Genomic DNA, 51,414 nt, shown 5'->3' on the forward strand with positions numbered 1-51,414 from the left:
GGGCTGGAAGCCCTCGAGGGTCGACGACGACGAACGCGTACGACGTGAGCCGGTCTCTTCCAGTGGCTCCGGCGCCGGTGTCGGCTCGGCCACCGGCGCCGGAGCGGGAAGTTCTTCGTTCTGGTCGAACCAGGCGGCGGCCGGTTCGTGAGCCATGGCCGGCTGCTGGGACTGCTGCGGCGGCTGGGACTGCTGCGGCGGCGGAGGCGGAGGCGGCGCCATCGGGGCACCGGAGATCGGCACCGCGCGCGACGACGTCACGGCGGACGCGTGGTAGTCGTTGAGCTGCGTGCCGACGGTCAGGACCTCGACCGCCGCGCGGACGCCCACCTTGCGCAGCACTTCGTCGACCCGGTAGGCGGTCGCGGGCGCGAAGCCCTGCGGACCGATGTCCACCAGCACCACGCGCTGCGGCAACGGACCCGGCGTCGAGCCGGCCGGTGAGGAACGCCAGACGCAGCGCACCGAGCGCACGTCCGGCAGCACCGACACCGCGCGGGTCAGCGGACCCGCGACGTCCGCGGTCGGATCCGACTCGGAGGTGAAGCGGTGGCGGACGAACGGGAGCATCTCGACCACCGGCAGGCGGTCGGTCAGCGACCCGTCCGAGCGGACCTCGTGGAGGATCCACGTGATGGCGGCACGCTCGTCCGGCAGCACCGGGATGCTGCCCGCGAGAAGTGTGCCGATGAGCATCTCGATCGCACGGTCGAGCTCTCCGACCGCGAGGAACTCGCGCGCCTGCGACAGGGCGTCGTCATCGACGCGCCCGGCCATCGACAGCAGGAGATCGTGGAGACGGACCGGCAGACCGACACCGTCGTTCGTCGTCACGTCCAACTCTCCTTAGCTGAGCACCAGGTGCTCCTCGGACTCGGCGCCGGCACACACCAGCTCCGATGCCGCCAACGCCGCCCGGTGGTAGGGCGGCAGGTCCAGACCGGACGGCACGACCTCGACACACGGGTCGTGTTCGCCCAACGCACGCAGAACTCGCTGCAACTCGCCGGTCAGCCGGGCGTGGCCGGTGGTCGCCGCGACCAGCAGGACGCGGTTGATCCCGGAGGGACCGATGCGCCAGCAGGAGCGAACCTCACCGACCCCGTGCCGGCCTCGCAGCGTGGCACCGAGCACGACGGTCGCGGAATCCCCCATCGGCACCCGATCGGGTGATTCCGGGGAGAAGGTGTAGTCGGTGGGTGGCAGTTCGTCCAGCCCTTTGACCGAACTGACAGCACCGGGTTCCGCCCCATAGGGCACCAGCGCGTCCTGCAAAAGGCGCATTTCATGATCCGTCAGAGGGATGCGTCCGTGCAGCAGAGTGCGCGGCAAAGACCGCGCGAGCACCGCATACGCGTCCGAGGCGGCCCAGTCCCGGTACCGCCACAGCAGGTCGTCCGGGAGGCGCCCGGCGAGCCGCAGCAGCAGTTCGTGGCACGTGTCCGACATGTCACACCTCGACGATGAGTTCGATCTCAACTGGAGCGCCGATCGGCAACTCGGCGACCCCCACGGCCGAGCGGGCGTGCTTGCCCGCGTCCCCGAAGATCTCACCGAGCAGCTCCGAGGCGCCGTTGATGACACCCGGCTGCCCCGTGAAGCCCTCGGCGGAGGCCACGAACCCGACAACTTTCACGACTCGCTTGATCGAGTCAATCCCCACGAGCGCGTGCACGGCGGCGAGCGCGTTGAGGATGCAGGTCGCGGAGTACTGCTTGGCCTCCTCCGGGGAGACCTCGGCGCCGACCTTGCCGGTGGCGGGCAGCTTGCCGTCGACGAACGGCAGCTGGCCGGAGGTGAACACCCACGACCCGCTCTGCGTGGCGGGGACGTAGGCGGCGAGCGGGGCGGCGACGCCGGGCAGCTCGATGCCGAGCTCCTTGAGGCGGGTGCTCCAGGTGCTCATGCCTTCACTCGCTTCAAGTACGCGACGTGCTGCTCACCCGTCGGGTTCGTCAGCACCGTGACCAGCTCCCAGCCGTCCTCGCCCCACTGGTCGAGGATCTGCTTCGTTGCGTGGATCAACAACGGCACGGTCGCGTACTCCCACTTGGTCATGTGCGGAGCCTAACCCGCCACCCGAACGACGCCTGCGCGGTTCCCGCACTTCGAGCTACCTTGATCACATGGAGACCTGGCGGATCATCGCCACCGGCCTGTTCGGCGTCGGCGGGCTGGTGATGGTGCTCGTCGCCATGGCCCAGGTACGTGATCGCAAGCACAGTCAGCGCAAGGAAGTCGTGCAGGCCGGGCTGATCGGGCTCGTGGTCGTGGCCGTGATCACGCTGAGCATCGCGCTGTGGCTGCCGTCGGTCGTGGCCTGGGCGCTGGTCGCCGCCACCGCGATGGCCGTTCTCTTCCTCACCATGGCCGATTGACCGACGAGTCCACCTTCGACCGAATTCACACATAGTCTGGACGTGTGACGTCTTGGACCGAGGAGCTGACCCGAGCCCGTCTGCACGTGGTCTCCGGCAAGGGCGGCACCGGCAAGACCACGATCGCGGCCGCGCTGGCGCTCGCACTGGCCACCGGCGGCCGGCGGGTGCTGCTGATCGAGGTCGAGGGCCGGCAGGGCATCGCCCAGCTCTTCGACCGCGCCCCGCTGCCCTACGCCGAGGAACGGATCGCGTCCGCGCCGGGTGGCGGTGAGATCCACGCGCTCGCGATCGACGCGGAAGCCGCGCTGCTCGAGTACCTGGCGATGTTCTACAACCTCGGCTTCGCCGGCCGGACGCTGCGCAAGATGGGCGCCATCGAGTTCGCCACCACGCTCGCCCCCGGCCTGCGGGACGTGCTGCTGACCGGCAAGGTCAAGGAGTGCGTGAACCGCACCGGCCCGGACGGCCGCCACCTCTACGACGCCGTCGTGCTGGACGCGCCGCCGACCGGGCGCGTGGTCAAGTTCCTGGACGTCACCAAGGCCATGGCCGACCTCGCCAAGGTCGGGCCGATCAAGGGCCAGAGCGAGGGCGTCGTGCGGTTGCTGCACTCCGGCGACACCGCGGTGCACCTGGTGGCGTTGCTGGAGGAGATGCCGGTGCGCGAGACCCTGGACGCGGTCGCCGAACTGGACGGCGCCGACCTGCGACCGGGCGCGGTGCTGGTGAACCGGGTCCACCCGGCCCGGCTGCCCGCGCGGTCGGTACCGGTCGCCGCGGAGGGCCGGATCGACGAGTCACGGGTGCGCGCGGGACTGCAGGCCGCCGGGCTGGATCTCGACGAGTTCACGCTCGAAGGTTTGGTCGACGAGACGGTGGAGCACGCCATCCGGGTGCAGTCACAACAGGAAGCCATGGAGCTGCTCAGCCACTCGGACCTGCCGACGGTGGAGCTGCCGGAGCTGAACGACGGGGTGGACGTGGCCGCGCTGTACGAGCTGGCCGAGGTGCTGGTCGCGGCGGGTGTGCGGTGACCACCAGGCTCGACTTCGACCCGTTGCTCGACGACCCGGCGACGCGCGTGCTGGTCTGCTGCGGCTCAGGTGGCGTCGGCAAGACGACGACCGCGGCGGCGCTGGCGTTGCGGGCGGCGGAACGCGGCCGGCGCGTGGTCGTGCTGACGATCGACCCGGCTCGCCGGCTGGCGCAGTCGCTGGGCCTGCGGGAGCTCGACAACACCCCGCGCGAGGTCGTCGTCGACGGCTTCGAACCCAAGGGCGAGCTGTACGCGATGATGCTGGACATGCGTCGCACGTTCGACGACATGGTGCTGACCCACGCGGGCCGCGACCGGGCCGACCAGATCCTGTCGAACCCCTTCTACCAGACCATTTCCTCGTCGTTCTCCGGCACGCAGGAGTACATGGCGATGGAGAAGCTGGGCCAGCTGGTGGCGCAGGACGAGTGGGACCTGATCATCGTCGACACCCCGCCGAGCCGGTCGGCGCTGGACTTCCTGGACGCGCCGCAGCGGCTGTCGACGGTGCTCGACGGCAAGTTCATCCGCATGCTCTCCGCGCCCGCGCGCGCGAGCGGCCGGGGCCTGATGAAGATCGTCGGAACCGGTTTCAGCCTTTTCACGCGGGCCGTGTCGACGATCGTCGGCGGCCAGCTGCTGCAGGACGCGTCGACTTTCGTTCAGGCGTTCGACAGCATGTTCGGCGGATTCCGCGAACGCGCTCAGCGCACGTACGAGTTGCTCCGCTCACCGGGCACCGGATTTGTCGTGGTGGCGGCCGCGGAGCCGGACGCATTGCGCGAAGCCAGCTATTTCGTCGAACGGCTGAGCGCCGAAGGCATGCCGTTGTGCGGGCTCGTCGCGAACAGGACCCATCCCGTGCTCGCGGCGGACCTGCCGGCGGCGAACGCACTCGCCGCAGCGGACGACCTGGACCGCTCCGGTGAAGCGCCGCTCGCGGCGGCGGTGCTCCGGCTGCATGCGGACCGGGCAGCAGTCGCCAGTCGGGAAAAGCGGCTGCTAGCCCGGTTCACACGTGCTCACCCCGGTGTTGCGCTGGTCGGCGTGCCCGCGTTGCCCGCGGACGTGCACGACCTGGACGGCCTCCGAGAGATAGGTCGGCGCCTCGCCGGGGAGTGAGTGCCTACGGCACTCCCTACCCCACCCTGGTGTCTTCGAGGTGTTCCTGACGTGCGGTGTCGAGCAGTTCGAACCACGACTCCACGTCAGGACGGCGACGCAGCAGAGCACGGCGTTCGCGCTCGGTCATGCCTCCCCAGACCCCGAACTCGATCCTGTTGTCGAGCGCTTCGGCCAGGCATTCCATGCGCACTGGGCAACCCAGGCACACGAGCTTCGCCTTGCGCTGCTCCGCACCTCGGACGAAGAGCTGGTCGGGCTCCTCATCTCGGCACGAAGCGTTGATACGCCAATCCCCCTGGTTCATATCCCCCACTCCTCAGTGCTGTCCAAATGTGGAAATCCGCCACACCCCTGCCACGGATGCCGTAGCGTTCGAGCTACGGCTGCATTCCTTGGACGTTGACGGACTGTAGTGCCGTTCGGTTCCACGTCCAACCCTGGGTCACCCGACTGTTACCTGTCTTGCGTATGTCTACTCATGCTGAGTAACGGGCCTTACTGATCACCTTCACCCGTTCGTGTACGGCGTACGCTGACCCGCGTGCGAGTCAGGAATGGCGTGCTCAAGATGCTCGGCCTGTGCCTGCTGGCTGGGGTTCTCCTCGCCGGCATGCTGTTCCCAGTCGTGGGCGCGACGGGCCTCGTGTCCAACCGCGCCAGCGACACCGTGGACAGCATCTCGGCCGACCTCGTGACCACGGACCCCCCGCTGATCACCAAGGTCACCGACAAGGACGGGCTGCCGATCGCCTACCTGTTCGACCAGTACAGAGTCCTGACACCACCCGAGAAGATCTCGCCGACCATGAAGGCGGCGCTGATCTCGGTGGAGGACCGCCGGTTCTACGAGCACCAGGGCGTGGACTGGAAGGGCACCATCCGAGCCGGCCTGACGAACCAGGTCAGCGGCTCGGTGTCGCAGGGCGCGTCCACGCTGACCCAGCAGTACGTCAAGAACTACCTGGTCCACGTCGTGGCGCGGAACAACAAGCTGGAGCAGGCCAAGGCCCAGGAGCAGACCATCGCGCGCAAGATGCGCGAGGCACGGATCTCGTTGCAGCTGGAGCGAAAGCTCGGCAAGGAGGAGATCCTCGCCCGGTACCTGAACGTCGTTCCTTTTGGTTCGACGATTTACGGCATCGCGGCGGCGGCGCAGGCTTACTTCAACACGACGCCGGACAAGTTGACGGTTCCTCAGGCCGCGATGCTCGCGGGAATGGTGAACAGTCCGTCAGCACTCGACCCCGAAGCGTATCCGGACAAAGCTTTGGACCGGCGCAACAAAGTGATCGACAGGATGGTCGAGAACGACAAGCTGTCGCGTGACGCGGGTGAGGCCGCGAAGAAGGAAGGACTCGGACTCGCGACGCCGGTTCGCACGCCACCGAACGGTTGTGTCGGTGCCGGCCCGGAAAACGGTTTCTTCTGTTCGTACGTGGTGAACTACTTGCAACGCGCGGGTTTCAGCGAGGAGCAGCTGCGCACCGGCGGTTACACCATTCAGACCACTTTGGACAGAGCCGTTACGTCGCAGGCGAAGGCCGCCGCGGAGGCCGGCGTCGCCAAGGGCACCGACGGCATCGCGAACACGATGGCCGTCGTGAAGCCCGGCAAGGAACGCCACGACGTGCTCGCGCTGGTCGCGAACCGCGACTACGGCCTGAAGGCCGACCAGAACCAGACGACGTTCGACCTGCCCAGCGGCGTGGAGAACAAGTTCGGCGCCGGCTCGATCTACAAGGTCTTCACGGCCGCGGCGGCCCTGGAGAAGGGCATGGGCATCGAGAACGTCATGGCGACGCCCACCCATCACGTCTCGCGGGTCTTCAAGGGTGGCGCCCAGCGCTGCCCGAGCACCGGTGAGCCCGGCACCCGCTGGTACTGCCTGTCGAACTTCGACGGCAGCTACCCGTCGTCGATGTCGCTGCAGCAGGCGCTGGCCACGTCGCCGAACACCGGCTTCGTGATCCTCGAAGAGCAGACCGGCATGGACGCCGTCGTCGACATGGCGTCGCGGCTCGGCATGCGCGAGACGATGGCGACGAACCTGCAGGGCACCCGGCCGGACCCGAAGGCCAAGGACAAGCAGAACCGCATCTCGCAGACCGAGTTCTACAAGCAGAACGGCGGCAACGCGTCGTTCACGCTCTCGCCCGCACCCGTGTCCACTCTGGAACTGGCGAACGTCGCCGCGACCATCGTGAGCGGCGGCAAGTGGTGCCCGCCCACCCCGATCGCCAAGGTGCTCGACCGCAACGGCAAGGCCGTGCAGGTCAACGAGGCTCCGTGCGAGCAGGTCGTGGCCGAGGGCCTCGCGAACGGGCTCGCGGTCGGCATGAGCAAGGACGACCAGGGCAACGGCACCGCCGCGGCGGCCGCCCGTGCGGCCAAGTGGACCCGCCCGATGATCGCCAAGACGGGCACCACCGAGGAGTACAAGTCGGCGGCGTTCATCGGCGCGACCCCGGACTTCGCGGGCGCCGTGCAGACGTTCAACGACGGCACCTCGCCGCGCCCGATCTGCCTGGCCGGCGCGGGTCAGCCCCGGTTGTGCGGCGGCGGCAACATCTTCGGCGGCACGATCCCGGCCAAGACGTGGTTCCAGACCATGTCGGTGATGCACGCCTCGCTGCCGGTGTCGCCGTTGCCCCAGGTCGAACAGCGCTACCTCAAGGGTGGCAAGGAGATCCAGATCCCGGACGTGGTGGGCAAGCAGGTCAACGACGCCCTGCGGACCCTGGAGCAGGCCGGCTACAAGGTGAACCTGCAGACGGTCAACTCCGACCAGCCGAAGGGGACGGTCGTGAGCCAGTCGCCGCGCGGAAACGCGTTGCGCGGCACGGTGATCACGCTGTCGGTGAGCTCGGGCTACGTGCCGCCGCCGGTGGCGACCGAGCCGACGAACCAGCCGCCGCCTGGCACTCCCGTGAACCCCGGCAACCCGAACGAACCGCCACCGATCACGCTGCCGACCGAACCTGGCACGCCCAGGTAGGCGTTACGGGCGTTCGGCGAGCAGCTGCTCGAGCCGCTGGACGCTCGTGTCGATGTGCGCGCGGATCTCGGCGACTGCCCGGTCGTGGTCGTCCGCGCGGATCGCGTCGACGATGACCTGGTGCTCGGCGACGATCTCGTCCGGTGTCTCGTCCTTCGAGAGGACCGTGAGGTAGAAGCGCAGTTCCTTGGTCATCGCGGCGTAGAACTCGTCGAGCCGTGAGCTGTCGAGCGTGGCCACGATCGCCTGGTGGAAGGCCAGGTCCCGGTCCACGATCTGGTTCGTGTCGCCCGTTTCCGCGGCTTTCACCAGGTCGTCGAACGCCGCATTGATCGCTTGCAGCTGTTCGGGACGCGGCGTGCGGGCCACTGCGGCCGTTTCCAGGCGTTCGCGGGCGGTGTAGAGGGCCTCGACGTTCTCTCGCGTCGGCGCGATGACGACGGCGCCGCGGTTGACCTCGTAGCGGACCAAGCCGGTCAGCTCGAGGATGCGCACGGCCTCGCGGATGGTGTTGCGGGCGACGCCCAGTTCGGCGGCGATCGCGCTCTCCCGAAGCCTGTCACCTGGACCGAAAGCGCCGGCCATGATCCGTTCGGCGAGGCCGTCGGCCAGCTGCTGGGCCGTGGTGGTGCGGCGCACTTGGAGGCCGTCGAGGGCTGACATGGTCGTCAGCCTAATCCGATTGCCCTACAGTTGAACTGTACTACAGTTTGCGGCATGGATCTGACGAAGTTCCAGGCACTCAGCTTCGACTGCTACGGCACGCTCATCGACTGGGAGAGCGGGCTCGCCGCGGTGCTCTCGCCGTGGGCGCGCGAACAGGGGCTCGAACTCTCCGAGGAGAAGCTGCTGCTCGCGTACAGCTCACACGAGGCGGCCGTGGAGGCGGAGACGCCGTTCCGGCTGTATCCGGACGTGCTGGCCACGGCGTTCCGCCGGACCGGCGCCGAGCTGGGACGCGAGGTGAGCGACTCGTGGGCTCGGCGGCTGGGCGACTCGGTGCCGGACTGGCCCGCGTTCCCCGATTCCGCGGATGCGCTGGCACGGTTGGCCAAGCACTACAAGCTGATCATTCTGTCCAACGTGCACCGCGCCGGGTTCGCCGGCAGCAACCGGCATCTGCGCGCGGACTTCGCGGCGATCATCACCGCGGAGGACGTCGGCGCGTACAAGCCGGCGGAGAACCACTTCCGGGCGTTGGACTCCACGTTGTCCGAGCTGGGCGTGGAGCGGCCGGGACTGCTGCACGTGGCGCAGAGCCTGTTCCACGACCACGTCCCGGCGAAGCGGGAGGAACTGCCGTCGGTGTGGATCAATCGGCGGAGCGACCGGCCGGGCTGGGGCGCGACACCAGAGCCGTCCGGGGAGTTCAGCTACGACCTGGAGTTCGGGTCGATGGGCGAGTTCGCGGACGCTGTCGACAAGGCGTTCTAGCAGGGTGGGTGCCGCAGCGGTTTCGGCCGCTGCGGCACGACGTTCCTACGAGGTCAGCTTGGCCTTCACCGCGGCGGCGACACGGCCACCCTCGGCGCGTCCGGCGACCTCGGCGTTGACGGCCTTCATGACCTGGCCCATCTGCTTGGGCCCCGGCGTCTCACCCAGCTGCGCGGCAACGGCAGCCACCGCGTTGTCCACAATGGACGCCAGCGCGGCGTCGTCGAGCTGTGCGGGGAGGTAGGTCTCCAGCACGGCGAGCTCCTGGCGCTCCAGCTCGGCCTTCTCGGCCCGGCCGGCGCCGTCGAAGGCCTCGGCGGCCTCCTTGCGCTTCTTCGCCTCGCGCGAGAGGACCTTCACGACCTCGTCGTCGCTGAGCTCACGGGCCTGCTTGCCCGAGACCTCCTCGTTCGTGACAGCCGTGAGCGCCATCCGCAGCGCGCCGGCCGTGACCGTCTCCCTGGCCTTCATCGCCACAGTCAGGTCGTTCTGCAACCGCGTCTTCAACTCCGCCATGGCGCAGAACGGTACCGCCCGCCGGATGCCGCGCCGATCGAGTTATCCACCTTCCGTACCCTTGACACGTGAACAAGCTCGGCCGCGCCCTCCTCGCCACGACCGCACTCGGTGCCGCCACCGTCGCGTACGCGGCGGGAATCGAGAGAAGGCACTGGACCCTGCGCACGGCCACGGTGCCGGTGCTGTCCCCCGGCGCGCGGCCGATCCGCGTGCTGCACATCTCAGACCTGCACATGACGCCGAACCAGGTGTCGAAGCAGCGCTGGGTGGCCGCGCTGGCCGACCTGAACCCCGACCTGGTCGTGAACACGGGCGACAACCTCGCGCACAAGGACGCCGTGCCCGGCGTGCTGCGCGCGCTCGGCCCGTTGCTGGACAAGCCGGGCCTGTTCGTGTTCGGCAGCAACGACTACTACGCACCTCGTTTGAAGAACCCGGTGCGCTACCTCCTGCCGTCGGCCAAGACGAAGCGCATCCACGGCGTGACGCTGCCGTGGCGCGACCTCCGCGCCGGCATGATCGAGCGCGGCTGGGAGGACATGACCCACGTCCGCCGCACCATCACGGTGAACGGCCAGACGATCTTCGTGGCGGGCGTGGACGACCCGCACCTGAAGCGCGACCGCTACGTCGACATCGCGGGCACCCCGGACCCGAACGCCGCTCTGCGCCTGGGCATCACGCACTCGCCGGAACCGCGTGTGCTGGACCCCTTCGCCGCCGACGGCTACGACTTCGTGATGGCCGGCCACACCCACGGCGGACAACTGCGCGTGCCGTTCTACGGCGCCCTGGTGACCAACTGCGAACTGGACCGCGGCCGCGCCCGCGGGGTGTCGCGGTGGGGTTCGCACATGTGGATGAACGTGTCCGCCGGCATGGGCACTTCGCCGTACGCGCCGGTGCGGTTCTGCTGCCCTCCGGAGGCTTCGCTGCTGACCCTCGTTCCGCGGCCGGTTACGCCTGGTCAGGGGCGAAATGAGGGGGTCCGATTCGGAGCTGGCGCGGACATGATGTAGAGTTCTACTCGTTCCCAGCCGGGGTGTGGCGCAGCTTGGTAGCGCGCTTCGTTCGGGACGAAGAGGTCGCAGGTTCAAATCCTGTCACCCCGATTGAAATAACACGGGTCAGCCCCTGTCCACATTGGACGGGGGCTGATTCGTTTTTGGCGTCCGCTCCGCCGATTCCACACTGTCGCGAAACCGGAGCCGAAGGTCCTTCCCGCACCACGAACAAGGCCACTAATCGCGCCTACGAACCACTCGATCGTGTGACGTGGCTCGACACGGGCGGCCGCAGCGGCGACCGTGGTTACACGACGCAGCGCCACCGTTCCGCACCAAACTATACGGAACGTGCACGTGACGTTAAGCCCTTCGAGTGAAGGTTGATGGTTCAACTCACGGTAAGTAACGGGTGTCTTGATCGACGCGACACAGGCAGTGCGTTCGGCACTCGTTCAGAAAGTCGGGAGATGCTTGTGATGGACTCCGCCGCCGCCAAACCTGTCCACAGGTCGTGGATCGTCGTAGTCGCAAAGTCCATTGTGGTCTTGCAGACGCTCGCGATCGTCTACCTGCTCACGTCGGCTTGGGTCACCGCCGTGGTGGCAACAGGATTCGTGGTCGTCGTGGCCGCGGTCAAGGCGTTGTCACGCGCTTCGCGGCAGATCGATCAGATCTTCGAGGAAGAGCTCGGCAAATAGGATCGGCATCAGCTGAAGAAGCCTCGCGCGGGCAGGCCCTCCGGGAAGCGTTCCAGGGCGTCGCCGGCGGCGGCGGCCAGTGCCTCCAGCGTCGCGGTTTCGGCAGGGGTCGCGGTGTGCGGGATCGCCCAGTAACAACCGATGGCGCCGATCGGTTCCGGGCGCAGGATCGGAGCCATCAGCAGGCTTCGCACGAATGTCGGCCGATACGCTTCCTGAGGAATCCTCGAATCGAAGCGGATGTCCCTGATCGCCACGGTTTGGCGGTGGATCATCGCCCAGCCGCTGATGCAGTTGACCGCGGGGAATCGCTGGCCCTTCCACAGCGGACTCATCGAGTCCTCGTCGGCGTAGTAGCAGAGATCGCCGTCGAGCAGCACCAACGTCGCACCGTGCGCGGCCAGCGAGGAGCGGGCCGTGGTGCGGACGACCCGTTGCACTTCCTCCAACGTGGCTGCCCCGGCGAGGCGATCCATCGTTTCTGACATGTGTCAACGTTAACTCTCCGCAGGCCGCGCACCTAGATATACCAGTGGCCGGAGAAATCTGGTCCGAGCAATTGATCGCCGCATTGGGCGCTCATTGCCGCGCTCAGCGCCAGCTACGCAGACGTCGCGCCGTAGGTCTCCTTCAGCGTGAAGACGTGGGACGACGGACCGTGCGAACGCAGGTGCACCAACCGTTCCTCGGCCTCCGCGACAGACGGCCGGTGGCCGGCGGGCACCCACCACAACGCGGTCATCGCCTCGACCGGGTGGTGGAACCACTGGCGGCGGCCGCGCAGCACGGCCCGGTGGTCGTCGCCGTAGACGTAGGCCAGCAACATCTCCGGCGACTCCCACACGGACATGTTCACGATCAGCCAGTCGTCGTCGAAGACACGCATCGAGGTCGCGTTGCCGTCCTCGGTCTGCATCCGCCAGCGGAAGCCGGGGGCGGCGTCCGCGACCGCGTTCACCGGATCGAGGGCGTCGACGAACTCCTTGAGCAGCGGACTGTCGAGCGGAGCCAGCAGGCGCGAGATGTTGACCTGGGCGAGTTCGTGCGTCATCGGCGCGCTCCGATCGTGAGCAACACGGTGGCGGCGCACACCAGGAGCATCGCGATCATGACCGTCCACTCGATGGGCCCGGCGGCACCAAGGGCCGCTGACCGGACCAGCGCGCTGGCGAACGCCAGCGCGGTGACGAGGCTCGCCCATCTCGACAGGCTCGTGTTGGGGAGCGCCAGCACGGCCGGCACGTTGATCAGCCCGAGGGTGGCCCAGGCGAGCGCGAGCGCGGCGCTCGTGAACACGTCGTCGCCGGTCATCGCGACGCTCAGGATCGCGAGGTCGGCGAGCGCGAACGTGCCCGCGACGAAGCCCCAGTGCAGCAGCGTCACGACGACGAGCACGGGCTGCCTGCGATGCGTCGCGGCCGGCTGCTGCGGGTGCGGCACGTAAGCGGGCGACGGTCGTGGCGGCGCCCCTGCCCACTGCTGTGGTCGTGTCATCTTCAAATCCCCCTAGAAACTGCCCGTGACTCTAGTGCCGCGACCGGCAGCTTTTACCTCGTATTCCGGTGATCAGACGGGCGCCGGAAGACGCGGTGAAGGTTGCAGGTCGCGGCACTACTGTTGAGACGTGACGACGCACCCTTCTCCGAACGTTCCGGACCAGCTTTTCGACGATCCGGCCGCCGAGACCCGGTGGCGCGAGCGGTTCACCGCTCCCCGGATGAGCCTGCCCGGCTGGGCCGACGACGCGCCGGACCGCACGCTGTACGTGTCGAACGCGAGCGGCGTGTGGGAGATCTACGCCTGGGACCGGGCGGCGGACGAGCACCGCAAGGTCACCGACCGGCCGAACGGCACGTCGCACGCCACGCTGAACCCGGACGGCACCGAGATCTGGTGGTTCGACGACCACGACGGTGACGAGTTCGGCGTCTGGGTGCGCGAGCCGTTCACCGCGGACGGCAGCAAGGCCGAGCCCGCGATCCCGGCCGTGACGCCCGGCTACCCCGCCGGCCTGGAGCTCGGCCGTGAGGTGACCGCCGTGGCCGCCTCGACCGACGACGGCACCACGGTGTGGTTGTCCCGCAACGGGAACACCGAGGTCATCTACCAGCACGTCAACGACGCCGGCGTCAGCGCGATGTCGAAGGACGAGTCGCTGGTCGTGATCGCGCACTCCGAGCACGGCGACAACCGGCACATGGCCCTGCGCGCGCTCGACGCGGCGACCGGGGAGAACAAGGGCGAGAAGTGGGACGGCAAGGGCAAGGGCCTGGACGCCATCTCGTTCAGCCCGGTGCGCGGCGACCAGCGGCTGCTGGTGCTGCACGAGCGCCGCGGCCGCGAGGAGCTGCTGATCTGGGACGTCGCCGCCGGCACCGAGCGGGAGATCGTCCTCGACCTGCCGGGTGAGGTCGCCGCCGACTGGTATCCGGACGCCACCGCGTTGCTGATCGTGCACACCCACCACGCGCGCAACACCGTGCACCGCTACGACCTCGCGACCGGCGAACTGTCCACTCTGGACACCGCGCCCGGCGTGATCGGCTCCGCGGGCGTGCGGCCGGACGGCACGGTCGAGTACTCGTGGTCGTCCGCCGAGAAGTCCACGGTGATCCGCGCGCTGGCCACCGACGGCACCGAGCGCGTCCTGGTGGAGCCCGTCGGCGCCGTGCCCGCGACGTCGTTCAAGCTCGAAGACGTCTTCGTCGGCGACGTCCACGCACTGGTTTCGAAGCCAGAGGGCGAGGGCCCCTTCCCGACGGTCTTCCTGATCCACGGCGGCCCGCACTCGTCCGACGAGGACCGTTTCTCCGCCTACCGCGCGGTCTGGCTGGACGCCGGGTTCGCGACCGTGCACGTGAACTACCGCGGTTCCAGCGGCTACGGCTCGAAGTGGCGCGACGCCATCGAGGGCAGGCCGGGCCTCACCGAGCTCGAGGACATCGCCGCCGTGCACGACTGGGCGGTCGAGTCCGGCCTCACCGACCCGTCGAAGTCGGTCCTCAACGGGGCGAGCTGGGGCGGTTACCTGACCCTGCTCGGCATCGGCGTCCAGCCAGAACGCTGGACCGTCGGCGTCGCGGGCGTCCCGGTCGCGGACTACTTCGCGGCGTACGAGGACGAGATGGAACCGCTGCGGGCGTTCGACCGCGCGCTGTTCGGCGGTTCACCGGAAGAGCTGCCGGAGCTGTACAAGGAGTGCTCGCCGCTCACCTACGTCGACCAGGTCACCGCGCCGGTGCTGATCCTGGCCGGTGAGAACGACCCGCGTTGCCCGATCAGGCAGATCGACAACTACCTGGACGCGCTCGCGGGCCGCGGGCACACCTACGAGATGTACCGCTACGACGCGGGACACGGCTCGTTGGTCGTCGCCGAGACGATGCGGCAGACGGCGGCCGAGGTGGACTTCGCGCGGCGGCACCTCGCGCGATAAATCCGAGTCAGGGAAACGTCACCAGCGCGGACATAAAGTCGCTCCCCATGAGGAAAGCTCACTGGGGAGCGGCACTCGCGCTGGTGACGTTTCTGTTGCCGGTGCACGCCGCGCAGGCCGCAACGTCCGAGAGCAGGGTCACCACACCGAGGCCCGAAATCGGGTCGCTGTCCACGACCGGCGATCCCGACAACCATCACTGTTCCGGCAGCATCGTCACCAGCCCGCGCGGCAACGTGATCGTCACCGCCGCGCACTGCGTCGCCGGCAGGAGCAAGGTCTTCTTCACGCCCGGCTACCACGACGGACAGGCGCCGTACGGCACGTGGCAGTCGGCCTCGATCCACGTCGACCCGGGCTGGGCGCACAACAGCGACATCAACGGTGCCGGCTCACCCTACGACTTCGCGTTCGTCGTGCTGCAACCGCGCAACGGCAAGAACATCGCCGAGGTGACCGGTTCCTCGCTGAACCTGCGCATCGACGCCACGCTGCCCGCCGACATGACCGTCTTCGGCTACCCGTCCGCCAAGGACAAGCCCTACCTGTGCGACAGCACGGCGACGCGCGACGGCCAGTACTGGGAGACGTTGCAGTGCCTCGGCATTCCCGGCGGCTTCAGCGGCGGCCCGTGGGTGTTGCGCGGCACCAAGGAACTGATCGGCGTCATCGGCGGCAAGGGCCAGAACCTGCCGCCCACCGACCCGCGCAACTACAGCGTCCGCTTCGACAGTCGCGTCAAAGCGTTGTACGACAAAGCAGTCAACGCTCCGGTGCCGCCAAGCAACGGCAACCTCGGCTACCCCCTCGGCGACGCTCCACTGTGGAAGCACGCCCAGCTGATCACCTCCGGCCGGTTCACCGGCAGCGCGCAGCTGGACATGATCGTCCGCTGGAGCGACGGCGAGGTCACCCTCTACCAGGGCGGATCCACCTCCGACCCGCAGAAGCCGTTCGCCGGCGAAACCCGGCTGGCCGCGGCGAAGAGCATCTGGACCCACGCCAAGGGCATCGCCACCGTCAACAACGGCCTGGTCGTGACGTGGGACGACGGCGAGGTGACCTACTACGGATCCGTCGACAAGAACGGCTTCCACAACGAGGTCCAGCTCGCCGCGCCCAACGCCCTGTGGAAGGACCACGCCTCGTACATCGCCGGGCTCGGCGGCGACCTCGTCGTCGTGTGGAACGACGGCGAAACCACCCTCTACCAGGGCATTGCCGCCAACAAGCTCGGTTCTGAACGGCAGCTCGCCGCACCGAAGAGCATCTGGACGCACGCCCAGACCATCTCCGGTGGCAACTGGACCGGCTCTGGCACGCCTGACCTGCTCGTTCGCTGGAGCGACGGCGAGTTCACCATCTACGGCGACGTCGCCACCGCGAGCCTCGGCCAGGAACACCGGGTCCAGGCGCCGAACGACCTGTGGACGCACGCCACGGTGACTGCCGGGCGCGGCAACGGCATCGTCGTCCGGTGGAGCGACGGCGAGGTCAGCTTCTACCCGGATGTCGACGGCCAGTTGCACCGCGAGATCCAGCTGGTCGCGCCGTGAGCAGCCGCCCGGCGTGCCGAAAGCAGATCAGGCGGCCTGGGCCTGCCACATCCAGTGGGCCTGCTCCAGTTCCTGCGTGATGCCGATCAGCAGGTCCTGGGTCACGAGGTCCGGCTTGTCGGTCTCGTCGATGCGGGACCGCATCCGCGCGATCAGCGAAGCCAGCGAGGACGTGATCGCCGTGACGACCTGGTCCTCCTTCAGCCAGCCGGCCGCGATCTCGGGCACGCCGGACGACGCGGCGATGGTCTTCGCCGTGCCGTTCGGCGTGACACCGACCGCGGCTGCGCGCTCCGCTACCTGGTCGGCGGCGTTGCGCGCCAGCACGACCAGTTCGTCGAGCTGGAGGTGGATGCTGCGGAAGTTCTTGCCGATCACGTTCCAGTGCGCCTGCTTCCCGATCAGGGACAGGTCGACGAGGTCGACCAGGGAAGCCTGCAGGACGGTACCGACCGCGTCACGGTCGGAATCGGACAACGGGCTGGTGATCGGGCTCTTGGCCATGGTGAAACGCGCCTCCTCAGACGGTGACGGTGAGCGCCACCTCGATGTTGCCGCGCGTCGCGTTGGAGTACGGGCAGACCTGGTGGGCCTGCTCGACGAGCTTCTCCGCGACCGCCTGGTCGAATCCGGGGATGGTGACCGCGAGCTCGACGGCGAGCTGGAAGCCGCCGGCACCGTTCGGGCCGATCCCCACCTTGGCGGTTACCTCAGAAGAAGCGAGCTGAATCTTGCCGGCGCGCGCGACTGCCGCGAGCGCGGAGTTGAAGCACGCCGCGTAGCCGGCCGCGAAGAGCTGCTCCGGGTTGGTCGCGTCACCGCCGGGGCCGCCCATCTCCTTCGGGACCGACAGCACCTCGTCGATCACACCGTCGGAGGAACGCACCTCGCCGTTGCGGCCTTCGCCGTAAGCAGTCGCCTCGGCCGTGTACAGCGTGTCCATTCCGCTCTCCCTTGAGTCAGTGGTTTTGTTACCCACTGGTACCCAACGGATCGCACACGACTTATCTGCCCGATCGTGAGTCAGTTCACGTCGAGATGAGACGCCTGGCGCAACGCGAACTCGGCGACCTGGCGGCCGATCACCCTTAGGTTCCGGTCCACGTCGGCGTCCGAGCAGGCGCCGTCGCCGTCGAACTTGACCTGCGCGGAGTTGATCGCGGCACCCAGCGGCGTCGGCCAGCCGCGCAGCGCGTGCACGATCGACCGGACCGCGGACAGCGTGTTCACCGCGGCCTGCCAGCCGTACGCGGCGGTGATGGTGCCGACCGCGCGGCCGTCGAGGTACGGACGCTCGTCGTCGCGCAGGTCCTCGATGTAGTCGAGGGCGTTCTTGACCAGGCCGGACACGGTGCCGTGGTAGCCGGGCGACACGAGGATCACGCCGTCGGCGCGCCGCAGGTCCTCGACCATGCGCAGGGCGACGTCCGTGCGTTCGGGAACGGACGGGTCGTAGAAGGGCAGCACCAGCTCGGGCCCGCTGTACTGGATCGTCTCCGCACCGAGCTCGCGAGCACCCTCCAGGGCCACCCGCAGCGCCCGCTCGGACTGCGAGTCGGACCTGATCGAGCCCCCGATGCCCACCACCGTCACCGTCATGACATCGATCCTTCCACCTCCAGATACCTGGAGATCCAGCACTACTCGCTAGTAACCTCGGACACATGTCGAACTTCCAGGCCGGCGTACTGGCCGGTGCACTGCGCTTCGCGTTCGGTCTCCCCGGCCCGTTGCGCCGACTCATCGCCGGTAACCCGATCTACCTGGACGGCCAGTACCTGCACCCGGAAGCACAGCTCCTGCTGAGGCTGCAGCAGTTGTCCGGAACGGACTGGCGCACGAAGTCAGCATCCGAGAGCCGACTGGATCTGGAGTTGAGCTCGAAGCTCGTCGCCGGCCCCAAGATCACCGGGGTGGGTGCACGGGAGCTCACGATCGGGGAGTTCGCCGGCCGTCTCTACACGCCGGACGGCCTCGCGACCGGCTCACCGTTGTTGATCTTCTACCACGGTGGCGGCTGGGTCACCGGAGGCCTGGAGACCCACGACAACCTGTGCCGGTTCCTCGCGAGGGAAGCCGGTGTGCGCGTGCTGGCGGCCGACTACCGGCTCGCGCCAGAGCACCCGTTCCCGGCGGCGGTCGACGACGCGGCCGAGGTGCTGCGCTACGCCGTGGCCAAGGCCGAGGACCTGGGGATCGACGCGAACCGGATCGCGCTCGGCGGCGACAGCGCCGGCGGCAACCTGGCCGCGGTCACCGCGCACAACGCCGAGGTCGACATCACGTTCCTGCTGCTCTTCTACCCCGGCGTGGACGCCTCGGTGCGCCGCCGGTCGCGGGAGATCTTCGGCAACGGCTTCTTCCTGACCGACGAGAAGATGGACTGGTTCCTCGACCAGTACAGCGCCGGCGGCCAGGACCGGCACGACCCGCGGTTGTCGATCATGCTCGCCGAGGACCTCTCGAACCTGCCGCCCACCTACATCGCGACCGCGGGCTACGACCCGTTGCGCGACGAGGGTGAGGCCTTCGCGGAACGACTGGCCGCCGAGGGCGTGCCGGTCGTGCTGCGCAGGCACGAAGGCCTGTTCCACGGCTTCGCGAACGTGCTCGGCATCGGCGGGATCTTCCGCGAGGCCGTGTCCGAAGCCGTGGGCGCGCTCCGGACCGGCTTCGCGCTGGCCAACTCCGCTCAGGACGTGAGCGAGACCGCCTGACGCTGGCGGGAGAACACCCAGCCCAGGCCGGCGATCGTCAGTCCGGCCAGCCCGGCGACGACGAAGCCGAGCGGGGGTCCGCTGTGGTCAACTGCGACCCCCGCGAGCGGCTGACCCGCGGCGACGCCGAACGTGAAGGCCGAGCCCTGCAGGCCGAGCGCGAGCCCTCGTGCGGACGCCGGCGCGTGCCTGCTGATCAACTCGGTCGAGGCGGCGATGGTCGGCGCGCACAGCAGGTTCATCGGGATCAGCGCGAGCGCCAGCAGCAGGACGTCGCCGTCACCGAGGCCGACCGGGATCTCCAGCAGCGCCATGCCCGCCAGCAGCACGACGCCGCCCGGTGCCCGTTTCAACCCGCCGTAGATCAGGCCACCGAACGCGGACGCGGCGCACATCACCACGAAGACCAGGCCGAGCCAGCTCTGCTCCCCCGCGCGCTCCAGTGAGGCGATCGAGGCGATCTCCATGCCGGACAACGCCATCGTGGCGCCGAACGGGATGATCAACGCCGCGACCACCGGTCCGCGCAGCCACTCCTTCACCTTCGGCGGCGGGCCGTCGGACACCTCGTCCTCGTGCACCAGCGCCGGGTTCACCACGAACAGCACCGCGCTCGCGACCAGGATCGCCACGCCGATCGCGATGAGCGCCGTGCCGGACGAGAACTTCGTCGCGATCAGCACGCCCGCCGCGGGCCCGACCATGAACGACAGTTCGACCGAGATCGAGTCCAGCGAGAACGCCGGCCGCCGTTGCGGTTCGGGGATCAGCGCGGTCAGGGCCTGCCGGCCGATCGACATCATCGGCACCGCCACCAGGCCGTTGGCGAACGCGAGGACGAGCAGCAGGTAGTAGTCCATCAGCGGCGCCGTCACCCAGAACACGCCTTCGAGCAGGCTGAGCGCCAGCGTGACCCGCAGGCCCTTGCTGTCGATCAGCTTGCCCATCAGCGGCGAGCCGAGCCCGATGCCGATCATCGTCGCGAACCCGACCGTGCCGGCCGCCGCGTAACCCTTGTCGAGCGTGGTGACGACGTGCAGGGTCACCGTGACGCCCGCCGCCGTCGGGGGAATCCTGGCGAAGAGCATCAGCAGCATCAGGGGACGTACCCCTGGCAGCGCCAGGACGGTTCGGAACGGGGCGAGATTCACGATGCCATCGTCACCCCGGTGGCAACCGGTTTGCTCTGCCGGGCCAGCAGCCAGGCAACTCCCGCGACCAGCAGCCCGGCCACCCCGACCACCGCGAACCCGAGCGGAGCGCCGCCGCGGTCGACCGCGACACCGGCGAGCGGCTGGCCGATCGCGTTGCCGACGGTGAACGCCGAGCCCTGCAGGCCGAGCGCCAAACCGCGAGCGGTCGCCGGCGCGAGCTTGCTGATGTGCTCGCCCGACGCCGCGATCAACGGCGCGCACATGAGGTTCATCGGGAGCAGGAGCAGGCACAGCAGGAGCACGTTGCCGTCACCGAGGCCCACCGGAATCTCCAGGGCGGCCATGAACACCAGCAGCACCAGCACGCTGGGCACCCGCTTCACCCCGCCGTAGAACAGGCCGCCCACGATCGACGCCGCGCACATCGCGACGAACACCACGCCCAGCCAGCTCTGCTTGCCGATGTGCTCCAGCGACGCGATCGCCGAGACCTCCATGCCGCCGAGGCACACGGTGGCACCGACGCAGACGACCAGGACGCCGACGATCCTGCCGCGCATCCACTCGACGATCTTCGGTTGCGGCCCGTCGACGACCTCGTCCTCGTGCACCATCGGTGGGTTCGCCCAGTACAGCCACATGCCCGCGACCAGGATCGAGGCGCCGATGAACAGCAATGCGGCGTTCGTGGAGAACTTCGTCGCGACGAACACGCCGAGCGCCGGTCCACCCATGTAGGACAGCTCGACCGAGATCGAGTCGACCGACAGCGCGACCCGGCGCCGGGTCTCCGGCACGAGAGCGGTGATGACCTGCCGGCCGATCAACATCATCGGCACGCCGAGCAGACCGACGCCGAACGAGGTGACCAGCAGCGTCCAGTAGCCCATCAGCGGTGCGGTGAGCCAGAACGCCGCAGACGCCGTGACGCCGACCGCGAGCATCGCGCGCAGACCGCGCTGGTCGATCAGCCTGCCCATCAGCGGAGTGCCGAGCCCCATGCCGATCGTGCCCGCCGCCCCCACCAGTCCCGCCGCGCCGTACCCCTTGTCCAGGGTGACCGCGACGTGCAGCGTCAGGATCACGCCGGTCGCCGCCGGAGGCATCCTCGCGAAGAACATCAGCAGTACCAGCGGACGAACTCTGGGCAGCATGAGGACGTGTTTGAAGGGGGCGAGATCCACGTCCCCATCCTCACGTGGACCGCAATATGTTTAACCCTTCGTTTTCTTGATTAGTTCAAGATCGCAGGGCTAGGGTGATGGCCGTGGCAACACTGGACCACCTCGTGTGTCGCGAATGCGGCCGGATCGAGGACGTCGACTGCGTCTTCGAGCCGGCGGTCGAGCTCGCCGGTTTCCACGTCGAACGCGCCGAGGTCACGTTCTGGGGCCGGTGCCCTCGCTGTACAGCTCCTCCAGCGCCCGGTACGCCTTCGCCACGAACGGTCGTGCCGTCGCATATCTCGTGATGGCGCCGGCGTCCGGCGTGATCGTCCGGGTCGGCCGAACGAGGTCGACGGTCAGCGACTCGATCTCGCCGAGCGCCCGCCACGCCAGCAGCGCCGCGCCCACGGCCGAGCCGCCGCTGTCCTCGGTGAGGTGCAACGGCATGCCGAGCGTGTTGGCCAGGGTCTGAGCCCAGATCGGGGCGCGGAAGGCACCGCCGGTGATCCGCAACTCGTCGACGTGCGGCACGGCGTCCAGCACCAGCGCGAGCTGCTGACACACGCCCTCCACCAGGGCTTTCGTGATCTGCTGTGGCGTGTGCTCGCGGCGCAGTCCGAGCAGGGCGGCGTGCGCGGTCGGGTCCCACCAGGGCGCTCGTTCGCCGAGCAGGTACGGCAGGGCGACGAGTCCGTCGGAGTCGGCGTGTTCGGCCTGGGCGAGCAGGTCGCCGACCGGGATGCCGAACGTCTCGGCGGCCCACTGGGCCACCACGCCACCGTTGCTGATGGCCCCACCGCGAACCCACAGGCCGTCCGCGATGGCGTAACTGAACGTGCGGCCCTCGTCGTCGATCCCGGGCCCCTGCTGCGCCACGCGGAGCGCACCCGACGTGCCGAGCGAGACCGCACCGGCGCCTGGGCTGGCCGCGCCGACGCCGAGGTTGCCGAGCGGGCCGTCACCCCCGCCGACGACGACCGGGATGCCCGTACGCAGTCCCGGGATCTCGGCCTTCAGCGGCGTGGTGTGCGTGGGTTCGACGAGTGGCGGGAGCTGGTCCGCGGTGACGCCGGCGAACTCCAGCGAGGGTTCGTGCCACTGCAGCGTGTGGACGTTCATCAGGCCCGTGCCCGAGCCGGACGAGTGCTCGTTGATCAGCTCGCCGGTGAGGTGCAGGTGCACGAAGTCCTTGATCTCGCACCACTTCGCGGCGCGGACGCCGTTCTCGTGGAACCAGGCGAGCTTCATCAGCGGCGTGAACGAGTGGATCGGGGCGCCGGTCTGGCGGTGCAGCTCGCGGCCTTCCTCGGTGCCCCGCAGTCGTTCGGTCTGCTCCACCGCGCGGTTGTCGGCCCAGCTCAACGCTTCCGTGACCGGACGAAGATCGCTGTCGAGACCCATGATCGAGTGCATGGCGCCGGTCAACGCGATGGCGCGGACGTCGTCCGAGGCCAGTTCAGCCAACGCGTCCAGAGCGGCGTTCAGGACCTGCTGCGGATCATGCGTGGCTTCCAGACCGCTCGTGCGCATCGGGTAGCCGCGTTCGGTCGAGGCCACCACCCGTGCCTGCGCGTCGACCGCGACGACCTTCGTGGCCGTCGTGCCGAGATCGACCGCCAGAACGATCATGCGTTGCCCCGCACAGCGGTGAACACGCCGAAGCTCGGGCACTGCAGCAGCGCGTCCCAGGACTCCTCTTCGTCCGGCACCACGACCGGCTGGCGGGTGACCTCCGTCAGGCCCGCACGGGTGAGCGCGCCGTCGAACACGCCACGCTCCCAGTAGAAGGAGTCGAAGTCGAACGGCGGGTCGCCGAGGACGTGCACCCTGACCGGCTGCTTCAGGTTCATCGGGCCGGTCGGGGTGATCTCGTAGCCGTAGCGGCCGTACTGCGCGTACAGCTCCCAGTCCGGTTCCGGGTTCGGCACGAGCACGACGAGTCGGCCGCCGGGCACGAGGTTCGCGGTGAGATTGCCGATCATCGCGTCGAGCGCGGGCACGTCCTCCGCGTAGCCGAGCAGCCAGATCGCGGTCACCACGTCGAACTCGCCGAGCACCGGCAGGGTGGTCGCGTCGTGCTGCTGGTAGGTGATGCCGCGCCATTCGCGTTTCTCGACGTGACGGGCGTAGCCGATCATCTCGCCGGCCGAGTCGACGCCCACCACGTTCGCCGCGCCCAGGTCGCGGAAGAGCCGCGCGTAGAAGCCGGTGCCGCAGGCCACGTCCAGCACGGACTTGCCGAGCAGGTCACCCACCGCCGACAGCAGTGTCGCGCGCTCGGCCAGTCCGGTCGGGATGTGCTTGGCACGCTCGTAGATCGCACCCAGCGCGTCGTACTGCTCGTCGCTCTCCGCCATGCCGTGCAGCCTAGGAGGGCGGGTAGCGGTCCAACCACTCCTGTGCCACCGGCGGGTTGGGTCCGGTCTCGGTCTCCCAGTCGCTGATCATCTGGTCGATCACGTCCCGGAACTGGACCCGCTCGACCCAGTCCGGGCGAAGCTTGTCCACGCCGTGCAGCGCGCCGACGAGGTTGCCGCACATGGACGCCGTCGAGTCGCTGTCGCCGCCGTGGTTCACCGAGATCAGCAACGCCTCGTTCGGATCGTCGGTGACCAGCGCCGAGTACAACGCGATCGCGAGGGCGGTGTCGCCGACGCCGCCGCGGCCCAGTTCCTCGACCCGCGCGACGCTCGGGTCTCCCAGCGCGGCGAGTTCGATCGCGTGCTCGATGCCGGCGACGACCTCCTCGTGCCCCTCCCACCGCGGCAGGGACTGCAGCGCGGCCTCGACCCCGTCGAGCAAACCCTTGCCCTGCAACGCTTCCTGCACAAGCACCGCGAACACACCCGCGGACAGGTACCCGCTCGGGTGTCCGTGTGTGAGTGCGGCCGCTTTCGTCGCTTGATAGAACGCGGCGTACGCATTCTCGGCGTACCAAGCGATCGGAGCCACGCGCATGACACCGCCGCAGCCCTTGGAGTTGTTGACGGGCTGCTCGGCCGTGCTCGCCACACCGGTCCTGGCGAACTCCTGCAACGCGCTCGTGCAGGTGAGGCCGGGTGCGCGCATCCGGAACAGGTCCTGGTGCGTGATGAGCCAGCCGTCCGGTTCGTCCAATGTGGACAGAGTGCCGCGAGCCTTGGCCCACGGTGTTTTCTGCGTGTGCAGCCACCGTTGGTAGGCGTGCTGCACGATGTTGTCGAAGTTCGCGTTGCCGTTGATCCGCTCGCTGACGTGCGCCCTGATCATCGCTTCGAAGGTGAACAGCGTCATCTGCGTGTCGTCGGTGATGGCGGCGTCCTCGGGCAGGTCCGTCACGCCGTCCGGGCCGCACCTCTCGTAGACGACCTCCATCGGCAGGTTCTCGGTGTTGGCGCCCAACGCGTCACCGATGGCGCCGCCGATCAGGCAGCCGCGCAGCTTGCCGGTGTCGAACCTCGGCTTGTGCTCGGGCTGCTCCCGCACGACGAACCTGCGGCCCTGGTCGTCGAGACCGAGTGTGAACTCGATCTTGATGGTCCGCACCGGCACGGCGTTGGTGTGGCCGGCACTCACGATGCGCTTCAGCGCCTCGAAGTCCGGCTGGCTCACCCAGGGCGACCGCACCTCGACGAACGTGCCCGCGTGACCGCGGTGGCCGCAGCCGCACATCCGCAGGTGCTGGGAGCTGTCTTCGTAGAGGTCCCAGCTCTTGAACTTCGTGTCGTAGCGCTGCCCCGGGTTGAGGTGCAGGTGGGTCGGGCGCTGGCCGCGGAAGTCACGCCCCATGATCTGGGTGACGAACATGTTGAGCGAGATGCGGTGCCACAGCACCGTTCCCTCTGGCAGCAGGTCTTCCGCGGAGTAGACCTCGAGCGTGTCCGGGTAGTCGAAGGCCTTGATCGACGCCTCTCCCGGGATCAGCACCTCGCAGTGCATCGCGTTGTGCGCGATGAGATCGGCGGGAAGCCAGCCGCTCTCGACGTAGCTCAGCAGGCGCTCGATCGGGCTCGCGGGCTTCGGGCCCTGCCGCGGCACGTGCGCCGGGTTGGGCTGCGACTCGTCACCCGCCGCGGACAGCCAGCCGACGACGGCGGGGAACTTCGGGTCGCTGGTCATGCCGTGGATCGGCAGGAACTCGGGGTCGTAGAACGGCTTCCACGGCCGCGGCTGCACGACCGCGCTGCCGTCGGCGAGTTCGGTGCAGGTGCCGAGCACGTGCACCTCGACGCCGTGCTTCGCCCACTTGCCGCTCGCCCGGACGACACCGTCCTCGCCGGGCACGTCGAAGCCGACGTCCCAGCCGTTGACCGTCTGGTGCACACCGCCGGGATCGACGCGGTACTCGGGTCCCTTGTGCTCCGCGACCCACTTCTCCGCGATCGCGAGCGCTTCCTCCGGACTCACCAGGACCTCCGGTACAACTCTTCGGCGACCTGCCGGACGTCGTGCTCGGGCCCGCCCTTCAGCGCGCCGGCGATGGCCCGTGCCACGCCACGTCCTTCACCACGAACGGCCAGCGCCAACGCACCCGCCGCGGTCGACGGGTCGGCGTCCGGTGGATCGAGCTTCTCCGGCTCGAAGAGGTGTTCGGCGAGCAGGACCACCGCGTCGACGGCGGGTGAGTCCGGGCCGTGGGTGATCGCGACGAGTTCGGCGATCCGGTCGCGTTCCAGGCGTTGCACGGCCGCGGGCAGTGCCCAGATCAGCGCGCCCGGCCCCTGCGAACGGAAACCGGTGTTGGTGTGCCTGATCGGCACCTGGTCGAGCGCGGCCCGCCGGGACACCAGATCCGGTTGCACCGCGGGCTGCTTCGCCCACTCCGCCAGCGCGTCGGCCGGCTTCTCCGCCGAGCACACCAGCAGCTGGTCGATCAGTCCTGTTCGGACACCCGCGCCGTGTGCGAATCCCTGATAGGCGGCCACGACCTGACTGAGCCGGGGCGGCCTGATCCACTTGATCTCCCCCATCGCCGTCCGACCCTACCGGGCCGGACGGCGACAGGAGGTGAGATCAGAGTCGCTTCGCGAGCTCTTCCGCGACCTCGTAGGTGTTCAGCGCGGCACCCTTGCGCAGGTTGTCACCGCACACGAAGAAGTCCAGCGTGTTCGGGAAGTCCAGCGCCTGGCGCACGCGGCCGACGTACGTCGGGTCGCCGCCCACCACGTCGGCGGGCGTCGGGAACTTCTTCGCGGCCGGGTCGTCGATCAGGACGATGGTCGGCTGCTCTTCGAAGATCTTGTGCGCCGCCTCGACCGTGACCTCGCGCGCGAACGTCGCGTGGACCGACAGCGAGTGGGTGGTGACGACCGGGACGCGCACGCAGGTGGCGGAGACCTTCAGGTCCGGGATGCCGAGGATCTTGCGGGCCTCGTTGCGGACCTTCAGCTCCTCCGACGACCAGCCGTCGTCCTTGAGCGAACCGGCCCACGGCACCACGTTCAGCACCAGCGGAGCCGGGAACGGCGAGTCGTCGGCGGACAGACCGGCGGCGGTGAGCACCTCGGCCACGTCACCCGCGACGACCCCGGCCTCCTTGCCGGCCAGCGCGCTGATCTCGGCGTAGAGGCGGTCGATGCCGGACTGACCGGCACCGGACGCGGCCTGGTAGGAGGCCACGACCAGTTCCTTCAGCTCGAACTCGCGGTGCAGGGCACCGAGCGACGCCATCATCGACAGCGTCGTGCAGTTCGGGTTCGAGATGATGCCGCGCGGGCGGTTGTTGATCTGGTCCGCGTTGACCTCGGGCACGACCAGCGGCACGTCCGCGTCCATCCGGAACGCGCCGGAGTTGTCGATCGCGACCGCACCGCGCTCGGCGGCGATCGGGGCCCACTCGGCCGAGACCTCGTCCGGCACGTCGAACATCGCGATGTCCACGCCGTCGAACGCCTCGGGCGAGAGCGCGATGACCGTCAGCTCCTGGCCGCGCACGTTGATCTTCTTGCCCGCCGAGCGCGGCGACGCGATCAGCCGGACCTCGCCCCACGGGAAGTCGGAGCGGGTGTTCATGATGTCGATCATCACGGTGCCCACGGCACCGGTCGCGCCCACCAGCGCGAGTACGGGGGCGGTCATCGTCCAGTCCCTGCGTAAACGACGGCCTCTTCGTCGGTGCCCAGGTCGAACGCGTCGTGCAGGGCGCGCACGGCGTCGTCGAGCTGGGTGTCGCGGCAGATGACCGAGATGCGGATCTCCGAGGTGGAGATGATGTCGATGTTGACGCCGGCCGTGGCCAGCGCCTCGCAGAACGTCGCCGTGACGCCGGGGTGCGAGCGCATGCCCGCGCCGATCAGCGACACCTTGCCGACGTGCTCGTCGTACAGGACCTGGTCGAACCCGATCTCGCCACGGGCCTTCTCCAGCGCCGCCACCGCGCGCGGGCCGTCGACCTTGGCCAGCGTGAACGTGATGTCGGTGCGGCCCGACGCGGCCTGCGAGACGTTCTGCACGACCATGTCGATGTCGAGCTCGGCCTGCGCCACGACCCGGAAGATCTTGGCGGCGATGCCGGGGTGGTCCGGCACGGCGGTGACAGTGATCTTGGCTTCAGACCGGTCGTGCGCGACGCCGGTGATCATCGCCTGTTCCACGTGAAGGTCCTCCACTGAACCGGACACGATGGTTCCGGTCTTGTTGCTGAACGAAGAGCGGACATGCACGGGCACGTTGTAGCGGCGGGCGTACTCCACACAGCGGAGCATCAGCACCTTGGCGCCACACGCGGCCATCTCGAGCATTTCCTCGTATGTGATCGTGTCGAGCTTCTTCGCGTTCGGCACGATGCGCGGGTCGGCGGTGTAGACGCCGTCCACGTCGGTGTAGATCTCGCACACGTCGGCTTTCGTCGCGGCCGCGAGCGCCACCGCGGTGGTGTCGCTGCCGCCACGGCCGAGCGTGGTGATCTCCTTGGAGTCCTGCGACACGCCCTGGAAGCCCGCGACGATCGCGATGGCCCCCTCGGACGTCGCGTCCTGGATCCGGCTCGGCGTCACGTCGATGATGCGGGCTTTGCCGTGCACCGAGGTCGTGATCACGCCTGCCTGCGAGCCCGTGTAGGAGCGAGCCTCGGCACCGAGTGAGTTGATGGCCATCGCGAGCAGCGACATCGAGATCCGCTCACCCGAGGTGAGGAGCATGTCGAGCTCACGTGCGGGCGGCACCGGGGACACCTGGCGGGCGAGGTCGAGCAGCTCGTCGGTCGTGTCACCCATGGCGGACACGACGACCACGACGTCGTTCCCCGCCTTTTTGGTCGCGACGATGCGCTCGGCCACGCGTTTGATCCGCTCGGCACTCCCAACCGATGAACCGCCGTACTTCTGGACGACGAGCGCCACCGACCCAACCTCCTTCACGCGACTAAAACTGCACGTCGTAGGCAGCCTACCCGGACCACCTGGTGAGACTCTGGAGCCGTGACGCGCGTGACTACTCTGTCCGGGTGTCGTCGACCGCCGATGTCGTGGAGGCCCCAGCAGCCGTGCATGAGAGCAATGCACCCTCACGGTTTGCCGAGGCGTTCAGACACCCGGCCGCGCGCTGGACGGCTCCCGCCCTCATCTACCTGTTCGTTCGCCAGGTGGGCCTCTTCGTCCTGCAGCTCGTCGTCGAGTACCAGAACAAGATCCACGGCAAGGCCGACACCGCCGTCGACAACCTCAAGTCGTGGGACGGCGAGTGGTTCCTCGGCATCGCCACCGGCGGCTACAACGACGTGCCGCTGCGCCTGACCGACGCGGCCGGCAGGCGTTCGGCCGAGACCCCGCTGGCGTTCTTCCCCGGCTACCCCGCCCTGATCAGGTGGGTCGACGGCCTGCCGGGCGTGGACGCGGTGGGCGCCGCCTTCGCGGTGAGCCTGATCAGCGGTCTGTTCTGCACTTACGGCCTGTTCGTGCTCGGCCGTGCGGTGCGCGACGGCTCGACCAGGGCCGGCCTGATCTTCGTGACGCTGTTCGCCGCGTCCCCGATGGCCGTCGTCCTCTCGATGACCTACTCCGAGGCCACGTTCTGCGCGTTCGCCGCGTGGGCGCTGGTCGGCGTGGTGAAGAAGCGCTGGATCCTCGCCGGCGTGTGCTGCGCCGCGGCCGGCCTCGTCCGCCCCACCGCCGCGGCGCTGATCGCGGCGGTCTGTCTGGCGGCCCTGGTAGCGGTGATCGCCGACCGCCGCGACTGGCGAGCCTGGGCAGGCGGCCTGGTCGCACCGCTGGGCCTGCTCGGCTACCTGGGCTGGGTCGCAGTGCGCACCGGCGACCTGGCCGGCTGGTTCGGCGTGCAGCAACGCGGCTGGGGCTCGAAGTTCGACGGCGGCGGCGCGACCCTGGATTTCGCCTTCGAACACCTCGGCAACCCGCGCTCCGAACTCGAAACCGGCACGGTCTGGCTGCTCGTGCTCGCGGTCGTCCTGGTCGTTTACGCCTTCCAGCGCCGCCTGGAGTGGCCGCTGATCGTCTACGGCATCGGCGTGCTGGTCATGGACATCGGCTCGAACGGCCTGATGAACTCCAAGGCCCGCCTGCTGCTGCCCGCGTTCACGCTGCTGCTCCCCCTGGCCCTGGTCCTGGCCCGCCGCAAGCCCTCCACGGTCCTCACCGTGCTGGGCCTGGCAACCCTGTTCAGCGCCTGGTTCGGCGCCAACGCCCTCGCCGTTTGGCAGTATGCGATCTGATGAACGAGCTGATCTCGAAGCGCCGCAGCCCCCGCGCCTTCGACGCCGACGCCACCATCTCCGACGACGAGCTGCGCGTCCTGCTGGAAGCGGCCCGCTGGGCACCGTCCCACGGCAACAGCCAGCCCGCCCGCTTCGTCGTGGGCAAACGCGGCACCCCGACGTTCGACGCGATCTTCGAAACCCTCCGCCCGGGCAACAAGACCTGGGCCTTCCGCGCCTCGGCGCTCCTGATCGGCTGCGTGATCACGCAGGACTCCCGCGGCGACCTGCCCAACATCGAGTTCGGCCTGGGTCTGGCGATGGAGAACATCGCCCTGCAAGCCGTGGACCTGGGCCTGATCGCACACATGATGGGCGGCTTCGACAAGACGGCCGCCCACACCACGTTCAACATGCCCGAAGACGTACGCCCGCTGGTCGTCATGGCCCTAGGACACCAGGGCGACCTGACGGACCTCCCCGAGGACCTTCAAGCCCGCGAACAGCGCGAACGCCGACGCCACCCGCTCTCCGAAACCGCCTTCACCGGCACCTGGGGCCAGTCACTGTTCGGCTGAGAAGTACCGTGACGCAACCTCGTCGTGCAGCGGAAACGCCAACGGCTCCCGCTCAAAGATGACCTTGCGCTCAGACGCCTCGTCATTCGGCACGAACGGCGGCAGGTCCTCAACATCGATCACCGGCGCAGCGGCGAACATCAACACAGTCGCCCCGTCCGGCGTGGACACGAAGTGCAACGGCCGCAACTCATCCGGCTCAACCCGCACGTTGGCTTCCTCTTCAAGCTCCCGCGCCGCACTCTGCTGCCAGGACTCCCCGCGGTCCATGAACCCACTGACGAACGCCAACTGCCCCACCGGCGGAATGGCCCGACGCACCGTGAGCAACCCGGTCCGCGCCCCGTCCTTGACCGGCACCAACAACACGACAACGGGCGACGGGTTGTCCCACACCATGTGCCCACAGCTGCCGCACCTGCGCGGGTACCCGGACGTGTCTGCGTACTGAGTGCCACAGCTGCTGCAAAAGTCGTCGCGCGCCATGCCAACGAACCTAGTTGAGGCGCCTGACGAGCTTAAGGACGATCGCTCGAACGGCCAGCCAGAACAACGCGGCCAGCCCAAAGTTGACAATCACCCGAAGCTTGGCGTCTCCAGGCTCAAAAAGGTCCCTGAACGCCAACGCAACAGGCTCCGCCACCGCCTTGACCGTACTGGTGATGGGGTTGTCAGGGTTGGCCCCGCCGACGGTGAGCACGACGTGAACGACGAGCACGACCGCCAGCGCGAGGCCGACCCAACTGACAAGTCCAGCGGCGATCCCGACCACCCGCGTACGCATAGGCCGGGAATCTACTACTCAGTAGCGTGACACCGCACGCGCGAGCAGCCCAGTCACGACCAGCCAGAACACGGCGGCCAGACCGTAATTCAGGAACACGTCGACGTTGTAGTTGCCAGTCTGGAAGAGCCCGGGGAAGAACAGGGCGAGAGGCTCAGCCAGGGACTGGATGAACCTGAAGAACCCGTTGGCGGTGTTGGCGCCAAGCACGATCATCAGGATGTAGAGGATCTCGATCAGGGCAAAAAGCGCACCGATGCCGCTGATCACGCGTGAAGCCGTGCCGCGGCCACTAGTCGTACGTAATCTGGACATACGTGAACGATTCCCGGATTCACGCACCACAAAACTTGTGCATGCACCTTGACATGCACCCACCGGCGCCGACGCTCACGCTCCGTGACAGCCCGTGACCACATCCCACGATCCGGGCCTCCAGTTCCATCTTCAACCGAACTGTGGCTACTCTGTCCGACGTGTGGCGTTCCCTCCTGCTTCGCTGCCGTGACGGGGTCTGATCAGACCGGCCCCCCGTCGCGGGACTCAGCGTTGCCGCCGGTCGTTCCCATCAAACGACCCGCACCGGAGCAAAAACCATGACTTCCCCCGACGCCTACACCTCAGGAACCAGCCGAATCCGCCAGCCAGCGCGCCCGGCCCCTGACTCCCAGCCGACCTGGAACCACCAACTCGGCAGCAGCATGCCCTTCCACCGCTACCGCCCGTTCCACGAGGTAGTAGAGGTCATCGACGTCCCCGACCGCACCTGGCCGACCAAGCGGGCGACGAAGGCCCCCCTCTGGTGCGCGGTGGACCTGCGAGACGGCAACCAGGCCCTGATCGACCCGATGTCCCCGGCCCGCAAGCGCAAGATGTTCGACCTGCTGGTCCGCATGGGCTTCAAGGAGATCGAAGTAGGCTTCCCGGCCGCCTCCCAGACCGACTTCGACTTCGTCAGGGAAATCATCGAAGACGGCGCCATCCCGGACGACGTCACGATCCAGGTCCTGACCCAGTGCCGTGAAGAGCTGATCGCCAGGACCTTCGAGTCCCTCCGCGGAGCCAACAAGGCGATCGTCCACTTCTACAACTCGACGTCGATCCTCCAGCGCCGCGTCGTCTTCCGCTCCGACCGCGAAGGCATCAAGAAGATCGCCGTCGACGCAGCGAAGTTCGCGAAGCAGCAAGAGCAGGACTACCCGGAGACGGACTTCCGGTACGAGTACTCCCCCGAGTCCTACACCGGCACCGAGCTGACCTACGCCCTCGACGTCTGCAACGCCGTCACCGCGATCATCCAGCCGACGCCGGAAAAGCCGCTGATCATCAACCTGCCGGCCACCGTCGAGATGGCCACCCCGAACGTCTACGCGGACAGCATCGAGTGGATGTCCAGGAACCTGGCCAGCCGCGACAGCATCATCCTGAGCCTGCACCCGCACAACGACCGCGGCACCGGCGTGGCGGCGGCCGAGCTGGGCTACCTGGCCGGCGCGGACCGGATCGAGGGCTGTCTGTTCGGCAACGGTGAGCGCACCGGCAACGTCTGCCTGGTCACGCTGGCCATGAACATGTTCAGCCAGGGCATCGACCCGCAGATCGACTTCAGCGACATCGACGAGATCCGCCGGACGGTCGAGTACTGCAACCAGCTGCCGGTCGCCGAGCGGCACCCGTACGGCGGCGACCTGGTCTTCACCGCGTTCTCCGGCTCCCACCAGGACGCCATCAAGAAGGGCTTCGAAGCCCTCGAAGCGGACGCCAAGGACGCGGGTCAGCACGTCGACGACTTCCCGTGGGAGGTCCCGTACCTGCCGATCGACCCGAAGGACGTCGGCCGCAACTACGAGGCCGTCATCCGGGTCAACTCGCAGTCCGGCAAGGGCGGCGTGGCCTACCTGATGAAGCAGGAGCACCACCTGGACCTGCCGCGGCGCCTGCAGATCGAGTTCTCGAAGGTGATCCAGGAGGTCACCGACACGCAGGGCGGCGAGATCAACCCGAAGGAGATGTGGGACGCCTTCGCGGAGGAGTACCTGCACGGCAAGGTGCCGCTGTACCTGCTCAAGCACAAGGCGTCGTCGGACGGCAGCGGTCACGAGGAGATCACCGCGACGCTGCTGATCGACGGCGAGCAGCAGGAGATCACGGGTTCGGGCAACGGGCCGATCGCCGCGTTCGTCGACGCGCTCGCGTCGGTGGGTTACGACGTGCGGGTCATGGACTACGCCGAGCACGCGCTGTCCGCCGGTGACGACGCCCGCGCGGCCGCCTACCTCGAGTGCGCGGTGGGCGACCGCGTGCTGTGGGGCGTCGGCATCGACAGCTCGACGGTCGCGGCCTCGTTCCGCGCGATCGTCTCCGCGATCAACCGCGCACAGCGTTAGATCATTTTGGGCTGAAGACAACCGACGGGGAGGACGCGTGCGGCACCAGTTGCCGCGGCGCGCCCTCCCCGTTCGCTTGCACGGCCCAGATGCCCTCTCCCGGCAGGCCGTAGGCGATGGTGTCGTTGTCGAGCCACACGACCTGGTCGTCGATCCCACGGGTCTCGGCCAGCGGTGTCTCCACCATCGTGGTCAGGTCCAGCACATGCTCGCGCCACGGCCGTGCGCCGTCGCCGGACACGCGCTTCTTGAACGCCACGCGCTTGCCGTCCGGGGACAGCGACGGGCATTCGACGTTCTCCCGCAACGTCTTCGCTGACTCGTCCACCGCGTCGCCCTCGATCAGGTACGTCTTCCCGGCCGCGCTGAGCGTCGCGTAGTAGGTGCGGTCGTCCGGGGTGAAGGTGACTCCCCAGAAGTTCATGTCGTTGGTCATCTTCATGCCGGCGACCCGCGTGCCCTCGATGTTGCTGGAGTAGACCTCGGTCTGCTGGTCGAAGATCGCGGTGCGGGTCGAGAACGTGCCGGACTGCGCGTACGAGTCGCCGGTCACGAACGTCGTCCACGACGCCATCCGCCCGTCCGCGGACAGTTTCGCCCGGTTCGGCACGCCGGCCACCTCCACCCGGCGCTGCTCGGCCAACGCCCGATCGACGAACACCGCCGTCGCACCGGGGATCGGCCCGGACCCGTCCGCGAGGCACAGCCCCTGCCCGGCAGCCGTGTAGAAACGCTTGCAGGACAACGAACTCACCCGCCGAGGCCCATCCGGAGAAGCGAGCGACACCGAGGCCACCTTGCCGCTCGCGTCGTCCACGAACAGCAGCCGCCCAGGCGTCAGCTCCACCGAACCCTGCTCAACAGCAACGGAAATCTTGTCCGGCTCACGCAACGCGTACGCCGTGGCACCGGCGCCCAGCAGCACCACGGCTGCCAGCACGATCAGGATCCTCACCACGCGAACCACGTCCAAAGGGCACCGAACGCGACGGACGAACAAGCCCGCGCCAGCACCTGTCCGGTTTGGAGCAGGGCCAGACCGGACGTGCGCAGTTCTTCCGGCACCAGAGGCCCTGCGACGGCCATCAGCACGCCGTCCGTGCACGCGTAGAACAACCCGTGCAGCAGCAGAACCCCTGCCAGCAGAGCGATTCCGGACGACCCGATCAGCAGCAGGTAGGCGCCGAGCAGCGCGAGGTGGCCGATCAGGAAGATCCGCCACCTCCCGATCCGGTCGGCCAGCGCGCCCAGCGGCACGGCGGCGAGCAGGTACACGCCGGCCGTGCCGAGGGGCAGCAACGCGATGTAGGCGACCTCGACGTCGAGCTTCTTCTGCAGCAACAGGTAGACGAACCCGTCTCCCAGCGTCAGCAACCCGAGCCCGCACGCGACCAGGCAGACCCGCCGGAACGGCCTGGACCGCAACAACCCGAAGGCGTTCCGCAGCGACACCGCGACGCGTGGCAGCACGTCCCGGTGGTCGCGGACGAAGAGCACGAGCACCAGGAAACCGACCGCGGCGAAGCAGAAGCTGACGACGAACACCACGTCGTAACGCGCCGGAAGCGTCCACAAGAGACAGAACGCGACCAGCGGACCGAGAAACGCGCCAACGGTGTCCATGGCACGGTGAACACCGAAGGCACGTCCCAACGCCGAAGGCTCGCTGCTCAACGTGATCAGCGCGTCCCTCGGCGCGGTGCGCAAGCCCTTGCCGGTCCGGTCCCCGACCAGCACGAGCCCCATCGCGCCTGCCGAGGTCCCGGCGGCGAGCAGGCCGAGCTTGCCCAGCGCCGAGATCCCGTATCCGAGTCCGGCCACGAACTTGCGCCGTTGCCAGCGGTCGGCCGCGTGACCGCCGACAACGCGAACCAGAGCCGTCACACCGGTGTAGACGCCGTCGAGCACACCGAACTGCAGCGGGGAGAACCCCAGCCCCAGCACCAGGTACAGCGGCAGGATCGCGGTGACCATCTCGGACGAGACGTCCGTGAGCAGGGAAACCGCGCCCAGAGCGAGCACGTTCGCCGCGATCCTGCCGGTGCCACCCGCGGCGGGAGCTTGTCGAGCGGTTGCGATGTACACGACGGCCTCCGATCAGCAGGTCAACGACAGTTGTAGGGACCGGCCTTGTCGCGGACGGTGCCCGCCGTGTCGATGACCTCCCACGAGTAGGAGCGGCCGGACAGGGTGAGCTTCATGACGCCGTGGCTGTCCGCGAACCACTTCTCGACACCAGTGCGCGGCTTGACCTCGTCGTAGAGGTAGTCACCGCCGATGCCGACGATCGCGGCGCGCATGCCGTTGGTCGTGTCGATCGCGCCGCTCTTGTTCAGCGGAGCCAGCCGCTCGTAGTGGTGGTCGTGACCGTTGAACACCACGTCGGCCTTGGCGTCCGCGAACGCGTTCCACAGCGGCGCCATCACGGACTTGTCGCCGTACTGACCCGAGTTGAACCGCGGGTGGTGCCAGTAACCGACGACGCACGGCTTGGTGTTCGCCGTCAGGTCGTTCTTCAGCCAGGTCAGCTGCGTCGAGTCGCTGCCGCTCTCGTAGAGCTTGTTCGAGTCGAACGAGACGAAGTGGAACTCGCCGGCGTCCCAGCTGTAGTACGGCTTGCCCTGCGGATAGGCCTGGGCGCCGAAGTACGACTTGTAGCCGTTGAGGTTGTCTTCCCACTCGTGGTTGCCGGTCGCGGGGTGGGTGATGTTCTTGTACTTGCCCCACGACTTGTCGTAGTGCGCCATGAACTCGGTGAGTTTGCCGCTGTCGTACTGGTTGTCGCCGACCGTCACGATGTGGTTCGGCTTGATCTGCTCGATGAGCTTCGCGGTCTCGTAGTGCTCGGTGTTCGTCAGCGACGCGATGTCGCCGGCGACCACGACGGTGATGCTGTCGCCAGGGCCGGCCGGCGAAGTGGTCGCCTGCACCGCGTTGCTCGCGGGCCCGAGGTTCCCGGCCGCGTCACGAGCGCGGACGGTGTAGGTGAACGCCGTGCCGGACGCCAGCCCGGTGTCGGTGAACGACGTGCCCGTGGGTGTACCGACGACGCTGCCGTTGCGCAGGACGTCGTAGCCGGTCACGCCGACGTTGTCGGTCGCGGCCGTCCACTGCAGACTCACCGAGCTCGACGTGGTGCCCGTGCTCGCGAGGTTCGTCGGCGCGGTCGGTGCCGTGGTGTCACCACCGCTCGCCGGGCTGCCCCAGACCTCCAGCTCGAAGAGCGAGTAGCCGTAGGACGTGCCGCGCTTGGTGCCGTAGATCCGCACGTACCGGCCGGAGGCGGCCACGGCGTTCTCGTCGACACCACCGTTCTGGCCGGTGAGGGTCTTCTTGGTGCTCCACGTCGACCCGTCGCTCGACGTCTGGATCTTGTACTCGGAGGCGTACGCGGCCTCCCAGGTCAGCTTGACCTTGGAGATGGTGGCCGTGCCGCCGAGGTCGACGGCGATCCACTGCGGGTCGACGCCTTCGAGACTCGCCCACCGGGTGGTCGGATCTCCGTCGACGGCGTTGGCGCCACCGAAGGTCTGCGCCTCGACGGACGAGACGGTGGTGGGTTTGTTGGCGGACAGCAGGGAGTCAGCCGCATTAGCCGTGCCTGATGCCGCGATCTGCGGTACCACCAGCGCGAACAGAGCTAACGCGACACCCGCTCGGGTGTGCTTTCTGATCACTTCGTCCTCCTGGGCAAGGGCGGCGGCTCGAAGGATTGGTAAACAAGCTTTCCTATTGGACCTCGGAGGTTAATGACGGCTGAACGAGCAGGTCAAGACGGGTGCCGGGCAGTCATCGCGTGTCATGCCGTGACTGGTTGAAGCGCCACAGAACGGCGTGGAGGGCGACGGCGACGCTCACACCCTGAACAAGGCCCAGCAGAAGACGCCGTACCCAGTCATAAAGGCTGATCTGGCTGACAGGATCAGACAAAGACCACGTCACGCCGATTGCCGCGGCAAGGGCCACGAAGATCCAGAACTTGTACCGGGATTTCCCGGTACGTGACGGCCAGTCATGCACTTTCGGACAGCGGGTAGCCATCCAGGCGAGCAGCACGAGGCCGCCGAGCGACGACACGTACCCGATCACGTTGTAGAGCCGGTGAGGTCCGACGACCGAGATGTCCAACCAGTCCCACCGCTGCACGAACCATCCGTCGGTCTGCGTGAAGGCGTCCCACAGCAGGTGCGTGAGCACTCCCACCACAATGGACAAGGCGCGCACGACGGGCCGGCGGAAGTCTCCCGGCGGCGCCACCCGGCTCCGCACGAACTCCGGCGCCACGGCCATCACCGAGGGCAGCAACAGCCGTCCGACCAGCAGCAACACCACTGCGGCAAGGGATCCGCCGAGCACGTCGTGGGTCGGCAGGACCGGAACGTAGTAACCGACGTCAGGCGCGACGGCGCCCGCGACGAGTCCGGGAAACCAGAGGAACCGGCGCAGCGGCAGCACCGCGGCTGGATGGGCGAGGGTGAACGGCACGAACCAGCGTAGATCGACTTCCATCCTGTAGGTGCGCTGAAGAAACACCCAGGTCGGGATTGTTCATCCGCGTCACGTACGTTCACGGATCATGAGCACCACAGCCGCCAGCCTCGTCGTGCTGTTCCTGGTCGCCGTCGTGCCCCTGGCACCGACGGAGGCCGTGCTCATCGGCGCCGGCGTCCTGGCCGCTTCCGGTGAGGTTCCGCTCTACCTCGTGGTCCTCGTCGCCGCCGCGGGTTGCCTCGCCAGCGACATGATCAACTTTACGATGGGCCGCCGGATGGGCATGCGGGCCCTCGACCGCGTCAACAAGAACGCCAAGGCGCGGGCCATGGTCGTGTGGACCGCCGACCAGCTCGGGTCCAAGGGCGAGACGATCCTCATCGCGGCGCGGTTCCTGCCGGCCGGCGGCATCGTGGGCGCACTGCTGGCGGGTGCGCTGAAGTGGCCGCTCCGGCGGTTCATCCCCGTCGCGGCGGTCGGATCGGCGCTCTGGAGCCTCTACCCCGCCACCGTGGGGTACATCGGTGGCCAGATCGTCGAGGAGGCGTGGCTCGCCATGCTGCTGTCGTTCGCCGTGGCCACGCTCATCTCCATCCCTGTGGGCATGGTGATCCGTGCGCGCAACGCCGACCGCACTCTCTCGTACGCCGAGGCGTCGTCGTAGAGCACGGCGAACCGGTCCGCGGCGGCCAGCAGGGCGTCCACTTCGAACGCCAGCTGGGCGTCACCGGTCAGTCGCTCCAGCAGTGAGATCCAGCGCAGGTTGAACAGCATCAACGCGTCGCGCACGCGGCCGGGGCGGGCGGCGAACTCCGAGCGCGTGACCACGAAGAAGCAGCCGCCGGGGAACACGCGGCGCTTCGAGTAGTCGAGCCAGCGGCCGCACACGTCCAGGACAGCCCCACCGGCGACCACGACCTCGCGCGCGAAGATCTCCGCGGCCGCGTGCACGGTGGAGATCTGCAGCTCTTCCTTGGCTCCGAAGTGCGAGAAGACACCGCTCTTGCTCATGCCGAGCTCGACCGCGAGCCGCCCGATCGTGACTCCTTCGAGCCCGTCGACCGACGCGATCTCAGCAGCCCTCAGCAAAATCGCCCCGCGACTGTCCATCCCTGAACTGGAACAGCCCGCGCTAGAGCACCACCTGCACGTCGAACGACTCCCCTTGCCCGAACGCGAACACCAGCAGGCTGCGGCCTTCGGATTCCAGGGTCGCCAGGTCCTTCTTCGACACCTTCGTGAACGGCTCGACGACGAGCTTGTACGCCTTCTTCTCCCGGTCCACCCGCCAGATGCCCTGAAGCAGCCCGCCGACCAGGAGGCTGCCGCGCAGCACGCCACCGCGCGCGGTCATCAGCAGCCCGTGCCTGCGGCTCCACTCGGCGAACGACAGGCCTTCCGGGATGATCCGCTCCCGCCGCGCGTGCGAGAGGAACACGTTGTCGAACTCGGGCAGGTATCTCGGCGGCGCGGGCACCGCCGGATCGGGCAGCTCGGCCTCCTGGACGTCGAACAGCTCGCGGCCGTCGTCGTCCAGGTACACCCGCAGCTCCATCCGGCCGACGACCTCGGCCAGCTTGGTCAGCCCGCACCACGCCTGGATGTCGGGCACGGTCGCCGGGCCGAACGCGGCCAGGTAGCGCCGGATCATCCGCTCGATCGACGGGGCGGGGTCGATCGGCCTGCCCAGCCACGTCCGCGCCGAGGCGTGCACGGTGCGGCCGGTACCGCCCCACGTACCGCGTGGCGGGATCTGCACCAGCGCGGCCAGATTGCGCACCGCGTAGGCGAGGGTGTCCGGCCTGCGGTCCGGCCAGCGTTCGTGCAGTGCCTTGCCGAGTTCGCTCGGCGTGCGCGGCCGCTCGTCGAGCAGCTCCAGGCCGGCCTCGACCACCGCGTCGAGGTCGAGGTCCTTCACGACCGCGGCATGGCTCGAGTTCGAGTAGAGGTCGCGGTCCAGCACCTTCTGCACCAACGGTCGCAGCGTCAGGCAGTCGTCCGGTGTGACCAGGTGGATCGTCGACCGCATGAGCGCGGTGCGGACGAGCTCGCGTTCCGCGACCATTGTGGACAGACGCTCCGGCCGGTAGTTCCGCAGCCGCGACCAGAGCCCGACGTACGGGCCCACGGGTACCTGCGCGTGCATGCCCACCAGGTGCTCGACCACGTCGCGCTCGGGCAGGTCGTGCCGTCGAAGCAGATGTTGCCTGGAAAGCAGAGCACGGTTGAGCGCGCGTGCGCTCAACCGTGCCGTTGCCGTTGCCATCTCAGGGGTTCAGCGCTTCGGTGACCGAAGCCGGGCCCACCAGCGGGACGTCCGGCGAGATGCCGTCGTCCTCCTCGACCAGGATCGGCTTCACCTCGTGCGGCTGGATCTCGCCGGCCCGGATCTGCTCGGCGTAGTGGCACGCCACCTTGTGCCCCGGCTTGAGCTCCCGCAGCACCGGACGCTCGGTGTCGCAGCGGGAAGCCTGCTTCCACGGGCACCGGGTGTGGAACCGGCAGCCGGTGGGCGGATTGGCCGGCGACGGGAGGTCGCCCGCCAGCAGGATCCGTTCGCGCCGGTCCTCGACCACCGGGTCGGGCACCGGGATCGCCGACAGCAGCGCCCGCGTGTACGGGTGCAGCGGCTCGGCGTAGAGGTCCTCGGAGGTGGCCTCCTCGACCAGTCCGCCGAGGTACATCACGCCGACCCGGTCGGAGATGTGCTTCACGACGGCGAGGTCGTGCGCGATCACCAGGTACGTCAGGCCGAACTGCTGCTGCAGCTCCTCCAGCAGGTTCACGACCTGCGCCTGCACCGACACGTCCAGCGCGGACACCGGCTCGTCGGCGACGATCAGGTCCGGCTCCAGTGCCAGCGCGCGGGCGATGCCGATGCGCTGCCGCTGGCCGCCCGAGAACTCGTGCGGGTACTTGCGCAGCGCGGTGGAGGGCAGGCCCACGGCCGTCAGCAGCTCACGCAGTCGCTTGGACGTGGACTCCTTGCTCTTGTCCAGGTCGTGCGCGCGCAGGCCCTCGACCAGGATCGACTCCACGGACTGGCGCGGGTCGAGCGAGGACAGCGGGTCCTGGAACACCATCTGGATCCGGCGCCGCATCTTGCGCAGCTCCTCGCCCTTCAGGCTCGAGAAGTCCTGCCCGTCGAAGACCATCTTGCCCGCGGTCGGCTCGTTGAGCCGCAGCATCGCCCGCCCGAGGGTGGACTTGCCGCAACCCGACTCGCCGACCAGGCCGTAGGTCTCGCCGCGCTTGATCTCCAGGTCGACGCCGTCGACCGCGTAGACGTAGCCGACCGTGCGGTCCATGAACACGCCCCGCTTGATCGGGAAGTGCACCTTCATGTCCTGGACGGAAACCAGGGTCTCGCTCATACCGGCACCTCCTCGGCGGCGGGAGTTCCCGGCACGACCGGGTTGTGGCAGCGGAGCAGACGGCCCAGCTGGTCTTCCTCCGCCGGCGTTTCCGTGCGGCAGATGTCCAGCGCGTTCGGGCACCGCGGTGCGAACGCGCAGGCGTGCGCCCACGGGATGTTGTCCGCGACGGAACCCTTGATCGGCGTCAGCTTGTCGTGACGGGCCGCGTCCAGGCGCGGGATCGAGGCCAGCAGGCCGTGCGTGTACGGGTGGCGCGGCTCGGCGAAGAGCTTGTGCCGCATGGCCTTCTCGACCACCTTGCCGCCGTACAGCACGTTCACCTCGTCGCACAGCCCGGCGACGACACCCAGGTCGTGGGTGATCATGACCAGAGCGGTGCCGAGGTCCTGCACCAGTTCCTTCATCAACGACAGGATCTGGGCCTGGATGGTCACGTCCAGCGCCGTCGTCGGCTCGTCCGCGATCAGCAGCTTCGGCCGGCACGCGAGCGCGATGGCGATCAGCGCGCGCTGCCGCATGCCGCCGGAGAGCTGGTGCGGGTACTCCTTGAGCCGCCGGTTCGGGTCCGGGATGCCGACCTTGTCGAGCAGGTCCTTCGCCTCGATCATGGCTTCCTTGCGGGCCAGGCCGCGGTGCCGTTCGAGCACCTCGGTGACCTGCAGGCCGATCGGGACGACGGGGTTGAGCGAGGACAGCGGGTCCTGGAAGACCATGCCGAGATCGCGGCCGCGACGGTCACGCATCTCCCGGTCGGACAGCTTGAGCAGGTCCGTGCCGTCGTACTTCACGGTGCCGGTGACCTTGGCGCCGCGCTTGGGCAGCAGACCCATGATCGCCAACGATGTCACGGACTTGCCGCAGCCCGACTCGCCGACGAGTCCGACCGTCTGGCCGGGCTCGACGTCGAAGCTGACGCCGTCGACCGCACGGAACGGCTCCTCGCCCCTGCGCTCGAACACAACGGTGAGGTCACGAACTTCGAGCAGTGCCACGACGACTCACCGCCTGTTCTTCGGGTCGAGGGCTTCGCGCAGCGTCTCGCCCATGAGCGTGAAGCCGAGCGCGACGATGATGATGCAGACCGCGGGCCACGCGGCGAGGTGCGGATGCGTGTCGAAGACGTTCTGCACGTCTCCGAGCATCTGCCCCCACTCCGGGATCCGGTCGTCCGGGTTGCCGAGGCCGAGGAACGACAGCGCCGCCGCCTCGATGATCGCGGTGGCCAGCACCAGCGTGGACTGCACGATCACCGGGCTGAGCGAGTTCGGCAGCATGTGCCGGAACACGATCGCGCCCTTCTTCACGCCCAGCGCGGTCGCCGCCAGCACGTGGTCGCTGTGCCGTTGCGCGAGCATCGAGCCTCTGAGCAGCCGGGCGAACACCGGGATCTGCACGATCGCGACCGCGAGGATCACTGTGAACTGGCTGGGCTTCGCGAACATCGCCGCGATCGAGAACGCCAGCAGCAGCGACGGCAGCGAGAGCATGACGTCGACGAGCCGCATGACGGCCGAGTCGACCCAGCCGCCGATGGCGCCCGCGAGCGTGCCGAGGATCAACCCGCCGGACAGGCCGATCAGCGTCGCGCCGACGCCGACGATCAGCGTCTGCTGCGAACCGACCAGCAGACGCGACAGGAAGTCGCGGCCCTGCAGGTCACCACCGAGCGGGTGACCCGGCTGCACGGGCGGAATCTCGTTGCGCGCCTTGACGACCTGCTCGACGAGCATCTTGTCGGACGGGTCGTGCGGGGCGAGCCACGGCGAGAGCACCGAGAGCGCGACGAAGATGCCGATGATCACCGCGCCGGTGAGGAACACCGGGCTGCGGCGCAGCCTCTTCCACGCGCTCGCGGCGAGCGATACGCCCGCGGACTCCGCGAGACCGTCGATCTTTTCCTTCTTGGTCACACCAAGTGCCACTTCGCTCACCTCGTCCTGATGCGCGGGTCGATGAGCGCGTACGAGAGGTCGACCAGCAGGTTGACCACGACGTAGACGATCGTGGCCATGATGATCAACAGCAGCAGCACCGGGTAGTCCCGGCGTTCGAAGCCGATGGCGAGCGCCTGGCCGACACCGGGGATCGAGAACACCTTCTCGGTGAGCACGGCGCCGGAGAGCAGCGCGCCGGTCTGCAGGCCGATCGTCGTGACGACCGGCAGCATCGCGTTGCGCAGCACGTGCCGACGACGAATCACCGAAGCGGTGAGGCCCTTCGACTCGGCGGTGCGCACGAAGTCCTCGTCGAGGACGTCGAGCACGGCCGCGCGGGTGATCCGGAAGATCACCGCGAACGGGATCGTGGCGAGCGCGATCGCCGGCAGGATCAGGTGTTCCAGCGCGTTGAACGTCGCGTCCCACTCGCCGGTGATCACGCCGTCGAGGGTGAAGAACCCGGTGACGCGGGTGGCGTCGATGGCGTCCTGCCGGCCCTGCGAGGGCAGGCCGAGCGCGGACGACGCCACGTCCTTGAGCACGTACGCGAGGAAGAACACCGGCACGGCCACGCCGATCAGCGAGCCGACCACGCTGAGGTTGTCGAACCAGCCGCCGCGACGCTTCGCGGCGAGGTAACCGAGCGGGACGCCGATCGCGATCGCGATGACGATCGCGAAGAAGCTGAGCTCGATCGTCGCGGGGAACCGCTGGAGGAAGATGTCGAGCGCCGAGTCACCGGGCTGAACACCGGTGGAGACGCCGAAGTCGCCGGACGCCGCGCGTCCGAGGAACTTGAAGTACTGAACGATGATCGGCTGGTCAAGGCCGAGCTGCTTGGTGAGGGCTGCGCGCGACTCCGGCGTAGCGCGTTCTCCCAGGAGGGCCGAAACCGGCCCTCCTGGGAGAAGTCGCATCCACGCGAAGAGCAGCAGCGAGAGCACCAGCACCACGCCGACCAGCTGAATCAGCCGTCGAATCGTGTAGCGGAGCACTTGAGCTACCCCGTTGTTCTCTTGTGGTGGGAGCTAGTCAGCTCAGCCCTTGGAGGCCGGGCCGAACTTCTCGTCGGTCAACGGGCTCGGGACGACACCCTTGATGTCCGACTTCAACACCAGAGCGGGCGGGGAGTGCGAGATCGGGATCGCGGGGAGGTACTCCTCCATGATCTTCTTGTTGATCTCTTCGTACTGCTTGGTGCGGGCGGCCTCGTTCGGCTCGGCGTTGGCCTTGGCCAGCGCGTCCGCGAGGGTCTTGCCCCACGGCGACACACCGGTGTTGAAGCGGTTGTCGGTGCGGCCGAAGAACGTGCCGACCCAGTTGTGCGCGGTGCCGTTGTCACCGGTCCAGCCGAGCAGGAACAGGTCCGGGATGCCGTTGTCGACGTCGGTCAGGTAGCCACCGTTCCACGGCTTCGTGGTGACCTCGATCTTGATGCCGGCGGCCTGGAGGTCACCGGAGATCGCGCCGAACAGGTCCTTCGGGGACGGCATGTACGGACGCGTGACCTCGGACGGCCAGTAGAACTTCAGCGTCAGGTCGGAGGCACCGGCCTCGGCCAGCAGCGACTTGGCCTTGGCGGCGTCGTAGCCGACTGCCTTGATGTCCTTGTTGTAGCCGTTGACCGTGTCCGGCATGAACTGCGTCGCGACCTTGGCGCCCTCGGGCAGCTGCGACTTGACCAGCTGCTCGCGGTTGATCGCGTACATCAGGGCCTGACGGACCTTGAGGTCGGCGAGCTTCGGGTTGTTCTTCTGGTTGATGCCCAGGTAGAACACGTTGAACGCCGGACGGATCGCGACGTTGAAGCCGTCGGTCTTCAGACCGGCCCAGTCCGCCGCGTTCGGCAGGTCGTAGCCGTCGATGTCGCCGGCCTTGAGCGCCTGCTTGCGGGCGGTCTCATCCGGGATGATCTTGAAGACGATCTTGTCCAGCTTGGCCTTGGTGCCGTGGTAGGCGTCGTTCTTCACGAGCTCCACGGTGTTGTTGGCCTTGTCGTACTTCCCGAACTTGAACGGGCCAGTGCCGGTCGGGTGCTCGTTCGCGTAGGCCGGGTAGGTGAACGCGTCACCGGCCGCCACGACGTTGTCCGCGTCGTACTTCTTCAGCGCCTCGGGGCTGGAGATCGAGAACGACGTGAAGCCGAGGACCGACGGGAACTGCGAGGTGACCTCGTTCAGCTCGATGACGGCGGTCTTGGCGTCCTTGGCCGCGCAGGACTTGTACAGCGAGGGCTTGTCCGGCGTGGTCTTGAACCCGCCGAAGTTGTCCAGCCAGTACTGCGAGACGGCGTCGGACTGGGCCGCGCCCTTCTGGTTGTACCAGCGCTCGAAGTTGAAGCAGACGGCCTCAGCGTTGAAGTCCGTGCCGTCGTGGAACTTCACGCCCTCCTTGAGGGTGAAGGTCCACGTCTTGCCGTCGGCGCTCGACTCGTACTTGGTGGCCAGCGCGGGCTCGACTTCGGCGGTACCCGGCTTGAAGCCGACCAGGCCTTCGTACATCTGGCGAGCGACCCGGAAGGTCTCGCCGTCAGTCGCGTAGAACGGGTCGAAGAGCTTCGGCGCGCCGGCGGCGCCGAAGGTCAGCGTGCCGCCTTCCTTGCCGCCCCCACCAGAGTCGCGCTGGGATTGCGCGCAACCGGACAGGGCGAGCGCGCTGACGCTGAGGAAGCCGATCGCGGCAACCCAACGGCGGCGAGCCGTTACTGAGTGGACCATCAAACACCCCTTGGACAATCCGCACATCTCACGGTGTGGTCGCCGACCATAACCGTTGTACATACCCCCTCCGGGGTTACTCAGGTCACGATCCGGCCACTAGACCAGGCATTCTGATACGTCCGGCGCACGTCCGCTGACCCAACGTGAGCACCACGGATACGTCGAACGCTCTCCTAGGCTGTAGAAACAACAACGACACGCGGAGGAGGTCACATGAGCAGGCAGGTCGAGTTCCGCGTGCTCGGCCCTCTCCAGGTGCTCCTCGACTCCGAACCACTGCTGGTCCGCGCGGGTCGTCAGCGGGCGCTGCTGGTGTCGTTGTTGCTGCGTGCGGGCACTTCGGTGTCCGTGGACGAGCTCGCCGGGAACGTGTGGGGAGACGATCCACCGGCCCGTGCGCGAGCTACTTTGCAGACCTATGTGATGCGTCTCAGACAGCTGCTCGGACCGTCCGTGCCCATCCGGACCGTCCCGGACGGCTACTTGATCGACGTCGACGAGAAGACGATCGATCTGATGCGCTTCGAACCGTTGATCGATCAGGGCGAGCAGGAGCGCGCCGCCGGCAACCTGCAGGCCGCCTCTGCCGCGTTCGCCGCCGCGCTCGGGCTCTGGCGAGGTCCGGCGCTGGTCGACGTGCCGTCGGAGATCCTGCACCGCGACGAGGTGCCGCGGCTGAACGAACGCCGGCTGCACGTGCTGGAACGCCGGGTCGAGGTCGATCTCGAACTGGGCCGACACGGCGAGCTGGTGGCCGAGCTCTCGCGGCTGACCAGCGAACATCCGTTGCGCGAACGGTTCTGGGCGCAGCTGATGGTGGCGCTGTACCGGTCGGGCCGCCAGAGCGAGGCGCTGGCCGCCTACCAGCGGGTTTCCCGTCTTCTCGGCGACGAGCTGGGCATCGATCCCGGCGACGAGCTCCGGCGCGTGCACAGCCAGGTGCTGTCCGGGTCGATCGACGCGATCGCCGCCGCTTCCGCGGGTGTGCCGGTGGTGGCCGCGAAGCCCGAGCGGGTCGTGCCGTCCCAGCTGCCCGCGGACATCCCCGACTTCGTGGGTCGCGACGAGGCCGTGGCGCTGATCATCGCCCTCCTGCGGACCGCGCAGGGCGTGCCGGTCGTGACGCTGGCCGGCCCGCCGGGTGTGGGCAAGACCGCCCTGGCGGTACACGCGGCGCACCGGATGCGCACGGACTTTCCGGACGGTCAGCTGTACGTCAACCTGCGCGGATACGCCCCCGGCCCGCCGTTGAGCGCCGTCGACGTGCTGCCGCGGTTCCTGCGCGCGCTGGGGACCGAACCGGACCAGGTGCCGCTGGACCAGGACGAGCAGGAGGCGATGTTCCGGTCGACGCTGACCGGCCAGCGCGTGTTGCTGCTGCTCGACAACGCCTCCTCCGCCGAGCAGATCCGGCCGCTGCTGCCGGGTTCGCCGGGGTGCGCGGTGCTGGTGACCTCACGCGACACGTTGCGCGGCCTGGCGGTGTCGCACGCGGCGTCGAACGTGCGGTTGGACGTGCTCGACTGGCACGAGACGAAGTCACTCCTCGCAGGCATCCTGGGTGCGGACGAGGTCGAGTCCCAGGAGGACGCCGCACTGGAGCTGGCCGCGTTGTGCGCGCACCTGCCATTGGCTTTGCGTATCGCAGCCGCGAACCTCGTGTCGCGTCCGGAACTGTCCATCGCGGACTACGTGGAGGAGCTGCGGGCGGGCAACCGGCTCGCCGCGCTGGCCGTGGAAGGCGACGAACGGGTCGCGGTGCACGCGGCGTTCGATCTCTCCTACACGGCCCTGAAGCCCGAGCTGGCGCAGATGTTCCGGCTGCTGTCCCTCGTTCCGGGTACCGATTTCACCCCTGAGATGGCCGCGGCGTTGAGCGGGTTGACCACCCAGGACGCTCGCCGCCGGCTCGACCGGCTGGCCACCGCGAACCTGATCGCGAACCACGCGCCGTCCCGCTACCAGTTCCACGACTTGCTGCGCGACTACGCGGCCGAGCGCCTGGCGTTCGAGGACGGCCGCGCGGACTCCCGCCTGGCGCTGCGGCGGCTGGTGGACTGGGCGGTGCGCTCGGTCGACAACGCCACCTCGGCGATGAAGTCGACGCTGTTCCGCTTCCCACGTCCGGCGCCCCTGGACGGCGTGCTGCCGCGCACGTTCAGCACCTCCACCGAGGCGTTGACGTGGCTGGACGTAGAGCGGGCGAATCTGGTGGCGTTGGTCGCGCACGCCGTGGAGCGCGACCCGGAGAACTCGCCGTGGCAGCTGGCCGACGCCCTGCGCGGCTACTTCTACACACAGGGCCTGACCGCCGAGTGGCGCGAGACCGCGAAGGCCGGCCTGCTCGGTGCCCGCGCGCCGCGGGACGAGCTCGGCCAGCTCGCGATGTTGTCGTCGCTCGGCACGCTGTACTGGGTGACGGGCCAGCACCGCAACGCTCTGGGCTACTACCAGCAGGCCATCGCCCTGCAGGAGCACATCGACCTGCCAGAGGCCGAGGCCGCGGTGCTGTCCAACGCGGGCAGCGTCTACATCGACCTCGGCGAACTCGAACACGCCGCCGAGCACCTCGAACGCGCCCTGGTGATCGCCCGCCGGGTCCACGCGACCCAGGTGCTCGCCAACGCCCTGTTCAACCTCGGCGGCGTCTACATGCAGCTGGGCCAGCTCGACCGCGCGGCGACCACGTTCGAGGAGGCCCTGGAAGTCGGCACGCGCCTCGACTCGTGGATCAGCCAGGCGAACGCGATGCGCGCCCTCGGCGAGGTCCACGCGTCGCGCGGTACGCCGGACCTCGGCGCCTCCTACTTCGCGCAGGCCAGCGAGCTGTACGAACGTGCGGCCGCCCGCAACTTCGGCCACACCATGCACGAGGGCATGGCCATCACGCTGATCATGCGCGGCCGTTACGACGAGGCCGCGATCGAGGCGTCCGCAGCCATGCAGATCGCGCAGGACCTGGAGAACGCCAAGAGCGTCTGCGACGCGCAGAACCTGCTCGGCCGGGCGTTGGAGGGCGCTCTCCGGTTCGAGGAGGCGGTGGAGCAGTTCTCGTCGGCGCTGGCGATCGCGGTGGAGACCGGCTACTCGTGGGGCGTCTGCTCGGCGCGGCGCGGGTTGGCGTCGGCGTATCGCGGGGTGGGTCGTTACGAGGACGCCCTGTCGATGGCGACCTCAGCGCTGGTCGAGGCGGGGCGGTCGCAGTTCCGGCTGGCCGAGATGGAGGTGCTGCTCGTGCTCGGGCGCATCCACCTCGACACCCTCGACGCCCACGGTGCACTTGAGTGCGCCCAGCGAGCCGCTTCGGCCGGCTCGGATTCCGGCCACCGCTGGGTGTTCGGGCGTGCCTTGCAGCTGGCGGGCGACGCTGCCGCGGCGTTGGGTGACGTTGACTCGGCTCGCGGGTACTGGGCGTCCTCGCTCGAGGTGTTCAGCGAGATCGGCACGCCTGAGGCCGGGGTGGTCCGGGCTCAGCTGGAAGTGACGACGTAGTCGGCTCTGGCCTTGGTCTCGTCGACCGCGAACCAGCCTCTTTCGTATTGCTGCCAACGGATGAAGTGCTGCCGCTGGCTTTCGCCGTCCCGTTGTACCGCGCGTTCCAGCCTTGCCGCCTCGTCGCCGTGGTCGACGAAGATGGTGAGGCTGGTGCGGGTGTTAGCTTTCCTGGCTGAGGAGAAACCCTCCAGGATGATCGTCCCTTGTGGACGGATTTCCACCTCGTCGCCTTCTTCGATACACGGAAAACCTTGGGACCAGTCGGTTTTCCGGTACCGGCCTGGCCTGCCGTCGGCTACTTCATCGAGGGCGTTGACCAGCCGTGGCCACCAGCCGGTTGTGGGGTCGCTCCACGTTGCGAAGTGGTCGGTGCTGATCAGCTGGGCGCCGAGTTCTGCTGCGAGGTCCTGCGCGAAGGTGGATTTGCCGGCGCCAGACGGGCCGTCCACCGCGACCAAGCGGGTGTTGCCCAGTCGCGGTGGAGCTTGGGTCACATGCTTCGGCGACCAGATAGCGCACGCCCCAGGGTCAGTTCGTCCGCGAACTCCAGGTCACCGCCCATCGGCAGGCCGCTGGCCAGCCTGGTGACCGTGAGGCCGGGGAAGTCCCTGAGCATCCGGACCAGATAGGTGGCCGTGGCCTCGCCCTCGGTGTTGGGGTCCGTGGCGATGATGACCTCGGAGATGTCGATCCCGTCGGTCGCCGTGCCGATGCGGTTGAGCAGCTGCCGGATCCGCAGCTGGTCCGGTCCGACGCCGCTCAGCGGGTCCAGTGCGCCGCCCAGGACGTGGTAGCGGCCCTTGAACTCCCTGGTGCGCTCGATCGCCTGGACGTCCTTGGGCTCCTCGACCACGCAGACCAGGCTGAGGTCGCGTTTCGGGTCGCGGCAGATGCGGCAGGTGGTCTCCGCACTCACGTTGCCGCAGACGTCGCAGAAGACGACGCCTTCCTTCACCTTCTGGAGTGCTTGCTGGAGCCGCTCGATGTCAGCGGGTTCCGTTGCCAGCAGGTGGAAGGCGATGCGCTGGGCGCTCTTCGGGCCGACGCCTGGGAGTCTGCCCAGCTCGTCGATCAGATCCTGTACTGGGCCCTCGTACATTTAGCCGAGCAATCCGCCGAGGCCACCCTGGGCGAGCGGGCCGAGCTTCTGCTCCACCAGCTGCTGGGCCTTGGTGTTGGCGTCCTTGATCGCGGCGATCACCAGGTCCTGGAGGGTGTCGACGTCTTCGGGGTCGACGATCTTGGGGTCGATGGCGAGGTTGACCAGCTCGCCGCCGCCGGTGACCGTGGCGGTGACCAGGCCGTTGCCCGCGTTGCCGGTGACCTGCGTTTCGGCCAGCTGCTGCTGTGCTTCTGCCATCTGCTGCTGCATGTTCTGGGCCTGCTGGAGCAGGGCCTGCATGTCGAACTGACCGGGTTGCACCGCTGGTCCTCTCGTGGGTGGGTGGTGAGGTCCAGGGTACGGGCGAGTGGTTGCGTTGCGAGACGCGACTCATGCGGGTGGTCACCTTGCGAGGGGCGTGTTGCGTCTAGGACGCGGGGCTCCGCCCCGGACCCCGCCAATCTGATCGAGAACCGGGCCAGCGCCGCACGCGGGTTGATGGCACGACTCGTGACGGAACCACCCACCCGATACGCATGCCAAGGACAGGACGGCTCGGCTGCGCCTTCGCGTCGACTCGCCTTCGGCATCGCTCTGCACTCGCGGTTCGCTCGGCAGAAGTGTCAGACCCTCTGAGTACGTTGGGTCGCGGGGGGTCCTGCGTTCAGGGGGACCCCTGCGCGAGCCTGC

At 68.3% G+C, this 51,414-nt stretch carries 50 protein-coding genes, 1 tRNA gene and 2 pseudogenes; 16 read left to right on the plus strand and 37 right to left on the minus strand.

Annotated features, from left to right (window positions below; genetic code table 11):
• The 4 genes from B0F77_RS39450 to sp36 all read right to left on the minus strand — a co-directional run.
• Positions 1–834, minus strand: an 834-nt coding sequence (locus B0F77_RS39450) for a hypothetical protein (RefSeq protein ID WP_143467161.1), incomplete at its 3' end; no start/stop codon positions are given.
• Positions 835–846: 12 nt separating this feature from the next.
• On the minus strand, positions 847–1,449 hold the full coding sequence (locus B0F77_RS39455; protein WP_086668174.1) for a hypothetical protein: 603 nt from the start codon (positions 1,447–1,449) through the stop codon (positions 847–849).
• 1 nt (position 1,450) lies between these two features.
• Positions 1,451–1,906: a RidA family protein gene (locus B0F77_RS39460; RefSeq protein WP_086668175.1), complete on the minus strand. Its 456-nt coding sequence runs from the start codon at positions 1,904–1,906 to the stop codon at positions 1,451–1,453.
• A complete protein-coding gene (sp36, locus tag B0F77_RS39465) occupies positions 1,903–2,058 on the minus strand; it encodes a Sp36 family protein (RefSeq protein WP_086668176.1) in 156 nt (51 codons plus the stop codon). Before sp36 ends, B0F77_RS39460 begins: the two co-directional genes overlap by 4 nt.
• A 68-nt stretch (positions 2,059–2,126) precedes the next feature.
• Between sp36 and B0F77_RS39470 the strand changes: the two genes are divergently transcribed.
• The 3 genes from B0F77_RS39470 to bagB are packed head-to-tail and all read left to right on the plus strand — an operon-like array spanning position 2,127 to position 4,539.
• A complete protein-coding gene (locus B0F77_RS39470) occupies positions 2,127–2,378 on the plus strand; it encodes a hypothetical protein (RefSeq protein ID WP_086668177.1) in 252 nt (83 codons plus the stop codon).
• A gap of 44 nt (positions 2,379–2,422) precedes the next feature.
• On the plus strand, positions 2,423–3,415 hold the full coding sequence (bagA, locus tag B0F77_RS39475) for an ATPase BagA (RefSeq protein ID WP_086668178.1): 993 nt from the start codon (positions 2,423–2,425) through the stop codon (positions 3,413–3,415).
• The gene (gene bagB / locus B0F77_RS39480; RefSeq protein ID WP_086668179.1) at positions 3,412–4,539 is read left to right on the plus strand and encodes an ATPase BagB; all 1,128 of its coding nucleotides are present in this window, start codon (positions 3,412–3,414) and stop codon (positions 4,537–4,539) included. The genes bagA and bagB overlap by 4 nt, the downstream gene beginning before the upstream one ends.
• A 16-nt stretch (positions 4,540–4,555) precedes the next feature.
• Here the strand turns inward: bagB and B0F77_RS39485 are convergent, their stop codons facing one another.
• Positions 4,556–4,846, minus strand: coding sequence for a WhiB family transcriptional regulator (locus B0F77_RS39485; protein ID WP_086668180.1), 291 nt, complete (start codon positions 4,844–4,846; stop codon positions 4,556–4,558).
• 237 nt (positions 4,847–5,083) lie between these two features.
• Here B0F77_RS39485 and B0F77_RS39490 point away from each other — a divergent pair, with 237 nt between their 5' ends.
• A complete protein-coding gene (locus B0F77_RS39490) occupies positions 5,084–7,537 on the plus strand; it encodes a penicillin-binding protein (protein WP_086668181.1) in 2,454 nt (817 codons plus the stop codon).
• A 3-nt stretch (positions 7,538–7,540) separates the two neighbouring features.
• On the opposite strand, the gene B0F77_RS39495 is transcribed toward B0F77_RS39490, so the two are convergent.
• Entirely contained in the window at positions 7,541–8,200 is a 660-nt protein-coding gene (locus B0F77_RS39495) for a GntR family transcriptional regulator (protein ID WP_086668182.1), read from the minus strand.
• A 54-nt stretch (positions 8,201–8,254) separates the two neighbouring features.
• On the opposite strand from B0F77_RS39495, the gene B0F77_RS39500 reads away from it, so the two are divergent.
• Entirely contained in the window at positions 8,255–8,971 is a 717-nt protein-coding gene (locus B0F77_RS39500) for an HAD-IA family hydrolase (RefSeq protein WP_086668183.1), read from the plus strand.
• Between the two features lie 45 nt (positions 8,972–9,016).
• Here B0F77_RS39500 and B0F77_RS39505 read toward each other — a convergent pair whose 3' ends face one another.
• Positions 9,017–9,487 (minus strand): GatB/YqeY domain-containing protein, encoded by a 471-nt coding sequence (locus B0F77_RS39505; protein WP_086668184.1) that lies wholly within the window; start codon positions 9,485–9,487, stop codon positions 9,017–9,019.
• 68 nt (positions 9,488–9,555) lie between these two features.
• On the opposite strand from B0F77_RS39505, the gene B0F77_RS39510 reads away from it, so the two are divergent.
• The 3 genes from B0F77_RS39510 (at position 9,556) to B0F77_RS48285 (ending at position 11,195) form a co-directional block, all read left to right on the plus strand.
• A complete protein-coding gene (locus B0F77_RS39510; protein ID WP_086668185.1) occupies positions 9,556–10,509 on the plus strand; it encodes a metallophosphoesterase in 954 nt (317 codons plus the stop codon).
• A 19-nt stretch (positions 10,510–10,528) separates the two neighbouring features.
• Positions 10,529–10,602, plus strand: a tRNA-Pro gene (locus tag B0F77_RS39515).
• Positions 10,603–11,042: 440 nt separating this feature from the next.
• Positions 11,043–11,195: a hypothetical protein gene (locus tag B0F77_RS48285; RefSeq protein ID WP_245849257.1), complete on the plus strand. Its 153-nt coding sequence runs from the start codon at positions 11,043–11,045 to the stop codon at positions 11,193–11,195.
• Between the two features lie 8 nt (positions 11,196–11,203).
• On the opposite strand, the gene B0F77_RS39525 is transcribed toward B0F77_RS48285, so the two are convergent.
• From B0F77_RS39525 to B0F77_RS39535, 3 genes are all read right to left on the minus strand, one after another.
• A complete protein-coding gene (locus B0F77_RS39525; protein ID WP_086668187.1) occupies positions 11,204–11,683 on the minus strand; it encodes a GAF domain-containing protein in 480 nt (159 codons plus the stop codon).
• A gap of 113 nt (positions 11,684–11,796) precedes the next feature.
• Positions 11,797–12,246, minus strand: a complete 450-nt coding sequence (locus B0F77_RS39530) for a DUF3291 domain-containing protein (RefSeq protein ID WP_086668188.1) — start codon at positions 12,244–12,246, stop codon at positions 11,797–11,799.
• Positions 12,243–12,689, minus strand: a complete 447-nt coding sequence (locus B0F77_RS39535) for a hypothetical protein (RefSeq protein WP_143467162.1) — start codon at positions 12,687–12,689, stop codon at positions 12,243–12,245. Before B0F77_RS39535 ends, B0F77_RS39530 begins: the two co-directional genes overlap by 4 nt.
• 130 nt (positions 12,690–12,819) lie before the next feature.
• On the opposite strand from B0F77_RS39535, the gene B0F77_RS39540 reads away from it, so the two are divergent.
• Both B0F77_RS39540 and B0F77_RS39545 read left to right on the plus strand, forming a co-directional pair.
• Positions 12,820–14,631: a prolyl oligopeptidase family serine peptidase gene (locus tag B0F77_RS39540; protein WP_245849264.1), complete on the plus strand. Its 1,812-nt coding sequence runs from the start codon at positions 12,820–12,822 to the stop codon at positions 14,629–14,631.
• 47 nt (positions 14,632–14,678) lie between these two features.
• A complete protein-coding gene (locus tag B0F77_RS39545) occupies positions 14,679–16,187 on the plus strand; it encodes a trypsin-like serine peptidase (protein WP_143467163.1) in 1,509 nt (502 codons plus the stop codon).
• A 27-nt stretch (positions 16,188–16,214) separates the two neighbouring features.
• On the opposite strand, the gene B0F77_RS39550 is transcribed toward B0F77_RS39545, so the two are convergent.
• From B0F77_RS39550 to B0F77_RS39560, 3 genes are all read right to left on the minus strand, one after another.
• Positions 16,215–16,691, minus strand: a complete 477-nt coding sequence (locus B0F77_RS39550) for a Dps family protein (protein WP_086668191.1) — start codon at positions 16,689–16,691, stop codon at positions 16,215–16,217.
• 16 nt (positions 16,692–16,707) lie between these two features.
• A complete protein-coding gene (locus tag B0F77_RS39555; protein ID WP_086668192.1) occupies positions 16,708–17,130 on the minus strand; it encodes an organic hydroperoxide resistance protein in 423 nt (140 codons plus the stop codon).
• Between the two features lie 80 nt (positions 17,131–17,210).
• Positions 17,211–17,786, minus strand: coding sequence for an NADPH-dependent FMN reductase (locus B0F77_RS39560; protein ID WP_086668193.1), 576 nt, complete (start codon positions 17,784–17,786; stop codon positions 17,211–17,213).
• A gap of 65 nt (positions 17,787–17,851) precedes the next feature.
• On the opposite strand from B0F77_RS39560, the gene B0F77_RS39565 reads away from it, so the two are divergent.
• Entirely contained in the window at positions 17,852–18,904 is a 1,053-nt protein-coding gene (locus B0F77_RS39565) for an alpha/beta hydrolase (RefSeq protein ID WP_086668194.1), read from the plus strand.
• Here the strand turns inward: B0F77_RS39565 and B0F77_RS39570 are convergent.
• The 8 genes from B0F77_RS39570 to B0F77_RS39605 all read right to left on the minus strand — a co-directional run bounded on the left by B0F77_RS39570 (position 18,880) and on the right by B0F77_RS39605 (position 28,543).
• Positions 18,880–20,055: an MFS transporter gene (locus tag B0F77_RS39570; RefSeq protein ID WP_086668195.1), complete on the minus strand. Its 1,176-nt coding sequence runs from the start codon at positions 20,053–20,055 to the stop codon at positions 18,880–18,882. The genes B0F77_RS39565 and B0F77_RS39570 overlap by 25 nt on opposite strands.
• Positions 20,052–21,242, minus strand: a complete 1,191-nt coding sequence (locus tag B0F77_RS39575; protein ID WP_086668196.1) for an MFS transporter — start codon at positions 21,240–21,242, stop codon at positions 20,052–20,054. Before B0F77_RS39575 ends, B0F77_RS39570 begins: the two co-directional genes overlap by 4 nt.
• Before the next feature lie 195 nt (positions 21,243–21,437).
• Positions 21,438–22,853: a gluconokinase gene (locus tag B0F77_RS39580; protein ID WP_086668197.1), complete on the minus strand. Its 1,416-nt coding sequence runs from the start codon at positions 22,851–22,853 to the stop codon at positions 21,438–21,440.
• Positions 22,850–23,581 (minus strand): class I SAM-dependent methyltransferase, encoded by a 732-nt coding sequence (locus B0F77_RS39585; protein ID WP_086668198.1) that lies wholly within the window; start codon positions 23,579–23,581, stop codon positions 22,850–22,852. Before B0F77_RS39585 ends, B0F77_RS39580 begins: the two co-directional genes overlap by 4 nt.
• Before the next feature lie 10 nt (positions 23,582–23,591).
• On the minus strand, positions 23,592–25,610 hold the full coding sequence (locus B0F77_RS39590) for an ADP-ribosylglycohydrolase family protein (RefSeq protein WP_086668199.1): 2,019 nt from the start codon (positions 25,608–25,610) through the stop codon (positions 23,592–23,594).
• Entirely contained in the window at positions 25,607–26,173 is a 567-nt protein-coding gene (locus tag B0F77_RS39595) for a hypothetical protein (RefSeq protein WP_086668200.1), read from the minus strand. Before B0F77_RS39595 ends, B0F77_RS39590 begins: the two co-directional genes overlap by 4 nt.
• 43 nt (positions 26,174–26,216) lie before the next feature.
• Entirely contained in the window at positions 26,217–27,281 is a 1,065-nt protein-coding gene (locus B0F77_RS39600) for an aspartate-semialdehyde dehydrogenase (protein ID WP_086668201.1), read from the minus strand.
• Positions 27,278–28,543 carry an aspartate kinase gene (locus B0F77_RS39605; protein ID WP_086668202.1) on the minus strand — a complete coding sequence of 422 codons (1,266 nt, stop codon included), beginning with the start codon at positions 28,541–28,543 and terminating at the stop codon, positions 27,278–27,280. Before B0F77_RS39605 ends, B0F77_RS39600 begins: the two co-directional genes overlap by 4 nt.
• Positions 28,544–28,785: 242 nt before the next feature.
• On the opposite strand from B0F77_RS39605, the gene B0F77_RS39610 reads away from it, so the two are divergent.
• Positions 28,786–29,871 carry a hypothetical protein gene (locus tag B0F77_RS39610; protein ID WP_245849266.1) on the plus strand — a complete coding sequence of 362 codons (1,086 nt, stop codon included), beginning with the start codon at positions 28,786–28,788 and terminating at the stop codon, positions 29,869–29,871.
• A complete protein-coding gene (locus B0F77_RS39615) occupies positions 29,871–30,431 on the plus strand; it encodes a nitroreductase family protein (RefSeq protein WP_086668203.1) in 561 nt (186 codons plus the stop codon). The genes B0F77_RS39610 and B0F77_RS39615 overlap by 1 nt, the downstream gene beginning before the upstream one ends.
• Here B0F77_RS39615 and B0F77_RS39620 read toward each other — a convergent pair.
• The 3 genes from B0F77_RS39620 to B0F77_RS39630 all read right to left on the minus strand — a co-directional run bounded on the left by B0F77_RS39620 (position 30,417) and on the right by B0F77_RS39630 (position 31,530).
• Positions 30,417–30,830 carry an NUDIX domain-containing protein gene (locus tag B0F77_RS39620; protein WP_158102951.1) on the minus strand — a complete coding sequence of 138 codons (414 nt, stop codon included), beginning with the start codon at positions 30,828–30,830 and terminating at the stop codon, positions 30,417–30,419. The two genes, B0F77_RS39615 and B0F77_RS39620, sit on opposite strands and share 15 nt — an antisense overlap.
• A gap of 97 nt (positions 30,831–30,927) precedes the next feature.
• Entirely contained in the window at positions 30,928–31,215 is a 288-nt protein-coding gene (locus B0F77_RS39625; RefSeq protein WP_143467164.1) for a YggT family protein, read from the minus strand.
• An 18-nt stretch (positions 31,216–31,233) separates the two neighbouring features.
• The gene (locus tag B0F77_RS39630) at positions 31,234–31,530 is read right to left on the minus strand and encodes a hypothetical protein (protein WP_086668206.1); all 297 of its coding nucleotides are present in this window, start codon (positions 31,528–31,530) and stop codon (positions 31,234–31,236) included.
• A gap of 281 nt (positions 31,531–31,811) precedes the next feature.
• On the opposite strand from B0F77_RS39630, the gene leuA reads away from it, so the two are divergent.
• On the plus strand, positions 31,812–33,602 hold the full coding sequence (leuA, locus tag B0F77_RS39635; protein WP_086668207.1) for a 2-isopropylmalate synthase: 1,791 nt from the start codon (positions 31,812–31,814) through the stop codon (positions 33,600–33,602).
• A gap of 880 nt (positions 33,603–34,482) precedes the next feature.
• On the opposite strand, the pseudogene B0F77_RS48830 reads toward leuA, so the two are convergent.
• The 3 genes and pseudogenes from B0F77_RS48830 to B0F77_RS39650 all read right to left on the minus strand — a co-directional run.
• Positions 34,483–35,687: pseudogene (locus B0F77_RS48830) on the minus strand (MFS transporter); the annotation flags it as partial.
• Between the two features lie 20 nt (positions 35,688–35,707).
• On the minus strand, positions 35,708–37,279 hold the full coding sequence (locus B0F77_RS39645) for a discoidin domain-containing protein (protein ID WP_086668208.1): 1,572 nt from the start codon (positions 37,277–37,279) through the stop codon (positions 35,708–35,710).
• Between the two features lie 112 nt (positions 37,280–37,391).
• The gene (locus B0F77_RS39650; protein WP_281252609.1) at positions 37,392–38,111 is read right to left on the minus strand and encodes a DUF4184 family protein; all 720 of its coding nucleotides are present in this window, start codon (positions 38,109–38,111) and stop codon (positions 37,392–37,394) included.
• 67 nt (positions 38,112–38,178) lie between these two features.
• Here B0F77_RS39650 and B0F77_RS50220 point away from each other — a divergent pair.
• A pseudogene (locus tag B0F77_RS50220) lies at positions 38,179–38,553 on the plus strand (DedA family protein); the annotation flags it as partial.
• A gap of 38 nt (positions 38,554–38,591) precedes the next feature.
• On the opposite strand, the gene B0F77_RS39660 reads toward B0F77_RS50220, so the two are convergent.
• The 7 genes from B0F77_RS39660 to B0F77_RS39690 are packed head-to-tail and all read right to left on the minus strand — an operon-like array spanning position 38,592 to position 46,124.
• Positions 38,592–39,203 (minus strand): TetR/AcrR family transcriptional regulator, encoded by a 612-nt coding sequence (locus tag B0F77_RS39660; protein WP_086668210.1) that lies wholly within the window; start codon positions 39,201–39,203, stop codon positions 38,592–38,594.
• A 22-nt stretch (positions 39,204–39,225) separates the two neighbouring features.
• Positions 39,226–40,359, minus strand: a complete 1,134-nt coding sequence (locus B0F77_RS39665) for a winged helix DNA-binding domain-containing protein (RefSeq protein ID WP_086668211.1) — start codon at positions 40,357–40,359, stop codon at positions 39,226–39,228.
• Position 40,360: 1 nt separating this feature from the next.
• Entirely contained in the window at positions 40,361–41,467 is a 1,107-nt protein-coding gene (locus B0F77_RS39670) for an ABC transporter ATP-binding protein (RefSeq protein ID WP_086668212.1), read from the minus strand.
• Positions 41,464–42,462, minus strand: a complete 999-nt coding sequence (locus B0F77_RS39675; protein ID WP_086668213.1) for an ABC transporter ATP-binding protein — start codon at positions 42,460–42,462, stop codon at positions 41,464–41,466. The genes B0F77_RS39670 and B0F77_RS39675 overlap by 4 nt, the downstream gene beginning before the upstream one ends.
• 6 nt (positions 42,463–42,468) lie before the next feature.
• Positions 42,469–43,392, minus strand: a complete 924-nt coding sequence (locus tag B0F77_RS39680; RefSeq protein ID WP_211294269.1) for an ABC transporter permease — start codon at positions 43,390–43,392, stop codon at positions 42,469–42,471.
• Between the two features lie 5 nt (positions 43,393–43,397).
• Positions 43,398–44,402 carry an ABC transporter permease gene (locus B0F77_RS39685; RefSeq protein ID WP_086668215.1) on the minus strand — a complete coding sequence of 335 codons (1,005 nt, stop codon included), beginning with the start codon at positions 44,400–44,402 and terminating at the stop codon, positions 43,398–43,400.
• A 42-nt stretch (positions 44,403–44,444) separates the two neighbouring features.
• On the minus strand, positions 44,445–46,124 hold the full coding sequence (locus B0F77_RS39690; RefSeq protein WP_086668216.1) for an ABC transporter substrate-binding protein: 1,680 nt from the start codon (positions 46,122–46,124) through the stop codon (positions 44,445–44,447).
• A 216-nt stretch (positions 46,125–46,340) separates the two neighbouring features.
• On the opposite strand from B0F77_RS39690, the gene B0F77_RS39695 reads away from it, so the two are divergent.
• On the plus strand, positions 46,341–49,619 hold the full coding sequence (locus B0F77_RS39695) for an AfsR/SARP family transcriptional regulator (RefSeq protein ID WP_086668217.1): 3,279 nt from the start codon (positions 46,341–46,343) through the stop codon (positions 49,617–49,619).
• Here B0F77_RS39695 and B0F77_RS39700 read toward each other — a convergent pair.
• The 3 genes from B0F77_RS39700 to B0F77_RS39710 are packed head-to-tail and all read right to left on the minus strand — an operon-like array spanning position 49,598 to position 51,024.
• Positions 49,598–50,071, minus strand: coding sequence for a uridine kinase family protein (locus B0F77_RS39700; RefSeq protein WP_342746893.1), 474 nt, complete (start codon positions 50,069–50,071; stop codon positions 49,598–49,600). The genes B0F77_RS39695 and B0F77_RS39700 overlap by 22 nt on opposite strands.
• 41 nt (positions 50,072–50,112) lie before the next feature.
• Complete coding sequence (gene recR / locus B0F77_RS39705; protein ID WP_086668219.1) at positions 50,113–50,721, minus strand: recombination mediator RecR; 609 nt, start codon at positions 50,719–50,721, stop codon at positions 50,113–50,115.
• Entirely contained in the window at positions 50,722–51,024 is a 303-nt protein-coding gene (locus B0F77_RS39710) for a YbaB/EbfC family nucleoid-associated protein (RefSeq protein WP_166045766.1), read from the minus strand.
• Positions 51,025–51,414: the final 390 nt, after the last annotated feature.

Origin of the sequence: Lentzea kentuckyensis (assembly GCF_002150765.1) — a bacterium.
GTDB lineage: Bacteria > Actinomycetota > Actinomycetes > Mycobacteriales > Pseudonocardiaceae > Lentzea > Lentzea kentuckyensis.

Bases quoted from the DNA above. Each gene is read 5' to 3' on its own strand.
- B0F77_RS39455 (WP_086668174.1), bottom strand. From the start codon at position 1,449: ATGTCGGACACGTGCCACGAACTGCTGCTGCGGCTCGCCGGGCGCCTC.
- B0F77_RS39460 (WP_086668175.1), bottom strand. From the start codon at position 1,906: ATGAGCACCTGGAGCACCCGCCTCAAGGAGCTCGGCATCGAGCTGCCC.
- sp36 (WP_086668176.1), bottom strand. From the start codon at position 2,058: ATGACCAAGTGGGAGTACGCGACCGTGCCGTTGTTGATCCACGCAACG.
- B0F77_RS39470 (WP_086668177.1), top strand. From the start codon at position 2,127: ATGGAGACCTGGCGGATCATCGCCACCGGCCTGTTCGGCGTCGGCGGG.
- B0F77_RS39485 (WP_086668180.1), bottom strand. From the start codon at position 4,846: ATGAACCAGGGGGATTGGCGTATCAACGCTTCGTGCCGAGATGAGGAG.
- B0F77_RS39495 (WP_086668182.1), bottom strand. From the start codon at position 8,200: ATGTCAGCCCTCGACGGCCTCCAAGTGCGCCGCACCACCACGGCCCAG.
- B0F77_RS39500 (WP_086668183.1), top strand. From the start codon at position 8,255: ATGGATCTGACGAAGTTCCAGGCACTCAGCTTCGACTGCTACGGCACG.
- B0F77_RS39505 (WP_086668184.1), bottom strand. From the start codon at position 9,487: ATGGCGGAGTTGAAGACGCGGTTGCAGAACGACCTGACTGTGGCGATG.
- B0F77_RS39525 (WP_086668187.1), bottom strand. From the start codon at position 11,683: ATGTCAGAAACGATGGATCGCCTCGCCGGGGCAGCCACGTTGGAGGAA.
- B0F77_RS39530 (WP_086668188.1), bottom strand. From the start codon at position 12,246: ATGACGCACGAACTCGCCCAGGTCAACATCTCGCGCCTGCTGGCTCCG.
- B0F77_RS39535 (WP_143467162.1), bottom strand. From the start codon at position 12,689: ATGACACGACCACAGCAGTGGGCAGGGGCGCCGCCACGACCGTCGCCC.
- B0F77_RS39545 (WP_143467163.1), top strand. From the start codon at position 14,679: ATGAGGAAAGCTCACTGGGGAGCGGCACTCGCGCTGGTGACGTTTCTG.
- B0F77_RS39550 (WP_086668191.1), bottom strand. From the start codon at position 16,691: ATGGCCAAGAGCCCGATCACCAGCCCGTTGTCCGATTCCGACCGTGAC.
- B0F77_RS39555 (WP_086668192.1), bottom strand. From the start codon at position 17,130: ATGGACACGCTGTACACGGCCGAGGCGACTGCTTACGGCGAAGGCCGC.
- B0F77_RS39560 (WP_086668193.1), bottom strand. From the start codon at position 17,786: ATGACGGTGACGGTGGTGGGCATCGGGGGCTCGATCAGGTCCGACTCG.
- B0F77_RS39565 (WP_086668194.1), top strand. From the start codon at position 17,852: ATGTCGAACTTCCAGGCCGGCGTACTGGCCGGTGCACTGCGCTTCGCG.
- B0F77_RS39580 (WP_086668197.1), bottom strand. From the start codon at position 22,853: ATGATCGTTCTGGCGGTCGATCTCGGCACGACGGCCACGAAGGTCGTC.
- B0F77_RS39585 (WP_086668198.1), bottom strand. From the start codon at position 23,581: ATGGCGGAGAGCGACGAGCAGTACGACGCGCTGGGTGCGATCTACGAG.
- B0F77_RS39595 (WP_086668200.1), bottom strand. From the start codon at position 26,173: ATGGGGGAGATCAAGTGGATCAGGCCGCCCCGGCTCAGTCAGGTCGTG.
- B0F77_RS39600 (WP_086668201.1), bottom strand. From the start codon at position 27,281: ATGACCGCCCCCGTACTCGCGCTGGTGGGCGCGACCGGTGCCGTGGGC.
- B0F77_RS39615 (WP_086668203.1), top strand. From the start codon at position 29,871: ATGAACGAGCTGATCTCGAAGCGCCGCAGCCCCCGCGCCTTCGACGCC.
- B0F77_RS39620 (WP_158102951.1), bottom strand. From the start codon at position 30,830: ATGGTGTGGGACAACCCGTCGCCCGTTGTCGTGTTGTTGGTGCCGGTC.
- B0F77_RS39625 (WP_143467164.1), bottom strand. From the start codon at position 31,215: ATGCGTACGCGGGTGGTCGGGATCGCCGCTGGACTTGTCAGTTGGGTC.
- B0F77_RS39630 (WP_086668206.1), bottom strand. From the start codon at position 31,530: ATGTCCAGATTACGTACGACTAGTGGCCGCGGCACGGCTTCACGCGTG.
- leuA (WP_086668207.1), top strand. From the start codon at position 31,812: ATGACTTCCCCCGACGCCTACACCTCAGGAACCAGCCGAATCCGCCAG.
- B0F77_RS39650 (WP_281252609.1), bottom strand. From the start codon at position 38,111: ATGGAAGTCGATCTACGCTGGTTCGTGCCGTTCACCCTCGCCCATCCA.
- B0F77_RS39660 (WP_086668210.1), bottom strand. From the start codon at position 39,203: ATGGACAGTCGCGGGGCGATTTTGCTGAGGGCTGCTGAGATCGCGTCG.
- B0F77_RS39665 (WP_086668211.1), bottom strand. From the start codon at position 40,359: ATGGCAACGGCAACGGCACGGTTGAGCGCACGCGCGCTCAACCGTGCT.
- B0F77_RS39670 (WP_086668212.1), bottom strand. From the start codon at position 41,467: ATGAGCGAGACCCTGGTTTCCGTCCAGGACATGAAGGTGCACTTCCCG.
- B0F77_RS39690 (WP_086668216.1), bottom strand. From the start codon at position 46,124: ATGGTCCACTCAGTAACGGCTCGCCGCCGTTGGGTTGCCGCGATCGGC.
- B0F77_RS39695 (WP_086668217.1), top strand. From the start codon at position 46,341: ATGAGCAGGCAGGTCGAGTTCCGCGTGCTCGGCCCTCTCCAGGTGCTC.
- recR (WP_086668219.1), bottom strand. From the start codon at position 50,721: ATGTACGAGGGCCCAGTACAGGATCTGATCGACGAGCTGGGCAGACTC.
- B0F77_RS39710 (WP_166045766.1), bottom strand. From the start codon at position 51,024: ATGCAGGCCCTGCTCCAGCAGGCCCAGAACATGCAGCAGCAGATGGCA.